Origin of the sequence: Nitrosopumilus cobalaminigenes (assembly GCF_013407145.1) — an archaeon.
Classification (GTDB): domain Archaea; phylum Thermoproteota; class Nitrososphaeria; order Nitrososphaerales; family Nitrosopumilaceae; genus Nitrosopumilus; species Nitrosopumilus cobalaminigenes.
In genome coordinates, this window is record NZ_CP026993.1 from 1,073,356 (window position 1) to 1,128,143 (window position 54,788).

A 54,788-nucleotide genomic window follows, 5' to 3' on the forward strand; every position below is an offset into this window, starting at 1 on the left:
GAAATTGCCTCATCGTTTCCATTACAAACAATAACTCCTTTTCCAGCTGCCAATCCATCTGCTTTTACAACTACATTGTAATCAAGGGATTTTACATAATCTTGAGCTTGCTGAACATCATCAAATATTTCAAAACGAGCAGTTGGAATATTATTTCTCTTCATAAAGTCTTTAGCCCATATCTTACTTGATTCAAGCTGAGCAGCTTTCTGAGAAGGTCCAAATACTTTGAGATTTAATTTGTTAAATTTATCAACAATTCCTGCTGCAAGGGGATCTTCAGGTCCAACTACAGTAAAGCAATTATTTTTTTGAGCAAATTCAGCTAGGGCATCCAAATCAAATATATCTATTGGGACGTTGTTTAGAGTTCCGCCATTTCCAGGAGCTGTAAAAACAATTTCTACTTTACTGCTTTGAGATAATTTCCAAGATAGTGCATGTTCTCGCCCACCTGAACCAATCACTAATACATTTACCAACAAAAATTATCTTTCACCCAATTATATAATCCAAGTCTCAGAAAATCAATTTAGCTTTATAATGCCACAAACATACCAAAATCCAGATGGAACTTTCCACTAAATTTGACGCAAAAGCAATAGAATCTCAAGTTAAAGAATACATCAAATCCATTGATTTAGAAAAACAAATTTTTGCATCAGACAAACCTGAGAAAATTAGATTTATCGAGGGGCCACCGACCATGAACGGTATTCCTCACGCAGGTCATCTTAGAGGCCGAGTCATCAAAGATTTGTGGTACAGATTCAATACATTGCAAGGTAAAAAAATTGAATTTAACGGAGGATGGGATACACAGGGACTTCCAGTGGAATTACAGGTTGAAAAAGAGCTTGGGGTTTCAGGAGGAAAAACTGAAGCAATCAAAGAGTTTGGAGTAGAGAGAATTGTTGCAGAATGTAAAAAAGTTGTAGAGAAATTCAACAAGACATGGGTAGAAGTTGATGATTTACTTGGAATGTCATTTAATCATGAAAAAGCATATTGGACTTTTAGAGATGAATTTATTGAAAGAGAATGGCAAGTTCTCAAAAAAGCATATGAAAATAAAATTTTAGAAGAAGACTTTACAGTTATTGCATATTGTCCTAGTTGCCAAACATCACTTAGTCATGCAGAAGTAAATCAAGGATATGAAGAAGTCAAAGACCCATCATTATACTATAAAGTAAAACTAGTAGATGAAGATGCATTTTTGATAGTTTGGACTACGATGCCATTTACACTGGTTACAGATGCAATGGTAGGACTACAACCAGAAGAAGAATATGCATATGTCAAAGTTGAAAGTGAAACATGGGTAATTGGAAAAACAAGATTAGAAGAATTGATGATAGAACTAAAAATTGAAGAATACCAAATTGAGAAAACTGCAAAAGGCTCAGAATTTGAAGGGAAAAAATACATCCACCCACTATTAGATTTGATTCCAGAATTAAATGAAATTTCAAAATTAGAGAATTATCACGTTGCAGTATCTGAAACTTTTGTAGATGCAAGCACAGGTAGTGGACTAGTACATCTTTCACCAGCAAACGGTGAGGAAGATATCAAAATTGCAAACAAAAGAAAAGTCAAAATTTTTAGTCCAATTAACGACGAGGTGAAATTTACAGATAAGGCAGGTAAATACCAAGGAATGTTTGTCAGAGATGCAGACAGACCAATTGTAGAGGATCTCAAAGAGCACAATGCTCTGGTAAAAATAGGTAAAATCAAACACAAATATCCACTATGCTGGAGATCACACCATCCAATCGTATGGCTTGCTAGAAGAGGTTGGTTTTACAAATTAGATAGACTAGAAAACAAAGCAATTGATGCTGCTGAAAGTGTAGAATACTTTTTTGAGCAACCAAAGAATAGATTTCTCGGAATTATCAAAGAAAGGCATCCATGGTGTATTTCGCGTGAAAGAATTTGGGGATGTCCATTACCTGTTTGGAATTGTGGAGATTGTGGTGAGAAGAGCTGGTTCTTTACAAGAAAAGACATTGTAGAGTCAGCAGACAAGTTACCTGATGGCCCAGACTTTGAATTGCACAGACCATGGATTGACAACATTACAGTAAAATGCAAAAAATGTAATGGAGTCAATACAAAAAGAGAAGAATATGTTTTAGATACATGGCACAACAGTGGTTCTGCACCATATTCATCATTAACAGATGAAGAATATTCTAATGAAATTCCAGCTCCTTTCTTTACAGAAGGGATTGATCAAACTAGAGGATGGGCATATACTCTATTAATTGAAAATGTGATTTTAAACAACTCTGCAATCCCTCCCTACAAAGCATTCTTGTTTCAAGGACATGTACTTGATGAAAAAGGAGGCAAAATGAGTAAGAGTAAAGGAAATGTTTTGGAAGGAGCAGAATTATTACAAAAATATCCAGCAGATTTGATTAGATTCTATTTCATGTGGAAAGCAAGTCCAATTGAACCCCTTAGTTTCAGCACAGATGAATTAATGTCAAGACCATACCAAGTGATAAACACATTATTCAATTTACACCTGTACTTTCAACAAAATAGTCAATACGATAATTTTGATAATACAAACACAATTGAATGGGCAAAACAAAACGATTTGCTCACATCACCAGACATTTGGCTATTATCAAAACTTCAAAAACTAATTCAAATCTTGACTGAAAAGAATGAGACATGCAAGTTCCACGAAGGAGCAAAGGCAATGGATGATTTTATAATTAACAATCTTAGTCAGATATACATTCCAATTACAAGAGGAGAGTTGTGGGATGAGGATGAAGAAAAGAAAAACAGAAGGCTTTCAATTTATGCAGTACTAAGTGAGGTGCTCAAAACACTAGATATTTTGATTCATCCATTTTGCCCATTTACTAGTGAACATCTGTATCAATCAGTGTTTTCAGGAAAACAAAGCATACTGCTTGACAAATGGCCAACATATCAAGAGTCACTAGTCAATGAAGAAATTGAAGAATCATTTGACATTATGAAAGATGTGGTATCTATCTCATCAGCTGCCAGGATGAAAGGAAAATTAAAGAGAAGATGGCCATTAAATGAAGCACAAATTTGTGTTCAGAAAGGTCAAAAGGTAAAACTTGAATCATTATCTGAATTATTACAATCACAGCTCAACGTGGAAAAATTTACCATTACTGAAACAGAAAAAGAATCAGGTCTTGAACAAATTTTAGAATTAAAGCAGTTAGGATTACCAGTAAAAGGAATTGTAGAATTAGAAAGAAAAAGAATTGGACCAAAAGCAAAACAACACATGGGAAAATTGGTTTCAACATTTAATGAAACAGATCCTGAAGAAATTATTTCATCGCTACAAAAAGAATCAAAATATGATTTTGATATTGATGGTGAAAAAATATCATTAGACAATGAAGATTTTATCATAGACTTTGATGCAAGTGAGAATTTTGCAGTTGCAAAAAGAGACAATTACACTGTACTAATTTCAACATCAAGAAACAGAGAGATGATGGCAAGAGGATTAGTCAAAGACATTGCTCGAAGACTGCAAACTCTAAGAAAAGAAAGAGGATACACACCAACGGATGTTTTAGAGGTAGCATCAATTTTGGAATTAGATGAAGAATCACTTGAGATGATGAAAGAAAAAGCAAAAGAATTGGCATTTTTGGTCAGAGTAAAACAAGTCAACTTTACAGAGTCTTGTAAAGAATACAAAGAAGATGACATTGATGGTCAAAAAATCAAGATTTCTGTAGAATAGATTTTGATTGCTGATGCAATATTTTTATTAGAATCAAAAAGTCCATAAGCAAATGTCCGAATCAAATCCAAATGTTGTTGGAATTAACGTTCTAAAACAAAATGGCCTAGATGTTGATGAATTGGTTAAAGAACTAATCAAAAATGCAGCAGTTGAATTTACTGCATACTATTACTTTACCAATCTCAGAGCACATTGTACAGGCATAGAAGGTGAAGGATTGAAAGGAATTATCGAAGATGCAAGACTAGAAGATCTTAGTCACTTTGAATCATGCCTTGAGAGAATCTACCAATTAGGTGGAGCACTCCCAAATGACGCAACTGAATTTATCAAAATTTCAGGTTGTGGATTCTTACAACTTCCAGAAAATCCAACAGATCATAATGCGATTCTAGAAAAATGTCTCAAAGCAGAACAAGGAGCAATTGTCAACTGGAATAAAATTTGTCAGATGACATTAGGAAAAGATCCTGCCACATATGATATTGCAAAAGATATCTTGGCTGAAGAGATTGAACATGAGTCTTGGTTCCTAGAGCTAATCTATGGAAGACCATCAGGACACATGAGAAGAAAGTATGCAGGTGAAAGACCACATACAAGAAAACATTCTAGAGCATTAGATATGGCCTAAGTGCCAAATCATTTTCTTTTTAAAATTCACACTCAAGGTGACTTTAATGACGACAAATTGTGAAGATGCGTTGTTTTATCACGGTTAAATAGAAAAATCACGTAATCATATCATGGTAAAACAGATTAGTCTAGATGCATGGCAAATTCAGCATTTATCAGATCTGTTAGAAAAAGGCTCAAACATTGTTGCAAAAACAAACAGGCCAATTGTCCTGTATAGACAAACTCTAGAAGAAGAAGAAGAATCCTATGAAGAGATTGTATGTACACTTACCAAAGGATATGTAATTGAGCAGATGGTGACATCAGGAGGAATTCTAGTTCCAAGTTTCCACCAACAGTTTGTATTTACAATTGAAGAATATCCTCAAGAGTTATTGAGAAAAAGCAAAGATCGCTTTTTAGAAATGATTGATTTTCTTGATGAGCAATTAAAATAGTATCATAGTTAATAAAGACCGTAAAATTCATGATTCTTGCATGCAATTACTAGAATTTCAGGCTAAGGAACTATTCCGAGAGTATGGAATTAATCTTCTTCATAGTATCTCATCTACCAATATTGAAGAGGGCAGAAAACATGCAAAAGAATTAGGATATCCATTTGTAATTAAAATTCAAGTTCCAGTAGGTGGCAGAGGCAAAGCAGGCGGCATTCAAAAATGCCAAAATGATGACGAATTTGAGCTAAAATACCCCCAAGTCATGGACTTGACAATTAAAGGTGAAAAAGCAAGAGCAATCTTACTTGAAAAAATGGCAGATATCAAAAAGGAATTATATCTTTCAATATTTTTGAATCGTTCAAAAAGATGTTACACTATTATCGCATCAGCTGAAGGCGGCGTAGAAATTGAATCAGTAAAAAATCAAATTATTAAAGAAGTTGGACTAGGAGATGTTTCAGATGAACTTGCAAGAGAAGTTGCAAAAGAAATGGAGTTGGAGGGAAACACCGCAGAACAATTTGTTGACACTTTGAAGAAATTATCAAAACTTACAATTGAAAAAGAAGCAGAACTTGTAGAGATTAATCCATTAGCCATTATGCAAGATGATTCAATCATGGCACTTGATGGTAAGTTTGTAACAGATGATAACAGTAACTTTAGACATCCAGAACTACAAAAATACCAAGAAAAAACTGCAATTGAAGAGCAAGCTGAAAAAAGTGGTTTCTCTCTAGTCGAATTAGATGGAGATATTGCAGTAGTTGGAAATGGTGCAGGATTAGTAATGTCAACATTGGATATGTTATCAGACAATGGCGGAAAGCCTGCATGTTTCTTAGATGTAGGTGGTGGTGCAACTACAGAATCAGTGTATGAAGCATTAACTTTGATTAGTAAATTAGATAGAGTGAAAGGAATTCTTGTGAATCTCTATGGAGGAATTGTAAAAACAACTGTTGTTGCAGAAGCATTTCTCAAAGCATATGAAAATAATCTAATTGATTTGCCAGTATTCTCAAGACTAAAGGGGACAGAATCTGAAAAAGCAAAAGAAATGCTCAAAGGGTCTAGAACTAACATCTTTGATTCAGTAGAAGAGGCAATTAATGCAGCAGTAATGGGAGTAAAGAAATGACAGACATCTTTGGATTACTAAAAGGAAAACCAGAGGATTCTGATTATGAAAATAAAGGAGTCATTGTTCAAGGTATTACTGGAGCATATGGTTCACTACATGCAAAGCAAATGATGGCATACGGAACCAATGTTGTTGCCGGAGTAACACCAGGTAAAGGAGGTCAAAAATTTGAAGACAAAGTTCCAATTTACAATACAATGCAAGAAGCAGTAGATGCAACTCATGCAAAAATTTCAATTGTATATGTCCCAGCAAAATTCTTCCTGAGTGCTGCCAAAGATGCACTAAATGCAGGTATCAAATTACTAGTTGCTATCCCAGAACATGTTCCAATTAGAGACACCATGGAAGCATTAGATTTAGCAAAGAAAAAAGGAGCAGTGATCATTGGACCAAACACCCCAGGAATTATGATTCCAGAATTAATCAAAGTAGGAATCATGCCACCAATGCCATTCAAGGCAGGAAAGATTGCAGTATTATCTAAAAGCGGAACATTACTTTATGAAATTTCAGATGCCCTTACAAATTCAGGATTCGGACAATCAATTACAATTGGAATAGGAGGAGATCCTGTAAACGGTACAAGATTAATTGACGCATTTGAAATGGTAAAAGATATTCCAGATATGGAAGGTCTAGTAGTTGTTGGAGAGATTGGAGGAGATTCAGAAGAAATTTTGGCGCAAAGAATTATTGATAGTGGATTTAACAAACCAACTGTAGCATACATTGCAGGCAGAGCAGCACCTAAAGAAAAGAGAATGGGTCATGCAGGGGCAATTGTAATGGGAACATATGGTTCAGCTGAATCCAAAGTTTCAATGTTTAACAAGGCAAACATTCCAGTAGCAAAAAGACCAGCAGAAGTACCAGTATTATTAGCAGGAAAGATGGAAAAATCCGATTAGAATAAAAGAGAGAGATTAAGGAGACAATCAAATGCCAATCACAGACCCAGAAAAGAAAAGAATTGCACAACAAGCACGACTTGTTATGAGAATTTGCTTCAAATGTGGATGTAGAAATGATATTGGCGCAACAAGATGCAGAAAATGCAGAAACCCATACTTGAGATTAAAGAACAGAAATCTCGGTGTTAAGAAATAGAATTAAGAAACCATCAATCTTTGCCTATAATCAACAATTGCAAGTTTTAATTCAGTATAATATTGTTTGACAAAGGATTTTGCAGCTTCAGGATCATCTAATTCATCAAATGTTAACTGTAAATCATCAGGAAGTTGATCATTCATTTGATACAAAACTTTAGCAGCTTCCACATATTGTCCCAAATTATCAGCATATTCAAATGCCAATTTCATCCTGTCAATTAATGCATCAAATTCTTGTAAAGACATGAAGATTATCTTTTAGAGTTACTAAAAAAGGCCAGGGTAATTGTGACATAATGATATAGCAAAGACAAAAAAACCACTCTCAAAGTAATTTAGTTGGACCGGTCGTCTAGTTTGGTTTGGATGACGCACTCACACTGCGTAAGAGAAATTACTTCTCCGCAAAGGTCGTGGGTTCAAATCCCATCCGGTCCATTACATCACTTTGTCAAATCGCAGAAGGTTTGTAATCTCACATTTTACAACATAGTTGAAAATGTGTATACGGTAATACCTACTAACATTAACAAACTCACCATTATTGCTTTTTTATCATTTCGAGGTAGTTTCAATACGATTCAGAATACGTCATGGACTTAAGCGTATTGGCAATTAGACTATAATCTACCCACAAAATTCCTTCATTGATCAAATATTTTATTGCATTTACTATCTCTTCTCTAGCTTTTTCAAATTCTTGATTTGCAAAATACCAAATTATTTCACTTATTACAAATACTGATGCTATTGAAATTCCAACTACCATTATGATAGTTATTACCAGTTTCATTTATCCAAGAATACAAGAATTTGATTCTTCATCAAAGATAGTGCCAGGACCACATTTTGAATCAGTTTCATCAGAACTTGTAGTTTTCACTTCACCAATTCTACATGCATTTGTTTCAGGATCTAAGACAGTTCCTGTACCACATTTTGAATCATATTCACCATAGAAAATATCTTCATTCTCAATTTCAGGAACAGAATTTACAACCGGAGTTTTATCAAAAGCACTATCAAAATAACCTTGAGAATATCCAGCCCCAAGGATTATCAAAAGGATAACAGGAATGCCAACAATAATTGGGAATTTTAACGGAATAGATTTTGAAACTTTAGCAGAAGATTTTGTTCCAGGTATTGGTTGTGGTTCTGCACCTACTTCAAAAAGAGAAGTTCCACAAATCATACAAAAATTTGCACTTAGAGGAGTCTGCTTTCCACATTTCCAACAGTGAATTGTTTCTTTATTTTCAGGTTCATTTTCAAAAACAATTTCATCATCAGTCTCGATTGCTTGTTTTACCAGATATTTTTCTCTTAAACGCTTTAGATAATTCTCATCAGTGACCCAGATATTCTTATTTTGAATAAAGGATTGTTTAATGTGCTCTAACCTATACGCATCACCCACACCTAATTTCAGCAAGGCGTTTACTTCATCAACAACATCTATTGAATCCATATTGTATCCAGAAGGGCCATATCACATTAAATACTAACTGAAAAATTCCATTCTAACTAGGACTAAATTCACAGTATTTTGTCCAAAATGATTAGATACAATCAAGATGGAAATAATAGTAATTATTAAAATCTAGAAAACAAACAAATCCTGTGAATGTAATTCAGAGGAAATTAGAGGTTGAAACATCTAAAGAAATAATATTACAGACAATTTTAAAAAATAAAGAGAATTTGGATACGAATTTGATTGCTGACGCAATAAAAGATTATGTGAAAAATCATGAAAATTATGATTTTGAGAAAAAAGACTTTTGGAAGTCATTTCAGAAAAATGAAAAAATTGTAAAGTTTAGACCAGAGCCATCAATAGTTGGGTGTGACTAGTATCTTTTCTAAAACAGGCATCCAATCTAGATTGTAAAACTTTGAGATAACAATCAGTCGAACAGCATCCCTTGTGACCTACATGGTATGATTTTAAACACATTTCACAGATATTCAAGAGTACATCTCCTGTGTCTGTTGTTTGATTTTTGAAATTACAGTATTGGTCATTTTGAGTAATTCATCCATTTGTGGATCCTGGACATATTGTAGAGTCAAAGGTAAGACTCCTTTACAGATAATTTGACTTTCAAAAGTACTTCATTTGTCATTTGTAAGAGATTTGCCATTTCAGCATCTAGAAAATAGTCTGAATTGGAATCAAACATTGTGGTTTTTTGTGATGTGTTCATCTTTTCTTCAATATACTATTAGTTACAATGAATATAACCAAGGATTTCGATTAGTCATGAACAAAGTATCGAAGGTGTCGAACCTCACGGTAAATATGTGAATTTTAAAAACTAGCAAGGATGTTCTGAAAAGTCTTTAGAGTTTTCAGAGGTTTCATCTAAAATTTTGAGATGAAATAGTATTGCTTTATTGTAATTTGACTTGGGAGTTTTTGTATTAAGCAATTTTTTCAATGGATAAGATTAATTCTTCATCACCAAAACAATGCTTGTTTTCAACACAGTTAGAGCAAACCATCCATTTAGGAGTGTATTGACCGCCAGGGGCAGGCCTATAAGTAATCATAAATTTTTTCTCATGTCTATCTTCGCATCGATTCATCGTCAATCTCCTTTGATAGTTGTTCTACTTGGCCAGTGAGTAGTAAGTAGAATTTCCTCAATGTATTCACCAAGATATCTCCTCAGATAATTCCTCTACCTGACCAGTGAGTAACAAATAGAATTGTTTTAAGAAGTTCAATACGTATTCTCCTGTGTTGCTTGTTTGATTTTTTGAACCACATCATAAGTCATTTTGATTAAATGTTCAACTTCAAGATCATTTAGATCCTCACGACCTTCATCATACGAATGTTGAGCGATAAAAGAAACTTCATTTTGAAGACTTTGAAGAGCTAATACAGTACTCAATATAATGATCCTCCTTTTTCCCAAGATAGTTCAAATAATGAACTCATCATATCGACAAGAGTTTCAGAATCAGACCACCATGCAAAAACCTGTCTAGTAGGATGTGTTGCATTGCGCATAAAGATGAGAACCTCTTTTTTGTCATTTACAATGAAACACTTGTTTTCAGAATTTGATGGCATTGCTCTAATAGAATCAGAATTCATTTCAGATAGAAATTCAGGAGTTTTGTTTAGTGGAGATACCACTAATTTGAGGTTGGTTGGAGATTCATCTATCCAATCAAACACATCTGAATGATACATTCTGAGCAAATCAGATACGCTTCCATAGATTCTCAAATCTTCAGCGCTAGAACCAACCATCTCTCTGATCTTGTTTGTGATCGGACCATTTCCATGCAACAATTGCATTTTTTCTGATTTTGATTCATCTGTCTCTACGGCAAAAAATGGAATTTCTTTCCACATCTCAGATAGAGATTCTTCCTTATTTGCCAAGACATCGATTCTATCTTGTTCCTGTTTTACCAGGGTTGCAACTGCTTCTCTCATATCCATGGCAGTGTATTTGGTAGGATGTGCTAATTCTGCTACAACCAAACCCATGTTTTGGAGAGAATTGACCAGATGGTATGTTTCAGTTCTTGGCAATTGTAGTGCTTTTGCTATCTCAGAAGCAGTCTTCGATCCATACTTGCCGAGATAAATGAACACCTTTGCCTGACTTTTGGTTAGGCCAAAATTGATTAATTCATTCCTGATTTTCTCAAGAGTGAGTTTATGCTTATACATTGCAGTATCTGATTCATTATCAAACAGACTGATTTGATCTGAATTCAACATGAAATCTCCATTGTTTGTTTTTTGATCTTGAAAAGGACATCATTTGTCATTTTTAGAATATGATTCATTGAGGAATCTTCAGGAAATTGATAGGTCAAAGGGAAATCTCCAGAGAATTTTGTTTAATCTTCATCATGACATCATTTGTCATTTTTAATAATGACTCCATTCCTGCATCCAAAATCACAGAATTTGAGTTAAATGCGGGTGTTTGTTGTTCTATGTTCATTGTTCTTCAGAGATTAGAGTGGTTACAATCAATATAACCAAGGATCTCGATTAGGCACAAAATATGGTTCGAACCATGCGAACCTGTCATAATTTGCGTACCAGAAGTGGGATTACATACTATTGCTTATAAAGGAAAATTGGGCATTTAGTCTATTGGATAACAGGCAAATAGCCATCATATCGATTACATCTGTAGCAGTATTGCTAACGTTTTCTACAATTTATTCCAATTTTGATATTTTACAAGCATATGCAGGTGTCACGCTCAGCAGTGACAATGTAGCAAAATCCATTCAAGTTAGAGTCACACCTTCAGGAACATTAGAAGAAAGAGCATATGATTCATTTTCAAGAGTTGGTTTTGTGGATGGAGAGAATAATTTCCTATTAGAATCAGTTCCTAGCAAAGACAAAAGATCATACTATGAATTACTAAAGCGATCAATTGAAGACAAACGAGCAGAGAGTTCAGATAACAGAATTCATGTTTCAATAGATCTGTTTTCAGGAGATGGTGAAATCATACAATCATTAGAATACAGAGATTGCAAGGTAACAGAATATTTTGTTCACGGAGTAGATTCCAAAGGAAAGATTTTCTTTACTGAAGAAGATGGTACCGTTGAGATCAGAGAGGTTAGTAAATTTTCATGTGTCTCATTTACACTAAATCTAGAACCACGAAATGCAGGATTAGTAATTGATAAGATAATTGATAGATTTGTAGATGAAGATTCTGACGAATTTAAATTCGAATATCATGGAGATGATCCTTATTTCAGTGTAAACCCATTAAACTCGACTGAAGGAGAATTATTCTATAATAGTATGACCAACACACTGCAGAAATTTGTAAATGGTGAATGGGTAGATATTTCAGGAAAGGGCGGACCACCATCACCTAGAAGATAGAACAATGAAATTACAAATCATTGTCATTCTGCTATTAACAGTTGGAATTACTGCAGGTTTGGCCCAACTAGGAAGTGAGCAGATATTCATCACAGTCACCTCTGAAGGTAAAGCAAAGGTTTCACAATCATTATTCCCAGAGACATTTGTATCAACAGTAGACGTAAAGGTCATTTCTGAAAACATTTCAAATTTGTTAGCAATTGATGAAGAGAATATACTTCTCGGAACATCTCAAAATGAAGATTTACTAAAAATTGCGACTCTAGGTGCGTCGTCAGTGGATTTAAAATATAATGCAGATATCCTATCCTACGAATCAGGTGTTTTCAGGCTCAAATACAATAGCAATGTTGAATCCAGAGTTAACCTACCCCCACTCTCAAAACTTGTATCTCTAAATACAATCCCAATTGAAATTTCAGATGGTGAATATACTCTCCCTCCAGGAGACATTTCCCTGAGTTTCTCAATCAGACCAGTCACATCAAAGGAGTTTTTTGTTCCAGTTGAGAATACAGAATACAAAATAGAGACAATAACTGCAGCAAAAATAGAAGAGTTTTCTGCAAATGCAGATGAAATTCAATTTATCATCAAAGACAAGGCAATTGTTTTGACAATCATTCCTACAGAAATAATGACAAACCCAAATGACGCATTACTAAACGGTGAAAAAGTGGATTTTAGTCAATTTCATAAAAATTCAACACACTCATGGATTAGAATAGATCCTCATGAGAAGGGTTTAGTAAAAATTCTCGATACATCTGAAAAAACAGAAGAGGGCGGAGGTTGTCTGATTGCAACTGCAACATATGGAACAGAGATGGCACCTCAAGTTCAATTGTTAAGAGAAATTAGAGATAATCAGTTGATGAATACTAATTCAGGAGTATCATTTATGACAGGATTCAATTCGTTCTACTATTCATTCTCACCACATGTAGCAGATCTGCAAAGAGAAAACCAATTGTTTAAAGAAATTGTAAAAATTGGAATTACTCCATTGTTATCATCTCTTTTTGTAATGGAATATGCAGAAACGGATGAAGAAATTTTAGGATTAGGCATCAGTGTCATCCTAATGAACATTGGAATGTATTTTGTTTTCCCATTTGTAATATGTTATCAAGGTATGAGGATTCTTCGAACCAAAGGCGTGAAGAAATCGAACTGGTCGGTTATATCCAATTGTAACTATAATTCAGTATTGAAAATCGGTCTTCTCGGCCTAATTGCACTTTTCGTATTAACAGTTAGTTTACCTTCAGCTTTTGCCCAAACAGATTCTGAATCTGAATCACCACTCAGAATGGTTCTTGATATCACCTATGAAAATATTGTAGAATCAATAACTGATTCAGGATTAGACCAGGAAGAGATCACAGTCAGATTAATCCAGGTAGATGAGGAATATCAGGAAGCAGTTGATCTAATTAATGGGGATGATGTAGTTGCTGCCAAACAAAATGTGGTTCAAACCATGGCATTTTTCGAACTGCAAGCAGAAGAAATTTCTGAATCTAGCCCCACACCAGGCCAATTAACACCTGGTTTTGGAGCAGGAATTGGTAGTGCTTCAGATTCCGGAATAGAGAATGGCCAAGGATTAGGAGTAGGAGGAGTACCACCAGGAATTTTCAAGCAAATTTCAGCTGCTAATACATTTGCAGTTTCAGAAGCAATCACATCAATTGATGAAGAGGTAGGACAATATCGTGAATTAGCCAAATTGAATAATTTAGAGGGTATTGATTTTGGAGAATTTGATGAATCAGTCAATTTAGCAAAAACACTTTTGGCAAATGGAGTTGTTCCTGATGCACAAGTAAAATTAGAATTAGCAAATCAAATCAAAGATGATCTTTTACAAAAAATTCAAGATGCTGCAAATGAAAACAGTGCAGTATTAATTGAAGAATACGTAGAGGAACAAAAGAATCTAGGTCAAACTAAAAAAGACATTAGAGAATTAGAAGAAATTTTAGAAGATATTACAACTGACAATAATGAAGAAACAGGTGATGGTGAGACACCAGAAGATGGCGTTAATGAAGCACCAGGAAACAGTGCAAATGCACCAGGACAAAACAAAGCAGACAGTGGAGATGAAGCACCAGGAAACAGTGCAAATGCACCAGGACAAAACAAAGAAAATGACAATACTGAAGATAACAAATTTGAATCACCTGAGGATATTCCAGGATTTGACAGTGCATCAGATATTGGCAAAGCAAATGGTCAGGGTAATGGATTAGGATTAGGAAGTATTCCACCAGGATTAGCTAAATTATTTGGAACAGACGAAGGGGAAATCTTAGAAGATTTACCACCAGGATTAGCTAACATTCCACCAGGTCAAGCAAAGAAATTTGAAGATTATTCAGCCAGCTTTGAGCAAAGTATGGATGACTTCTATGAAAATTCCTATGAAGCACAAATTGACGATGTATTTGAAATGAACTTTGATGGAACTAACAAAGGTAATGGAGATGGTAAAGGTAAGATGGGCGCATATCCAGGAAAGAGTGGAGAAGCACCAGGAAAGATCAAAGCAGCTACCAAGGAAGGAGGCAATCCTAACTGTGGAACCAAAGGAATTACCGATGGCAACTCTACTGCATCACTTATTGTAGGTCAAGAGCATTTCATTGATGATTTCACTGCAATAGGAAACAATTGTAAAGACATCTCAAGTCAGATTAAATTTAACTTGATTGCACCAAACGGTACAGTCTACTTTGGATCAAACGCAAATGTATTCCAAGGAACACAACCGGATAGTTTCACACCAGATGTGAATGGGTCATGGGAAATTCAGACCAAGGTTCAGTCATTTAGACTGGATAGAGTCATGACAGCTACTGGTGGAGATGAAATTCCAACAGTTACAGGAGGAGGCATCCCAGACGATAGTACAGGTGAAGGAGTTGATTATGTAATTAATGTTGCAGCATACTTTGATGATGTGGAAGATCTTGATTCAGAAATGACATACACTGGAACAGACTCAAAGGTATCAGGTCAAGGTAATTTGGTAAATGCCATAACTAGTGATGGCAATACTACAATAACAGTAGATGTCAATGCTGGAAAAACAGGAGTCTACGATATCACTATCAGAGCTACTGACACAGCAGGCGGATTTGTAGAAGATACGTTTAGACTTACAGTATCATAGAAAGAAAGTAAAAATTACAAATCACCTAAGTAATTTTTGAATATTTTGAATCAGATATAATTTCAGAAGAATGCATTTCATCTAGTTTTGATTTGGTTTGTTCAGATAGATAATCAGATAGTTTCTTGTCATATCCATCTTCATATTTTTTCTCAGGTTCCTCTACTCTTTCAATGACTTTTTCTACAATTCGCTCTACAGGTTTTTCCTCTACAACTACAGGTACTTTATTCTTGAATTTTCTAAAGCCGATTGCACCAATAATCAAAATGGGAATTATAATCAATCCAATTACTAGAGAATAGTTTTTCTCTACTTTGGCTGAAACTGTGACAGGACCATCAATGAATACTTGAGCAGTATTTCCATCATATGTAACATCTGCACCTTCCCATCCAGAAACTGAATTTAGAATTACTCCATCACTTCCTGCATCAATGCCAATTGGCACGGTTTCTCCCTGTTCATACCACCCACTTCCAGTAGTTTCCCCAGAGTCAGAAATTACATTGAGTTTGTATTGATATGCAGTAAAAAAGTCCACTTGATGATACTCATTTAGGGTTATTGGTGGAGTTGTAAATGATGTAGAACCATCATCATCTACATTCCAAAATTCTGCCTTGTCTAAAGACCAACCAGTGATTTCTTGTCGAACCTTGTTTGGTTCAATTTCAGTTGTCTTTTGAACATTCACTGAAACTTCAGTTCCTGCATCAAACCAGTTGTCATTTGTTGGTGAAGAAGGAAGAAAAGAAAAATCATTTGTTCCCTCTACACTTAGGGCATATTGAGTGACTGCTGAAAATACAAGATTATGGGAAGAATCAGTAGGGATTGTCAGGGTAAAATCACCTCTAGCAGTTCTTGAAAGCTTTACAGTCTCACCATCCAAAGTATAAGACACAAGATTAAACCGACTGGTTTCATCTTGAACCCAGGAATGATTCTGTGAGAGAGTGTATGTTTGTCCAGAAACTAATGGAACTTCATATGATGGAAGAAGGTTATTTTCAAAACTTACCTTTAGAGTATTTTGATTTGAAAATTGACCATATGAAAAATCACTTGTAAGACTAGCAAAAATTATAGTTAAAACTAAACCTGAAATAATCAATAGTTTCATGATTCAGATACCACCAATGCTTCTAATCCAGAATATTTTGAATCTAATTTTTCATTAATTTGATCAAGGGATTTTTTGTAATCACTGTTTAGTGTTTCATATTTTCCACGGGGAATCACATCAGAGTCAAAATCAGAATGCAGTTTTTTTAATGATTGTTCATATCCGTATTTTTTTGCTAATAATAAATAAAATTCATCAGAGATAGGCCAAGTATTTTTTGGTAATTCAAAGACATCACCAATAGGCTGTGAGCTCTCACCTCTAAAGCTGTCAATCTCTTTGATTTTTTGAAATCGGTATGCAGTCAAAATGTATCTAACATCATTTGATGCATATTTTAGCTTCTCAGCTAATCCACATTTTAAAAGAGACTTCTCTATGGTTAATCGAACCAAATCTTGTTTTGATTTGTCATGAGCTCCTGTTGTTTTTTCTGCTATTTCAGATAGTTTTACAGGTCCCATTTTTTCAGCACTTAATTCAGCTATTGCAAAAAGGATTTTTTGCGTCAGTAATTCCTTTGACACGTCTTCAAGATATTTGAAGCAATTTTCCTTTAGACTCTTAACTTTCATTATTCGGGCTATAAGATCCTCTTCACTAAGCAATTACAATCACCATTTCTCTTTACAACTGACTCTAAAGGGAATAGACATATTATTTTTGATAAAATCTCGATATTTTTTTGGGCGATTTTGCCTAAATTATACAATGAGGCTGGTTTAAAGGGGCCAAAATCAAAGAATACCAATGAAAGCCAGATTTAACGGCAAATGTGTAGAATGCGGAGATACAATCAAGACAGGGAAAGAGATTCTAAAAAACTCCAAAGATCAATGGGTTCACAAAGCATGTTGCGATTTAGAGGAAGAATTGCCCTAATCAAAATTGGTATAAATTAGTAATAAATTTTTTAAATGACTTTGAAAAACGAGTAATGAAATGAATGCAAAAACAAATCTTTTGTTAATGGCGTCTATTATGACAGTATTTGGAGCCCTAATGATTCCAGGAAGTATTTCTGCCGAATCAAGCCAAGTTACTGTAACTCCAATTAACGAAGAAGTTAGTTTAGAAAAGACAGTTACCACAATGAATGTTCCTGAAGATAATGAATTACCATGGGGAACGATCAGGGGAGGAGCATCAGATGTTGCTGAAAGATACCCAATCATCATTCAGTTTTACAAAGGAGAAGATCCAATTCACTTTGCCCAAGTAGACGCAAAAGGAGATGGTTCTTATGAATACAAGTTCAGAGTTAGAAATCTCGATTTGAATACAAATGAATTTGTCAATGTCTTCCAAGGAGAATATACTGTCAAAATCTACAAAGTAATTCCCAATACTAATGATTTAGTATAATCAATACGGAGTCCCAGACTCTCTCTTTTTTGATAATGCAGATACATACCATTCAAATTCATCTAAAAATCTAGAAATTCTTTGCTCATAATTATTATCCAATAACTTTCCATCATCATCAAATACTTCATGAACTTTAGAAATTGGGAATTGTGAAGAAATAGCTAAAGTGCCCATTTCAGCTAAAACCTGTCGGAGATGATTTCCTGCAGTAACACCTCCAAATGAACCCACAGAATAAGAAACAATTGCTGAAGGTTTGAAAAAATATTCTTCTAGAAAATAATCTAATGTATTTTTTAATGCTGATGAAATACTGTGATTGTATTCTGGAGTAATTGGCATATATCCATCAGCTTCTTTGATAATTTTTTGTAGTTGTTGTAATTTTTCTGACGGGGACTCCATCTCTTTGTACATTTTATCAAGCAAGGGTAAATCTAACTCCACAGGATCAACAAGAGATACAGAATGGCCTTTCTCTTCAAGTTTAGATACAATCCATTTTGCCACTTTGATTCCATTTCTCTCAGATCTAACAGAGCCCACAATAACTACAATTTTTGCCATGAAAAAATCACAATTACACATGATAAAAGATTTTTACTAAATTAAAAAGACCCAAATTCTTTCATAGAATTCATATACTGAATATCCAAACGAAGAGCTAGAAAATGAGTAAGAATTTTTGGCACGATATAGAATCAGGCACTGATGTTCCTGAAATTATCAATGCAATTGTAGAAATTCCAAAAGGTTCCATGAACAAGTACGAATATGACAAAAAACATAACATGATAAAATTAGATAGAGTTTTGTTTTCACCTTTTCACTATCCAGGAGATTATGGTCTAATTCCTCAAACATTATCTGATGACGGAGACCCACTTGATGCACTAGTTCTAGTAACAAATCCAACATACCCAGGAATTTTAATTGAAGCAAGACCTATTGGCCTACTCCAAATGAAAGATGATGGAAAATTAGATGACAAGATCATCTGTGTTGCAACAAATGACCCAAGATACCTGCACACTGCAGATATTACAGACATTGAAGACCATTATCGTTCAGAAATAGCACACTTTTTCCAAGTGTACAAAGATTTGGAAGGAAAAAAAGTGGAAATACTAGGGTGGAAATCAGCCAAAGAAGCCAAAGTTGTAATTATAGAATCTATCAAAAGATATAGAGACACTTTGAAAAAATATTAGCATGGCCAAAGAGTGCGACCATTTTTCTCAAGAAAACAAAGTTTCTCCAAATACTAAAAATTGTCAAGAGTGTGAGCAAGAACATTTACCAGTAGTTGCACTTCGAATGTGTCTTACATGCGGACATGTAGGATGTTGTGATTCATCGATTGGAAAACATGCCACTAAACACTTTGAAGAAACTGGCCATCCAGTAATGCAAGCAGTTCCAGAAAAAATCTGGAAGTGGTGTTACATTCATGAAGAATATTATTGATAAAAATTAAAAATTTAATTTAAGATTCTAATCGTAAACCATTAGTCCCTTTTCTTCAAGGAGAGCATGAATTTGGTTAACTGAACGATGAACATCTTTTTCAAGTTTTGCACCAACACACACCAATTTGCCTGATGCAAAAATTAGAATGACAGTTTTTGGATCAAGCATTCTATGAATCAATCCTGGGAATTGTTCGGGTTCATACATACTTCTAGGAAGTGTTCTTGCAGCTTGCTCCAAGTTTACCTTTCCTCCAAGATTGATTGAAGATACAATATTTTGAATTGAAACTATAGGATCATTTTTGATTTTGATTTTTCCTTTTCGTAAGATTTTCACCACTTCAAATACAGCAGTTTCTGCTAATTCCTGAGATTTTGCGCCTGTACATACCATTTTTCCTGAACCAAAGAGAAGTGTTGCAGTCTTTGGGTTTTTTAATCTGAAAACAGCCCCTGGGAATTGTTCTGGGTGATATTCTACAGCAGGGAATTTTTTAGTAATATCTACAAGGTCTAATTTTTGCTCAATTGTTGCAGAAGCTACAACATTTACAATTGCAATTACAGGTTTAGTTTGAGTCATTTTCTTATTTTCCTCCCATCATATCCATATTTTGGTCTAATCTCAAGCCTTTGTATCTATTTCTAATTGTTACTTCTGTAACATTTGCTGCCTCTGCAATGTCTCTTTGAGTTTTATCCTCACCATTTTTAACACAAGACAAGTATAGTGCTGCTGCAGCTAATCCCATTGGATCTTTTCCTGCAGATTCTTCATGAGCTTGAGCATCTTTGAGAACTTTAACTGCATATCGTTTTGTTTTTTCTGTAATTCCAATAGAGCTTGCAATTCTTGCAACACATTGTACAGGGTCTACAACAGGCATCTTTAGTTCTAATTCTTGGTGTAAAATTCTATAGCATCTTGAAATATCTTTTTTCTTTATGTTACCTGCATCTGAAACATCTTTTAGAGTTCTAGGAGTTTCTGTGTCTCTACATGCAGCATAAAGAGATGCAGCAATTAATGCAGAAATAGAACGACCCTTAACAAGTCCTTTCTCTAATGCTTTTCTGTAAATGTAAGATGCTTTTTCAATAACTGCGTCAGATAATGATAATTTGTCTTTTAATGTAGATAATTCACTTAATGCTTGTCTGAGATTTTTATCAGATGAAGCATTTACTTTACTTCTACTATCCCAAGTTCGTAGTCTTTCAATAGTACTCTTCATTGTAGAGGTTAATGGTTTTCCTGAGGAGTCTTTGTTCATTGGACTGATAATAGTTGCAAGACCTCGGTCATGCATTGCAAGTGATGTAGGGGCTCCTGTTCGAGTCGGATCTGCGCCACCTTCTTTTGAAAATGATCTCCATTCAGGTCCTGAATCCTGTAATGTTTCAGTAATCACATAACCGCATTTACCACAGAATCGTTCTCCGGTAACATTGTCAGTTAGCATGGAATTTTTTCCACAACGACCACAGGTCGAATCTGCATTGATTGTTTCTTGAACCATAAAGATTACTCCTTTTGTGCTATTCATTTCCTATATAAACGACTTATTTCAGGATTTTCAAGAAAAAGATCGAGCCTATTTTTTAGGAATGAATCTTTAAAAAATTCAAATTTTAACAAATTTCTCAAAAAATTCTAAAAATAAGAAAATATGAAAAGAATTCAAATCAGATATTCATTTTTTAATAGTTAGAAATCACCAGACTCAGATGTCATCATATCAATTAGGTAAATGGGATCTATCAGAATTAGCAAAAAATCCAAAAAGTCCTGCATTTCAAAAACAAATTCAAGAACTTGAACAATTAGCAAAAAAGTTTGAGAAAATTAAATCTAAACTTAATCCAAAAATGTCATCAAAACAATTTATGAATATTCTTAAACAAGTAGAAGAAATTTCTGAAAAAATGAGTAAGATTGGCGGTTATGCATCTCTATCATATTCTTCAGATACCCAGTCAGATGAAGCAACATCATTAATGACAACAATGTCAAAACTTGGTTCTGAAATTTCAAACAAGATTTTATTTTTTGATTTATGGTGGAAAACACAAGTTGATGATAAAAATGCAAAAAGGCTCATGAAAGATGCTGGAGAAATTACCGAATACCTATCTCATAAAAGACTATTTGCAAAATATGCACTTAGTGAACCTGAAGAAAGAATCATCAATACCTTGGATGTGACAGGAATTTCTGCACTAGTAAAACTGTATGACAAGATAACAAATTCTTTTGAATATAAAATGAAAGTTGGAAACAAATCAAAAATTATGACCAGAGAAGAACTAACAAACTATGTCAGAAGCACAAATCCAAAAATTCGAGAGACAGCATACAAAACAATTCTTTCAAAATATTCAGAAAATAAAGGAGTTGTTGGAGAGATTTATCAAAATATTGTTCTTAATTGGAAAGATGAAGGTATCGAGATTAGGGGATATAAATCTCCAATATCAATGAGTAATATTGGGAATGATGTAGATGACAAAACAATAGATTCCCTCCTCTCAGTATGTAAGAAAAATTCTCCAGTTTTTCAAAAATTCTTTGCTCAAAAAGCAAAGATGCTAAAAATGAAAAAACTTCGCAGATATGATTTGTATGCTCCATCTGCTGCTAACATTAAAGAGAAAAATTATTCATATGATAAATCAGTAAAATTAGTTTTTGAATCACTAGGAAAATTCAGCAGTACTCTAGAAGGATATGCAAGAAAAGTATTTGATGAAAATCACATAGATTCAGGAATAAGACAAGGAAAGCGAGATGGAGCATTTTGTAGTACTCTGACTCCAAAAATTACGCCATATGTCCTAGTAAATTTTACCGGTAAATCTAGAGACGTATTCACACTAGCCCATGAATTAGGTCATGCTGTTCATAGTCAAGCTGCACAAGATAGATCCATCCTTGTTCAAGATGCACCATTGCCCCTAGCTGAAACAGCATCAACTTTTTCAGAATTACTCCTGTATGATAATTTATCAAACAAAATTTCAGATGATGAGAAAAAAACCATGCTATCAGAAAAAATAGATGATCTATATGCAACAATTCTAAGACAATCATTTTTCACAATCTTTGAAGTCGATGTCCATAAACAAATCGGAGATGGAACTACAATAGATAAGATATCAAAAACATATTTGAATAACCTCAAAATGCAATTTGGGAATTCTGTAAGCTTGACAGATGATTTTGCAATAGAATGGAGTTGTATTCCTCATTTTTACCATACTCCGTTTTACTGCTATGCATATTCTTTTGGCAATTTACTAGCTTTGTCTTTATTTCAGAGATACAAAAAAGAAGGTAAAGACTTTGTTCCAGCATATATCAGCATTCTTGCAGCAGGAGGTTCTAAAAAACCAGAAAAATTACTTGCAGAATATGGATTTGACATTACCAGTCCCAAATTCTGGCAAGAAGGATTTGATTATGTCAAAAACCAAGTAAAGACATTATCATCATTAAACTAGATTTTTAGAATAAATGGGGCCGACAGTCCAACGCATGGACTGCCGGCTTGTTCCCCGAACGGTTTGAATTCGATGTCAATTCAAAGACAATGATAATCCGATTTAAACCTTTGAAATTATTTTAAATCTAATTTTTTAGGTTTGATCTTTCTAATAGAGCCCATCAAAATTCCAATGGTAATGCCTAGTTGATACAGGAAGTATAGTAAGACCTCAAAGGTACTAGGAGTAAGATCAGTAAATCTACTGACAGCAGTCAATATCAAAATTAATGCACTGAAAACAAAAACAAATCCTTTGGTAATTCCATTAAGATTTGTAAATTTCAACAAAACAAAACTCATTACAGTTACAGAAATTGCCAACACAGTTAGAAATCCCGTATTCATCCCAAAAATCAAGAAGAGAGATGATGCAACTTCTCCAGGACTATTTGCAGAGAGAGTAGACAAACTAATTTTTTCTGGAGAGGCAAAACGAGGAACACTCAAAATTGCATTTATCAAAAATAGAACAAACATGGTAACAGATACTGTTTTGACGTGGTTTTGTAGACGAGGAAATCTAACTAGAATTGCCCTTCCAAGTATAATTCCTTGGAATAACCCAATTCCAAATGCACACAATACCGCAATTAGTTGAATTACAGGATGTAGGAAAAGATCAACTAAAAATGGAATTAGTGCCATATCATATGGATATCACATTCATAGTGATATTAGTTACGAGATAAGGCATTCTTATTAAGAAATTAAAAAAAGATATCCAAAACAGAGTCGTTATAACAAAATAAGAGTAAATTTAATAATTTCATTTTTAGAATGGTACACATGCAAAAAATGATTTTCTCATTAGTTGTTTTAGTAACTATGATTGGAATTACAACAAATTTTGCATATTCTCAAGAAATTAGTCATTCCACATTTCAAGAAACTGCACAGATAGTGATAGACAAAACAATTTCACAAAATGTTACAGCATCAATAACATTGCAAAGTACAAGTATTCAAGAAATAAAAATTCCTGCAGAATTAGAACAAGAAATTAGAACAGATCCTAGAATCAAAGCAATCATCTTGACAAACCAAGATCAATGTGTATTAGGAGTGGTTGATGAATCATGCATAATGATTAATGTAATTAGAAATCCTGATGATAAAGGAATTATTGCAATTCAAGATTCAACAAAAGAAATTTCTAGCATATACATAGATAAGATTAATCAGGTTTTTGATACCAATGCCAAATTTCATTCAGTTTTTCTACATAGTGATGATGTATCAAACCTAGCACTAGAAACATCAGGAATTATTTCAGGAAGAGGTATGATTTCTGCAGTGTACACATTGCCAATGGAAGATACAAGTTCCATGTATGAAAAAATCTCAGGAATCCTACTGCCAAAAATAATTAGAGAGAGTGGAGGATTTTATGATGTTGCTAAAAAATTATCATCAGATGAAAATTCAAAAATGACCTTTTCATGGATTCCATTAGATTCAAAATCACTATTACAACTAAAATTATCAGTAGACTATCCAAACAAAGCATCAGACATTTCAAATATCAAACCATTAGAATTTCTCAATATAGAAAATCTACAAAGATCAGATTATTTCAGTACTGGATTTTATCCACTAAACTCAATCATCCAAGTTGTCATTTTATCCTCTGAAAACACCAATGTTTCAGATGTCAGAGGCAACATTGTACCAACACAAACCATAGATAATGAAGAAATCCCAACAGACATTACAAAAGAAGGGTGGGTTTTTGATCCTCAAGAAGGACAAAGAATACAAGGCAAATATATTTTTGGTGAAAAATTATCTGTGAGTAATCAAGAACTAGAATTTTCTTTAGGTGGAATTAATCTACAAAAAGAGAAACAAGAATTTGATGAATCAATTGTAGTTGTAGTAATTATCACCATAGTTGCAATAGCAGCATCACTGTTTTATCTAAAAGGATACAAAAAATAATTACAATAACAAAACTGCAGCAGCAAAGACAGTAGTCCATTTTCCATCTTTATCGCCTTTTGTAGCTTGAGTAATGTTATGAGTGTTGTAAATTTCTCCTGAAATTGACCATTGTTGTCTTTTTTCATTCCATGCTTTATCAGCATCAAAAGGAATTCCTAAAGATGATGCAAGCATTTGTGCTGCAATATCCTCAGCATAATCACCAGCTTGAATTTCATTTTGTCCAAAGGCCTCATATTCAGAAAGATACCCATATCGTGTAGTATCCTTTGGTTGAGCAAGACCTACAGATGCAGAACAAACTCTATGAGGTTCATTTGTTTGATTTTTTGAATAAATTGTAAATAGAATTTGTCCAGGAGAAATTTTTTTCAGTCCTTCTTTTCTAGAAATTAATTTTGCTTTAGGTGGGAATATACTTGAAATCAATACAAGATTAGTACCTGCAATACCAGCATCTCTAAGAGCATATTCAAAACTAGTCAATCTATCTTCGTGAACGCCCTTTCCTTTGGTAAGAAACAAATTTTTTGCAACTAAATCTAACATTTCTGAATTGTTGATAGATAATTATTATTTATACTTTAATTGAAACATAGGCTGAATTTTTAAAATTAGATTTTTAAGATTGATCAATTTTTCCTTTTTTTCTTTCTTTTGTCAGGATCCTTTTTGACTTGTGTCAAATAGATAAATGCGAAAAATGCACCTAATCCAATATTTATGACACCCATGAAAGTGATCATTAGAGTCTGTTGAGGTCCGGCAACAGGAGACAATCCAATAATAATACCAAGAGACCCAGTTGCAAAAAACATTATCATCAAAAACTTGACCCTAGTAGGTTCGATGTATCTCAATACAAGTATCAAAAGACAGGAATATTATAAACTGACGGTGAATTTAGCGATTTTCGAATAAATTTATTTTCAAACCAACCACAGGTAACACTTTAAACCTTCAAAAATTTCATTTTACTTCGTGCCAATGTAGCTCAGCCTGGTAGAGCAATTGATTTGTAATCAATAGGTCATGGGTTCAGATCCCGTCATTGGCTTTTAATTTTATAAAATTTTAATTCAAGATTTGGCAATACGAATAAGTATGCTGGATTTTGAATAAATGAAAATGAGTTCTGATGAAGTTAGCAATCAAAAAGTTACAGTCAAAAAATCAACATTTAATGGATTGATTTTAGGAGTTATCATATTAGTAGGAATTGCTTCATTCTTTGCAGGATCATATACATCAAATTTAAATTCTGACCAAATTTCAGAGCAAGATCTTGAAAAGGCATTATCAAAATTAGAATTGAAACTCTTACAAAATCAATTACATACAAAACAAGCAGTAGCGCCAGTAAAAATTTCAGCAGATGATGATCCAATCATAGGAGATTCAAATGCACCTATCACAATAATAGAATTTTCAGATTTTCAATGTCCATTCTGTGCAAGATTCAACTCCCAAACATTACCCGCAATTCTTGATGAATATATTGAACAAGGCAAAGTGAAATTAGTTTTCAGAGATTTCCCCATTCAGAGTATTCATCCAAATGCATTACCAGCATCAGTTGCAGCAGAATGTGCAAATGATCAAAACAAATTCAAAGAAATGCATGACATATTGTTTGAAAAACAAAGTGAATGGAATAAAATGGAAACAGCAGCAGTATTATCATTGTTTAGTCAATATGCATCTAAGATGAATTTAGACCAAGAAGTATTTGACTCGTGTTTAACAAGTGGCAAACACATTGAAGAAATCAAAAAAGATCTTGAAGATGGAAGAGATTATGGAGTCACTGGAACGCCAGGATTTTTCATCGGTAATGATCATATAGGATTTGTAGAATTGAAAGGAGCCCAACCATTTGAGAGTTTCAAAAAAGTAATTGACGCTCAATTAGATGCATAAAAAAATAACAAGCGTTTATTAGACCACAAACGGCATTGAGCATCAGAATAATGACGAGTGGGCAATGAGCTTTTTCGTCATTGCCAAAGAGAAAAAAACAAAATGACAAAATTTCAAGATTTAGGATTAAGCGACGATGTGCTGAAAGGAATTACTGATCAAGGTTTCGAAGAAGCATTTCCAATTCAAGAAGCAGTTATCCCAGTACTACTTTCAGGAAGAGATGTTGTAGGACAAGCACATACAGGTTCAGGAAAAACCGCAGCGTTTGCACTATCCATGTTAGAAGAGATTCAACCAAAACAAGGAATTCAAGGTTTGATCATGGCACCAACAAGAGAACTTGCTATGCAAATTACCGATGAAATCAAAAAATTTGGAAAACATACAGGAATCAGAATAGCTACAGTGTACGGCGGACAAGGAATGGGAATTCAATTAGATGCCTTGCACAGAGGAGTTGAAATTGTTGTTGCAACTCCAGGCAGATTAATTGACCATCTCAAAAGAGGTTCAATTGAACTGAGAGATATTTCTCACATTGTTCTTGATGAAGCAGATACCATGTTAGATATGGGATTCGTTGATGATATTTCATTTATTTTAGATTTAGCACCCGAACAAAGAGTAATGTCATTGTTTTCTGCAACAATGCCAACAGAGATTTTAAGACTTTCAGAAGAATATTTGAATAATCCAAAACAATTCTTGTTAGATGCAGATGATCTCAGTGGTGAAGGAATTGACCAATCATATTTAGTAATCAAAGACAGAGACAAATTCAAGTATCTGATTGACTTTATCAAGCCAATTAAAGGACAAATTATTGTATTTTGTTCAACTAAATATAGAACTAGAGATGTTGCAAAGTTTCTCCATCAAGAAAAATACAATGCAGTAGCTATTGAAGGAGACATGTCACAACACAGAAGAGAGCAATCCATGGGTAAATTTAGAAGCGGTAAAGCAGACATTCTTGTTGCAACAGATGTAGCATCAAGAGGAATTGATGTACCAAGAGTAGAACTAGTAGTAAATTACGATGTACCAAATCAAGAAATGGCATACTTCCACAGAATTGGAAGAACTGCAAGAGCAGGTGCAAAAGGAAGAGCAATAACATTTGTTTCATATTCATCAGTAGGAGATTGGAATCTAGTCAAACGTCAAATCAAAGTTCCAATTACCGATTTAAATAAAGAAATGGGAATTCAAATCTCAATTCCAGACCCACTAAAAAGACAAACACCTTCAAGAAGATATGGCGGACAATCAAGATCCAACTATTCCAGAGGAGGACGTTCTGGTGGATATGGAGGTTCTAGAAGAGGAGGAAATCCAAGAGACGACAGAGGGGGTAGAAGAAGAAATGATAGAGAAGGAAATAGAAACAGCTACGGCGGACGTAGTAGATGGTAATACTGTAAAACTTAAAGACCTGAACAACGTAATTAATTCAAGATAAACCAATGCACAAAGGATTCATTTTATTAAATTGTGACTTAGGGGCCGAAGAATACATTGTAGATGAATTAAAACAAATGCAAGATATTACCAACGCATATCTTACTTTTGGGGCATATGATGTAATTGCAGAGATTCAAACTGAAAATCAAGATGGATTTGAAAAAGTAATTGCAACCATTAGAAAACTTTCAAGAGTGGTCAGTACAATGACACTAAATGTCATAGTTCCCGAATAATTGTTATATGAGTAAATTCAGGATTGTTTCAAATTGCAGAAAATTGATTATGAAGGAAAAGTTTGGGTACTAAACTATAACAATCCAGAACCCCTACTAAATCACGCCATTCACATGCTTGAAAGACACGGAGTAAAACGTGAAGATATGGAAATTACAGAAACACCAACTGCAAAAGTAGGCGCAATCGTAGTAGAAATTTGGCCATATGAACTTGTTATCGGAAGAGTCAGAACAACTAGAAATGACTCTTTTATCAGTGGTACAGAATTTTTAATTGAATTAAAATTAGATGAAGATGGGAATTACATAGATTATCTTTGAAGAAAAATAAAATACAGAATATTTCAATTGTTGCAATAGGAGTTATCATCATAATTGCAATCATAGCATACAATTATTCGGCAGATCAAACAAAACAGAAAGGATTTCAATTTGGAAATGAGCTTGCACAGATCCAAATAGATGTTGCAGAATTACAAACCAAATTTTATTCTGAAAAAACCAAATGGGATGAAGGAGACATTACTAAAGAAGAATTGTTAAATTATTATGAAAAACACATAGCAGAATTTGAAAAAATAATATCAAGATACGATGTATTAGACACACCAGAATTGTTTGAAAGTTCAGTTGAATTATTCAAGATTTCATCTGAAACACAATTGGATAGCGATATTGAATATATCAAATGGATTACAACAGGAGATGAATCAGCAAAAGTAAGATCAGACACACAGATTCAAGAAGCATATGAATATGAAAATCTAGGATTGGTAGAATTTCAACTAGCTAAAGCTGGAATTATAGAATTTGATGAGGCAGATAAATTTTCACCTCCAGATAATGTACTAAAACAAAAAGTGCTTCAAATATCAGAAAATAAAAAATCAAAGTGTGATTTAGAATTCAAAAATGAATTGAATGAATTTGATTCAGATGAACTTGAAGTAGAGTGGTTTAACTGCTTTAATGAGGCTGAAAAGTGGAAGAAAGACCATCTACCATAAATTAAAAATCAAAGTAACTCAGAATTTTTTAATTTTTCCAATATTTCAAAGAGTTCTTTTTCTAAAGCCTTCTTTTCAAGAGGAGTAGGAGTTGAAAAAGTAATAGGAAATGCAATTGTTAGCATATCTTGATCAGTATGAGAAATTCTTACTGAATGAGCATCATGATTAGTATCATTCATGAATTTTTTCCATTTTTGTAAATGGGTGTTTACTCTAGTAACTTGTTCTTCAACGTTAGTTAACGAAGTATCCAAATCGGTATCAAATAGTCTAAACTTTACAAGCGGAACCATCATCACCCCACCTGAAATTTTATCATGGTTTTTCAGCATAGATTCTATAATTTCTTCAGATTTTTCTTTAGGGAAAATTTTGCCATAATCAGGATCAAAATATCCAGCAACCAGTTTTTTGGAATCATATATTCGAAAAAAATCTTCATCAGAATCTAATTTCCACAACAATTTGAAAATAATTCATGAATAAATAAACGATTAATCAAAGACAATTAAATAAACTAGAAAATTAAGAAAAAACAGATGGCAATTTCTAAAGAGAACAAAGATTTCATCGATAGTTTGATTGATTATTACATTAGTGAATCAGAATCATACAAACAGATTGCAGAGAATTTTGTTCCAGAAATTGAATCAGTTCCAGATACAGCATTTGGAATAATTACAGGATGTGTATATTCAGGATTTTTGCAGGCATGCCAAAATCAGCAACAAACACCGAGTTTAGATGATATGAGAGAATTTAATGAAATAATTAAAGAAAGAGCCGCATTAATCAAAAAAGCAATCCTGGATCCCGCAAAATCAGATACAGTTAATCAAGATACTAAAACCGAGCCTGAAAAGCCAGACTCGGAAAATAATTAAAAAGAGTGCCCAAATGGGCACCCATTATGACTCCTGTTGGACTGGTCGTACTATCGCAGGTGTATGAATACAGTTAGTATGCGATAACAAACAGTAGTAATTTTGTATTAAAACACTTACGTAGAAATCATCAGTAAGTTGATTTCAAAAAGATGAAAATTAGCACAGTTTAATTCCAACTATCAAAAATAACCACTATGAATGTAGATGGAAGTAAAATTATCTTTTTTTTAGGAGTGGCTTCAGCAGTTGTAACAGCAGTTGTTGCATTGTATTTTTCAATTCGTTAAAGATAAATCATCATTAAACCTGAGCAACATCATGTCAGATACAAATGAATTCAAAATTACACAAATTGTTGATAATGGTCAAATAGTACAACTATCACTAGTTGAAAATATTTCAACTGAACCTATCTCCCAAAAACAGATGATCATAGAGAATGTTTCAAACAAACTTGATGCAGAAACCAAAGAGCAAGTAATGCCATTATTAGAAGCAATTTTACAAGCACAGCCAACAGTTAATGTAAAAACATATCAACAAACTCAAATTACAATCGGAATGCCAAAAGGAAGATATGACAACATGGGAAGACCTCAAGTTGGGAATATTATAGAAGTAGATTTAAAGAAAGTCTAAAGATTTGAATTTATTTCTTCAATAGTGCGTAATGGTAAAGAGCAAGTAAAATCTTTACAAACAAAAACCGAAGTTTTGTCTTCAAATAATTTTCCTGCAAAGAAAGGATATTTTGAAAGAGAATCTAGTTGAGAAGGATTTTTTATTGTAATTAAAATTGAATTTGGTAAATAATCTAAATTAAGAGACTCGCAGATTTGAGAATTTTCAGAATTGATAACCGTAATTTCTGTAGGTTTTTGAATATACATTGTAATTGTATTTAGTAGATATCCAAATCCAAACGGATTTTCAGCAGCCATTTGTGCCTGAGATTCCATTATTTTTGTAGTAATTTCAAGAAAACTTTGTTCTTGTGAGAGATGATATAATCTGAGCATCACAAATGCTGATACAGAATTTCCCGAAGGCAAAGACAAGTCATAATTACTCTTAGGTCGAATAATCAGTTTTTCATGATCATCAGAAGTCATAAAGAAACTATTATTTTCAGAATCCCAAAAGTGATCAACTAAATGATGGCCCAATTTTATAGAGAGTTTGAGATATTTCTCATCAGGTTCAATTTCAAATACATCCAATAAGGCATTGATAAAATAAGAATAATCTTCCAAATAACCATCAATTTTTGCCACATCATTTTTGTAAGTTCGTAATAGTTTTTCATTTACAATTAAATTATTTTCAATAAAAGAGATACAATCTTTTGCAGCATTTAGATACCTAGCATCACCAGTAACACGGTAGCCCTTTGCAAAAGCAGTAATCATCAAAGAATTCCAAGACACTAAGACCTTATCATCTAAACCAGGAGGAACTCGAGTGGAACGGACTTTGAGTAATTTTTCAGAGCATGAATGTATTGTTTTTTTAACCTCAGATTCAGACACACCAAAATTAAATGCAACTGTAGAGATATTGAGATTGTTACATAGAATGTTATTTCCTTCCCAATTTCCACCATCAGTTACATCATAGTACAAACAAAATAGATCTGCATCGCCTCCAAGAATTTCTTTAATCTCACTTTTCTTCCAAACATAGTACTTTCCTTCTATCCCTTCTGAATCAGCATCATATGCAGAATAGAATCCATTTTCTGGAGAAGTCATTTCACGTAAAACAAAATCAAGTGTTTTTTGTAAAACTTCAAGGTAAAAAGGATCTTTTGTTATTTGATAAGCTTCAGCATAGTTTACTGGAATCAACGCATTGTCATAAAGCATTTTTTCAAAGTGAGGAACAAGCCATTTTGCATCAGTTGAATATCTAGAAAAACCTCCTCCAATTTGATCAAAAATACCACCATTTGCCATTTTTTTCAGTGTTTTAAGCGCAAATTCATTGAATTTATTCAAACCAGAAAGTTTTGCATATCTAAAAAGAAATGACACATTTGCCGCGTTTGGAAATTTCGGAGCAGAACCAAAACCACCATACGTTGCATCTCCCAATTGGAATAGATTCATGGCAGCCTCATCTAGAATTGTCCTCTCTAACTTTGAAGGAATTTGAATTGCTTCTGCTTTGTTTAATGCACCAAGAAATCTTTCTGCAGAATTTTCAATGTCTTTAGGTTTTTCTTTCCAAGCTTGTGAAAGTTGTCTGCAAATACTTCCAAATCCGGGACGGCCATAAGAATCCAAAACTGGAAAATATGTTCCAGCATAGAATGGTTTTTGATCAGGAGTTAGAAAAATGCTTAATGGCCAACCACCTTGACCTGTTGCTATTTGACAAACTTTTTGATAAATGTCATCAATGTCAGGTCTTTCTTCTCGGTCAACTTTGATATTAATAAAATTCTCATTCATAAACTCTGCAACATCATCGTTTTCAAAGGATTCATGAGCCATTACATGGCACCAATGGCACGAGCTGTATCCGATACTAAGAAAGATAGGTTTGTTTTCATCTCTTGCTTTTTTTAATGATTCATCATTCCAACCATACCAATTAACTGGATTGTTTGCATGTTGAAGTAAGTAAGGACTACTTTCATTGATGAGATTATTTTCAACCATAATTTTTCAGATTTGTTTCAATATTAGTACCTAATTAGGAAATTAACTCCAAATCCCTTTGCCTTCAGTTAGTTCATAAATTCGGACATTGATTTTTCCAAGTAATTTTACTTTTGATTTATGAGCCTTTTTGTCATGACTGTAATCTTTTTTCTCAACTAATTCTTGTAGTCGTTTTAATTGTTCCAAAGAGAGTTTTTTGAATTCATGTTTTGAACTAGTGACAATTTGTAACAATTTCACTCTTTCACGATCCTCATCAGTGATTTCAGGCATATTTTTGATATTATCAATTTTGCAAATAAATCTTAGCGTAAAAACAAGATAGGCCTATTGCTTAGGATAAACCAATAAAATCTAAATAATTTAACGAATCTTAAAATTTCGTGACGAATCTACCAGATCATGGAAAAGATGCGAGCCATGGTATTAGATGAATGTGCGAAAATAGAAACAAACCCATTGAAATTAACTGAAATAGATAAACATGAAATTAAAAGATCAAACGAGATTTTATTAGAAATTGAGGCCTGTGGAGTGTGTCATTCACAACTTCATGGAATAGAAGGAGATTGGAAAGATATTGGCATCCCTCCAACATTACCAACAGTTCCAGGTCACGAAGTTGTAGGTAAAGTAGTACAGATAGGAGACAGTGTCACAAAATTCAAAGTGGGAGACAGGGCAGGAATTACTCCATTACTAGAAGCTTGCAAAGAATGTCAGTATTGTAAAGAAGGAAAAGAATACCTTTGTGAATCATCAATCATTACAGGAGAATCTTTCAAAGGAGGATATACAGAATACATCACAGTGGTTGAAGATTTTGCAACCAAAGTTCCTGAAAACATGAAAGCAGCATATGCTGCTCCATTATTTTGTGCAGGAATTACAGCATACAAAGCAGTGAAAGCAGCAGAACCAAAACAAAATAAAAAAATTGGAATTTATGGAATTGGCGGTGTAGGACACATGGCAATACAGTTTGCAAAAGTAGAAAATTGTGACGTGATTGCATTTTCTAGATCTCAAAATCATCTTGATGTTGCAAAGAGATTAGGGGCATCTGATGCAATGGTATTTTCTGAGAATCAGCAAGAATTTCTAGATAAATTAAAAGAAACACACGGGTTATTGGATGCTGCCATAGTATTTGCCCCAGCAGATATTGTAACTGATACTGCCATCAAATCAGTAAAGAAAGGAGGATTAATCGTCATCGCCACAGTAGGAGAAAATCCAACATTTATGGCATTTGAAGAAAAAACTATTCGTGGAACACTTATTGGTTCTACAAAAGATATGGAAGAAGTAATCAAAATATGCGATAAAGAAAATATCGAGGTTATTTTTCAAACATTCCCATTAGAAAAAGCAAATGAAGCTCTCAAGAAATTAAAAGATTCAGAAATAGAAGCAAGAGCAGTATTGATTCCTTAATCCTTGGCTTAAATATTAGAACAATATGTTTTTTGTATGAATTGTAACAGATGCCATCATACTGATGAAGCCCATAGTAAAAGTGAAAATAACAATTCACTAATGAGGGCAGGAAAATGTCAAATCCCAACATGCACGTGTCAGCAATATTTAGATCCTATTCAAGAAATTGATGAAGACCTTTTGTAACAATTCATATATCAAAAAAATTTTAGATAATCATGGACAAGCACAAACCATCAGAAGAAATGATAAAAGATTTAGATAATTTACTATCAAAGCTAAACGCTATGGAAATTATTGCATCAGATGAATTCCAAAAAAATTCAATAAAAATACAAAGAGCTCTAGTTGAAGGTCAAATTCATACAATCAATGAATTTCAACATATGAAAAAGGCATTAGATTTACTAACACTACAATTATTTGAGGTTCAAAACAAAGTTAAGAATTAATTTTTGTGTCACTCAATCCACAACCCGTACATCTAAACAATGTTGATTTCTCAAGAACTTTTTCAGGTTTCATTTCAGCACCACAGCAAAGACAGGAGATTTTTTCAGAATCTGTACTTTCAGATGATCTTACAACATAATCAGGTTTTGTTTCAGGAATATCAGCAGCATTGCAAAGAGGTTTGTAATGAGTTAAAATTTTGCTAAATACGTTTTGTCTTTTTTCTGCACTAGATTCGAATAATGGCAAAATAGCCAAATAGAGAGATTTCTCTGAGCCAGATTTTTCAACCCAGCATTTGTAGTTAGGATTTTGTTCAAAAAATGCCTTGTCTTCAGTCTTTTCGCAGTCACCAATATAGATAATATTGAATTTGTCTTTATCCCTAGAGAGGATCAAATAGACTAATTTTTCCATTGGAGGCCCCCATTCTTTTAGAGGAATTGGCCCTAGAAACTCATATTGAAGAATTTGAATGCTCATTATAGGTATTTTTGACTACTTTCTTTTCATCTTTTCTCAAAAAAATCCCTAGTGCCACAAATTTGATCGCAAAAGTTCAACTTGAAAAGATTAAATTCAAGAGTTATGGATTTTCCGTAAATGAAAGACCCTCACAATTATGCCAAAGTGGGATACTCCATGATTGCAGTAGCTGGAAGTTTAGCAGCGATAGGTATCATAGCACTATTTACTGCAGATGATGTGTTATTATCAGATAATATTTCAAGAGATAAAACAGCTCATTTTGATGCATGCAAAGAAAATGATTTCAAAACAGATGGTTGTGAAAAATACTGGGACAGAATTAATAACAAAGCTTCAGGAATTTACGTAGATCTTCCAGAATAAATTAAAAACCACGACTAAAGTCTTCAAGCATATTTTGATTTTTAGTAAGGCGATTCATAGCAAAAAATGCTCCTCCAACAATTCCTGCTTGGTAAAAAGTATACAATAAAACTCCAGATGAGGTAGGATCTGATTTTGTAAAACTTAGTACAAGCATTGTGAAAAAAACAAAAGTTCCAACGAATGTAACAATTCTATTAATTATTCCAGTATTCATCCCTACAATTCGTTTTGATGCACCTGCCATCAAACCAATACTGGTTATAATTAGAAAAGTTGCACCACCGTTTGCAGAAATAAAACTATCAACCCATGGAATTAATCCATCCTCTAAAATTGCAATATCAGGCATTATACTACCTCCATTAATTGCAAAGTTTACAGAGCTGAACATCCCACCTATAACAAAAAAGAATAAGAATATTTTTACAATTGATCTTTTCAATGGACTTCTAATTTCTGATGGACTAACAGCTCTTTCGGTAATTCGAACACCATAAAGGAAACCTACAGCCATTGCTGGGATAAACATGATATTGATGAGAATTGGAGATTCTCGGTTAATTTCCTCAATTTGTGGATGAAAAATCAGAAATAGAATAATTGCTAGTAATGCTGCTGAACCAAATAGAATCAAGCCTAAATGACTATGAACACTTGATTCTTCATAATCATTCCAATTAGACATTTTATCACATCAAAAGAAAATAATTAAAAACCAAATCCGAAAATCATTTGGTCAAATTATCAATTCTGTTTACCCTTTTTTAGGGCAAATAAGGAGATAAACTATGAAGGGAGGGAAAACCCTAATAATCATAGGAGTCATTGTAGGAATTTTTGGCTTTATTTTTCATTTACAGGGTCAGTCAATATTAGGACCAGAATCGTCATTCATGTATTCTAATCCAGATTGGATTACATATGGAATTCAAATTATAATTGTAGGAATAATAATTTTAGCCGCAGGGTTTTTGGTAATTAAAAAAAATTAGTTTGTCACTCTAAGTGTGATGGTACTTCTAATTTTTTCTAATTTTCTAATTTTGGATGTAATTATTTCATTTATTTGAGAAGGGGAATCAGTTACAAATTCTGCTACAATATCATAGCTGCCATAAGTTATCAAACAATTTTTAATTTCAGGAATTTCTTTTAATTGAGAATAAAGAGATTGCTCTTCTCCAATTTCACAACTAATCAACATGTAAGCTTTTTCCAACTAAATCATATTTTCTTAAAAAAACACCAACTTAAAGACACCGAAGAAATGATTCTCTAAGAGATCTAAAATCCGGCAAGAATTGGATCTGTAGGTTTCATAATTTCTCGTAACAAAATTGTAGCAAATGAGCCTCTAGACAATGAAAAATCTACAACATTACCATGTGCAGAGTAATCTGTACAATGAATTGCAGCTTGTCTAAAACCACCTTCGCTACTTACTTCTTGCATTTCTTTAATGAAGAAATCTTTTGGAGTAATTTCTTCTTGTCTCAAGATTTTAGAGATTTGAAAATCAAATCTTGTTTTTTTGTAATATGAATAGCCTACAAAGGGCAATGCCAAATTTTGATCCATTCCTTTAACATATTTCCCAATTATGCTATGATTATCAAAACAAACATCTCCAGATTCAGCCTCAAACAAATTTTCACCATCTTGAAATGCAGAACTCAAAGACTGATTAAAAATAAAAGACTGGTAAGCTTGTATGTAAAACCGTCGCAACGAGACAGGGATTGCTCTAATTGCACGGATAGATTCACCATGTTCAATCATTTCTTTTAGTACAATTCTTTCAATATCCATTTGAACTGGAACTTGATCAAAATATTGCTTATAGTTATTCTTATCAGACAATTTTTCACGAATTTCGGTATTTTCTTTGGAATCATATGAAGATGTAAAAGACAAGATTAAATCGATGACTTTATCAAAATCCCTATGCAATATGGCCTTACCAATTAGATGAGTAACAGGTCTTTGAGAACCAAATCTTTGGTATCCATAAAAATTGAGAATTTTATCATGCTCTGTAAAAGATTCCAATCTATTTTGACATTCAGAGATTTTTAAAGTGAAATGATTGCCAACCATATCTTTTTTTGATAATTGTTTTTTTACAAACCCAATTTTTTCAAGGGAATATTTATCACTAGAAAAATCATCTACAGGTTTACCTTTGTGTCCGGAGCAAACGAATTGTTCTGTAATAGCTGATGCATCTTTTAACCCAAGAGATTTTAGGCGGACTCCGGTTTTTCTAAAAATTCCAGATAATGCATGGTTTGTATCAATCTTTTTCTTTTTTAGTTTGTATACAGCATATCCATCTTTATCATTGATTGATTTTGTTGCTTTATCTGAAAGTAATTCAGTTACTTTGAAATCTTCAGGTTCAACTCTAATCTTCCCTCCAATCCCATCAAACTTTGTACTGTATACAGAAATGCCAATTTTAGAATCTATGTTAGGTATCACTCTATTGTCACTGTAACATATTTGCTGATTGCAACATCAGATAATTGAGCCCCAAGTAGAACTTTGTATGTACCGGGTACTGCATCTTCAGATGCATATATTGTAAGAGAGATTGGACGGGGAGCATCAAAATCTAATTGGAATGATTCAGGATAATTCTCATTCAATTCAACATTCAAAAAGTCATGAGTGGAGGATAGAATTAACGAAACACCCATTAGATCTTTTTGAGACGTGGATGAAACTACAAAGTCAAAGTCTTTGGAATCCCCAGAAGTTAGCATCAGAACGTTTGAATCCAATTGGATTTCCAGTGGCAAAGGAATAGAAGTATCAACTACACCAATATTATTTTCAACCCATTCAGTAAACCAGATTTTGTCACCATCAACAGTGAAATCAAAGATTTGTGCAAGACCACAATCAGCCAACATCATTCCTGTTCCAGGATCACAGTCACCCCAGTTAGGATTCTTTGAAGGTACATGGTATTCTACTAGAGATTGAGAGACAGGATCCATTACAGAGATATTATTTGCTGTTTGTTCGTTGAAAACAATTCTTCCTTGATCATCAGATTCAATCCAATAAGGTCTAGAAATAGGAGTCTTTACAATACCAGTTTGATTTCCATAGGTACTCAACAAAGGATCAGCCGTCACATATTGAATAAATTTTTCAGTCATAGGATCAAAGCTAAAGAATGATGATGAAGTAGTGTCTGCCAACCAAACAGTTCCATCTTTTCCTACAACTGCACCATTAGGAGTAAGAAGAGACACGGGTAATTGGTAGAGTTCGATAAAATCAATTAATGGAAGATATTGTTCGCCAGAAGTTGCAACAGTATTACGATATCCGTTTTGATCAAACTTTACTAAAACTCCTCCTTGTTGAAATAGCCAATTTGTAAACCATACATTGTCGTCTTCATCTATTGCAAAGTCTGCAGTAACAGAATCATCTACAGGAGAAGGAATACTAAGATAATTTACATCCTCACCAGATTGGTTAGGATCTAAGAAAGTGAGTTTGTTTCCAGTAAAGTCATTTACAATAATTTGAGAACCATCAATTCGTAGTTTTTGAGGTAAAGAATCACCACCCTCTGAAGGATATGCTATTCTATCATACTTTTCATCTAAAGTAGAAAACTTCCAAACAGAATCAAAAGATTCATCAGTATACCAAATTGAGCCATCAGGAGCATAATCAATTCCCCACATCATAGAACGACCTCCAGGAGGCCACAATGGATTTTCATATTCAGTAAAGGACTCAAAGTTTGGATCAAATTTTACTATTTTACCAGTATTAGTTTCTGCAAACCAAACATTCCCATCATAATCAGTAGTGATTGCTAACGGATTGGTACATTCTGTAGGAATCGAATATTCTTGAACATACTTTGTAGACTTTGCATCACCTGAACCGCAGAATTGAGCTCGTTGTTCATCTGGGAAATTATCAGCAGGAGTTCCAGTAACCGAAACTTCAGGAGAATCAGAATTAGGATCCATACCAGGCATTACTAGCATAATGGTTGATGAAAGTAAAATAAATCCAAAAAATATAGTTACGATAACTCCCTTTTTCTTCATATTACAAAAAATATGAAGCCTTGTTATATCTTATTCCAAGAATCAGATTATAGTAATTTAAGATCTCCAGTAATTTTATCAATTAAATTTTCTGGGGCAGGTCCTATAGAGATGCAAGTTGTGGTTCCAGGAGCTAACTGAGTGTGGCCAGCATCAGAAACTTCAGACCAAGGTAGATTAAGTTCAATTGCACCTCTTTTCACTTCTTGTAATTCTTTAATTCCAGAAACTTTGACAACTACTTTTTCTTGTCCTCCCCACCATTGACTGAACCATTCAGGGTGTGATTTTCTCACATGTTCTGCACCAAGAACACAAGCATGACCTACTTGTGCAGCAATCTTCCCTTTACCCATATCAAGATCAGTTCTAACGACTATCACTTGTTTGATGTCCCCCATAATATAATCAAAAATAGGCTTAATGAAAAACTTTTGAATTAAATAATTGACAAAGAAACAAAATCTGTGAACTTTGACGTAGTGGTTGCTGGAGGAAGTGTTGCAGGATTACTCTGTGCCAGAGAAATTGCAGGAAAAGGCTTCACCGTTCTAGTAATTGAAGAAGATTATGAAATTGGAACTCCAGAACATTGTGGTGGATTAGTAAGCTTATCAGGACTAGAAGAACTTGGAGTGATACCTTTTAGAAAGACTTTTGATCACATGATAGAGTCAGCAGAAATCAGTTCTCCAAATGGCAAGAGTTTTACAATTAATTCAAAAAATCAAAAAGTAATCGAAATTAGTAGAAGAGAATTAGATAAACAGATTGCATTTCAAGCTCAAAAAAATGGTGCAGTCATTAAAGTCAGAACAAGTTTTCAAGAAATTACAGATTCAGGGATTAGAACTAATGAAGAAAAAATTGATTGTAAATTATTTGTAGATGCAAGAGGAGTATCATCATTAATTCACAAAGATAGAACAGGGATTTTATCATCTGCTCAATATGAAATCTATGCAAATTGGATTAAGAAAGGTAAAGTTGAAGTAATTTTTGACCAAGAAAAATATCCAAGTTTTTTTGCCTGGATCATTCCATCAGGAGAAGGTAAAGGAAAGGTAGGAGTTGCAGGAAGAGGAATCAAAGTTGCAAACACATTAGATAATATTCTAAATGAACGTGGAGGATTTTCAACGATAAGAAAGATTTTTGCTCCAATTTGGATTAAAGGTCCTATCAAAAATTTTGTTGAAGGTAAAACAATAATCATAGGAGATGCAGCAGGGCAAGCAAAACCAACTACTGCAGGAGGTATATTCACTAGTGGGATGGGCGGAGTATATGCAGGACAAGCAATTTCAGAATTTTTGAAATCCAACAAGAGAGAAGATTTGGAACAATATCAAAAAAAATGGACTGCAAGATTTGGAAAAGAATTTGAGAAACAAGTACTAGCAAGAAAAATTTTAGAAAGAATTGATAACAATACAATCAATAAATTATTTGAAACAATAACTCCCGATATCATAAATGAGATTTCAGAAAAAGATGATTTTGATTTTCACACAGGTTCAATTGTAAAATTATTGGGATTGAAAGGATCTATCAAAACTGCTCAAACCCTAATTGGCGGAGAAATTAAAAAATTACTTAGTTAGATTGTGCTTAATTTCTAAGGAAGGTATAAATGATGTTTACAGAAAATCGGGGTATGTCTTCTACTATTTCATTACCGACATGTAGTTGCTGTCACAGACATATTATGCCTAATGATAAATGTGTAAAATTCAATTGCCCTAGTTGTGGCGCAGATTTGATGTGGAGATGTCAAAGTTGCAGAGAAGCAGCAAGAAACTATACTTGTTCTTCATGTAACTTTACAGGACCTTAGAAAATGACTCAATTACTATTCATAACAAAAATTCTACCTGAAGGAATGGAAGTAGATTTAGATAAATTAGCTGAGACAATAAAATCTTCATTACCTGCAGATATGTCAATGAAAAGACATGCAAAAGAGCCACTTGCATTTGGATTAGAATGCATCAAAGCAGAATTTGTAATAGAAGATAAAGAAGGTCAAAGTGATGCTCTAGAGAACGCAATAAGAGGAACTGACGGTGTAAGTGAGTTTGAAGTTCTCAACATGAGTAGAATGTCAGTTGACATGAAATAGGTGATTTTTTGGCACGCAAAGAAGAACCTTTGCAAATGAGAATTGGAGAAGCAAAACAACGAGACGTAGGAAAGAAACGTGCTCGAATTGGTCCAGAAGCCATGGATTTTCTCAAGGTTACACCAGGAGACATTATTGAAGTGATGGGTTCAAGATCAAGTTGTGCAGTTGTTTGGCCAGTTGATGAAGATGAAAAATTACCAGACATCATTAGAGTCGATGGACAAACAAGAAAAAATGTGGGGGCATCACTAAATGATTTTGTTAAAATTAGAAAAGTGACATCAAAGTTTGCAAAAACAGTTTCCTTAACTCCAGTAAATGATTCAGTTACTGTCGATAAAGAATTTACAGATTTTGTTAAAAATAGATTGAAAGGATTACCAATTACACATGGGGATGAAATTTCAGTTATGATTTTAGGAAATTCCATGGACTTTAAGATATCCAAGACAACGCCCAAAGGAGTTGTAAAAATAGATCGTACAACAAATCTTAACATTTCAACTGAAACATCAGTCGATAGAAAAGTTCGAGTAACCTATGAGGAAGTTGGAGGATTGAGACAAGAAGTTAAAGCAATGCGAGAAATTGTAGAGTTGCCATTAAAACATCCAGAGTTATTTGCAAGACTTGGAATCGAACCACATAGTGGAATTTTACTTTACGGGCCACCAGGATGTGGAAAAACACTACTTGCAAAAGTTATGGCAAGCGAATCAGAAGCAAACATGTTCCCAATTAACGGTCCAGAAATAATGAACAAGTATTATGGAGAAACAGAAGCTAAACTTAGAGATATTTTCAAAGAAGCAAAAGACAATTCTCCAAGTATAATTTTCATAGATGAAATTGATGCTATTGCACCAAAAAGAGAAGAAGCATACGGAGATGTAGAAAAAAGAGTTGTTGCACAACTATTAGCATTAATGGACGGTCTAAATGATAGAGGAAACGTAATAGTTCTTGGAGCTACAAACAGACCAGACAGTGTAGATCCAGCACTTAGAAGGCCAGGAAGATTCGATAGAGAGTTTGAGATTTCAGTACCTAATGAAGATGGAAGGTTAGAGATTCTTGAAATTCATACAAGAGGAATGCCAATTAGTGAAGATATTGATTTGAAAGACTTGTCATCAGAATTGCACGGATATACTGGTGCAGACATCAAGTCACTTTGTAGAGAAGCTGCTCTAAAATCAATAAGAAGATATCTTCCAGAAATTGATTTAGAAACTGAAAAAATTCCTTCAGAAGTTTTACAATCAATGCAAATCAAATTAATCGATTTTTACGATGCAATGCACGAAGTGGTCCCTACAGCAATGAGGGAATTTTATGTTGAAAGACCAAAAGTATGGTGGCAAGATGTGGGAGGACTAGAGGAGATAAAAAAATCATTGACAGATAATCTAATCATGGCAATGAAAGAGCCATCAAAATTTACCAAAATGGGAATTAAACCACCAAAAGGAGCTTTGATTTACGGGCCACCAGGATGTGGAAAAACGTTGCTTGGTAGAGCCTTAGCTACAGAAACAGGTGCAAATATGATTTTAGTTAGAGGTCCCGAAATTCTTTCAAAATGGCTGGGCGAATCTGAAAAAGGAATCAGAGAGATTTTCAGAAAAGCAAAAGCATCCTCTCCATGTGTTGTAATTTTTGATGAATTAGATTCCATAGCAAAATCAAAATCAGGTGAAGGAGGATCTAGTGAGACGATTCTCAGTCAACTACTTACAGAGATAGAAGAAGGAATCTCATCACGAGTAGTCGTTATAGGAATCACAAATAGACCAGATGTTTTAGATAATTCCCTTCTAAGAACAGGAAGATTAGATTTAGTGTTGTATGTAGCCCCTCCAGATGAAAAAGGTAGATTAGAGATTATCAAAATTCTTACAAGAAAGATGCCATTAGCTAGTGATGTGAAATTGCAAGAGATTGCAGTAGCAACACAGAATTATAGTGGATCTGATTTAGCAGCACTTTGTAGAGAAGCAGCAGTTGAAGCAATGAGAAACAATTCTGCAAAAATATCTAGTCATGACTTTGCAAATAGTTTGAAACAAGTCAGACCATCCATCACAAAAGAGGTAGACCAGTGGTACAATACAGTGAAGGAAAGTATATCTAACGTTGTGCCAAAGTCAGGGGATAAAACATTCTACGGATAAAAATGGCAATACCAATCAGAAACACTGTATTTGATAAGATAAAAGAAGCAAATCGCTTGACGGACGTTGAACTTTTCAAAAGTTTAGTCAAAGATGGACATGTAATTGCAGAAGATAGATTTAACAAAATTCTGTTAGATTTAGAAATTTTGGGCCTCATAACTGTCTCATGGGTTACCAAAGATGAACGTAGAATTGAAATCGTAGTGGTTGAAAAACCAGTTGATGAAATCAAAGAACAAGTAAAGGAAACTGAAGAAAGAGATTATGAAGCTAGTTTCCCTGGTGCGGATAAATAATTCCTAAAACAAAGGAAAATGAAATGCTGCATCTAATGCAACAGCTACAAAAATTATTGTGAGATAAGGAGCAGTTACTTTGTATGCTTTCCATGCAAATTCAGATGTAGGGTTCTTTGTAAGTTTGTAATGATAAACAAGCATCAATCCTCCAGAAACAATTGCAATCACAGTATAAACAACTCCCATTCCATCTGGAATAAATGAAAGTATCAAAGAATACGGAATTAAAATTAATGTATTTCCTAAAATGAATTTGGATGTTTTTTGCATTCCAATAACTACTGGAAGCATTGGAACTTCAGCTTGTGCATATTCATCTTTGATTTTCATTGCAAGACACCAAAAATGAGATGGAGTCCATACAAACACCAAGAAACCAACTAGAAATCCTAACAAGTCCATACTACCAGTTGCTGCTGCCCATCCTGCCCAAGCAGCTGCACTACCAGCAATACCACCAATTACAATGTTTGAAGTATTTCTTCTTTTGAGCCAAACGGTGTAAATTATAACATATGAAAAAATACCAACTGCAATAAAAAATGCAGATACTGCGTTTAATGCAAAGAATCCGTAGATTACAGAAATACAGCTTACAGCAATACCATAAATTAACACATTAGATGCGGCCATACGTCCAGAAGGGATTGGTCTAGTGCTGGTCCTAGTCATTTTAGGATCAATATCTTTATCATAATAGTGATTTAGAGCACTTGAACCTGCAGATGCCAATGCACCTGCGACGATAATATGCAAATAAAACCAATAATCAAGTTCAGGAGCGCCTGGAACTAGTTTACTTGCAGCATACATGGATGTAACTGCAGTGATTACTAACAGAACAACAATTCGGGGTTTGGATATCTCCAATATTTCATTAAATCCCAATTCAATCTATCCTATTCCAAAGCCATTTAATTTCTTCGTCCATGTGATCTCATGTATTTCGCAAGGAATAAGTATCTCAGTCCTATCAGCTATCTTAAATGAGTAATTGGGACCTCATGATGCCGGGAATGGGACTAACCTCTATAGGGTTAGCTGGTCTTGTATTATCCTATGCAGGCATCGCACACACATTCATTGATGGCATGCATGCTCTAACAGGCCTTACAATGTTTGTAGGGTTGATTTTCCTAGCAGCAGGTATTCTAGATGGAGGGGTTTCAACCAGTAATAGAGCCAAAGCTACGACTTTGGTAATTTTGTCCATATCCTTAGGATTCGGAATGTATGCTATGGTAATGAACACATCAAACTATACAGTAACTATTGCAGGAATTTTAATGGCAATTGCCTTCCCTGCAATTATAATTTCATATCTATACATGAAACATCCAACAGTAGCAAAACCAATTGGAGCAATTGTTTCACTGGCAGCTGCTACAGGTATTATCATGTGGGTATCATTTGGTATTTTCTCAGCGCCTGACACATACATGATTCCTCAAGCAGTAGTTGATGAACCAGCAGAAGATCTTACACCATCAGGACCAATATTTGTAATTGAAATTCTTGCGGACTCAACAATAGAAGGAAATCCAGATTATGATCCAGATGTTGCAACGGTATCACAAGGGCATGTAATAGAATGGACTAACGCAGATACACTTCCACACACTGTTACAAGTTCTGTAGATGTTGGAGATACTTTTGACTCAGGAATGATTGGAGCAGGTGAAGTTTACACTTTAGATACAAATGATTTGGAAGCAGGTGAATACGAATACTTTTGTGTAGTCCATCCATGGATGGTTGCAACATTAATCATTGAAGCACCAACAGAACCAATTAAAGTTTTGATTCCAGAAGGAGCAGCAATTCCAGCAGATGATCAATTATACTATGACCCAACAGTTCTAGATATTTCAGTTGGAACTACAGTAATTTGGGATAATGTAGACAACACAATGCACACAGCATCATCAGGTACACCTGACGCAGGATTGGATGGAGTGTTTGACTCAGATATAATGTCTGCAGGAGATACTTTTGAATTTACATTTAATAACGCAGGAAGTTACGATTACTATTGTATTTTACATCCTTGGATGGTCGGAACAGTTAACGTAGAATAGATTTGCAGAAAATCAAACTATCTCAAACACATAAAAAAATTCTAACTGAACATGCTCAAAAAGATGAACCAAATGAATCATGTGCAATACTATTTGGAAAAGACAATACAGTGTCAGAGATTTTCTTAACAGAGAACATTGAGAAATCTCCAGTGAATTTTACTATATCAAATGATGAATTAATTGAGGCATACAAAATAGCTGAAGAGAAAAAAATGGAAGTCATGGGTATTTTTCACTCACATCCAAATTCTGAAGCATATCCATCAAATACAGATAAAAAATTCATGCAGGGGAATCCAGTGGTTTGGATAATCTATTCAGGAACAAATGAAGATTTTAGAGGATATACTCTTGAATCAGACATTCAGGAAATTTTAGTAGAATTTAGTTAATTCAAGATTTTAAGCTAAAGGTGGCGTGTTCACTATGTGCATTTTCTAAAATAGATTTGTCTGGAGAAATTATTTTTCCAATTATATTTACAGGTGATGCAGGAGTAATTTCCCCAGGATTTCCAATAGGAGTAGGACCATAAAACAAGCAGATTGCTTTTCCCGTTGGCCAGTATGCCACATCATTTAATTCGACAGGAGACTTTGCATTTTCCTCAGGTTGTGAGACAGGGGATTTTGAAGTGTAAATTTCATCTCCCCACACATTAAGTTCAACAGTGAAAGGCAACTTTTCAATAAACTCATGCACGGTATTTGGAGAATCTTTATCATCTAATTCTAATGATATGTTTGAAGAGTGTGAGATTTCTATAATTACAGAATATTTCATGATTTACCATGATCTTTGAATTAAATATCCCTTTTTTTAATTACAATCATGGAAATTCACGTATACGACACTTATGTCAAAGCAGCAGATGGTCATACCATGCACTTTGATGTAATTACTGGTGAAAAAGACCACGATAAAGCCATCACATATGGTAAAGAATGGTTACAATCCGTCGGTGAAGGAGAAGCAGAGATGACTACAAACGAATGTCAATTCTGCCATTCACAAGGAGCACCAGAGCCTGTTGAACAGGCAATTAAGGAAAAAGGCTACTTTATCCAAAAGATGGAAGGCTGTCCTTAATCATTTTTACTTTTTCTTAAAGACATATTTTTTAGATCAATCAATATAGAATTAACATGTCTGAAAACAAATATTCAAAGTGGACTGTAGAGGGAGATAAGAAAACAAAATGGATTTGTGGATGTTTTCAAACATCTGATAACTATTTCAAATTCTGTGAAAAACACACCCCAACTTTACAAAAAGCAATTCAAGCTCAGATTGATGAATTGGATATGACATTGATTGTAGAAGAGTAGAACATTGTCAAGTTCTTATCAAAAAATCAGTGTTATGAGAAATGAATTATTAAATTGCAATAATTGCGACAAATGCAGATACGAATACGATTGCAATTGTGTTTAGTAATTTGATTACGGTGTTGAGTGCAGGACCTGCAGTATCTTTGTAAGGATCACCAATAATATCTCCGACTACTGCAACTTTGTGTACTTCAGAACCTTTCTCTCCTTTCATTTCAACTAGTTTCTTTGCATTATCCCATGCACCACCAGTATTTGCCAAGTGGTATGCTAGCAAAATTCCAGTGACAACTGAACCCATTAGTAATCCAGCAACTGCTGTTGGACCTAGTAAAATACCTAAAATGATTGGAGAAATGATTGCTACAAGTGCTGGTTTCCATAGTTCTTTGATTGATGCAACAGTGGCAATATCTACACATTTAGCATAATCAGGTTTTGAGGTTCCTGCAAGTATTCCATCATCTGCTTTGAACTGACGTCTTACCTCATCAACCATTTTTCCTGCTGCACGAGATACACCATTGATTAATTGGCCTGTAATGATAAATGGAATCAAACCACCAATGAGTAATCCAACAATGATTGCAGGATTTGTTAAACTGTAATCTAAATCTAAAACACCTTCAAACACATGTGCTGCTTCGAATTGGAATGCTTGAATCATTGCCAAGGCAGCTAAAGCGGCACTTGCAATTGCAAAGCCTTTGGTGACGGCTTTGGTCGTATTTCCAACTGCATCAATTTCATCAGTGACTTTACGATTTTCTTCTCCCATTCCAGTCATCTCAACTATTCCACCTGCATTATCTGCAATTGGACCAAATGCATCAATACTAAGAACAATTCCTGCTAAACTCAACATGGCCATTGCAGTCAATGCTGTTCCAAAGATTCCATAAAGTACGGGGTCTGCACCTTCAGGTGCGGCTGCAGATGCAATACTGTAAGATACGATGATTGCGACAACTAATGCAATCATGAATGGACCTGTTGATTGCATACCTTTGATAATTCCCATCAAAGTTAATGATGCATATCCCCATTTTGCAGAGTCTGCAATTTCAATAACGGGTTTTTGTTTGTAACTAGTATAATAATCGGTAATTTTCTGAATAACTGGAACAAGAATTACACCAATAACAGTAGAACCAAATAATGCATATGATGCTGCAGAATCTCCAATAAACTGAGTGATGAACACATAGTTTAATCCAATTGCAATTGCAGCTGATACATAGAATGAGCGATTCAGAGGTTTCATTACATCAGTGATATTCTTGGAACCTACAATAACAACACCAATGATTGATGCTATCATTCCAGATGAACCAATTAGAATAGGATAAAGGAAAAAGTTTGGTGCGCCAATTAGTGCTGCAATAAGTAATGCTGCAAGGATTGTTACAATATATGATTCATAAACATCAGAGCCCATTCCTGCTGCATCACCAACATTGTCTCCCACATTATCTGCAATAGTTGCAGGGTTTCTAGGATCATCTTCTGGAATGTTTGCTTCAACTTTTCCTACCAAGTCAGCACCCATATCTGCTGCCTTTGTGAAAATACCACCACCAATTCTAATGAATAATGCAATTAGACTAGCTCCAATACCAACACCTGCAATCGTGATTGGATCTGGATAAATCAAATAAAGTCCAGTAATTGCCAATAGAGCCATTGCTGGAACTGCTAAACCTACTGTTGCTCCACCTCTAAAGGCCATGGCAAATGTCTGTCCAAGACCACTGCCACTAAGATTTGCAGCTCTAACTGCGGCTTTTACTGTAATTTTTAATGAAATAATTCCTGCAACTGCTGAAAGTGCTGCACCTACTGCAAATGCAATTCCATTTGAAGGAGTCAAGAAAATACCAATAATCAAAGATAATGCAATAGCAACTGGAATGATAATTTTCATCTCTCTTTTTAAAAATGCAGAAGCACCTTCTTTGACGGCGTTGGAAATATCCATCATTTCTTTTGTTCCTGCAGGTTGTTTGACAATCCATGCAACCAAGCCACCTGCAACTAAAAATGATGCAATACCTGCGATAAAGGGCAGAATTTCAGCTATTTCCATGTTATACTCGGATGCCAAATCCTAGTAAATATAAATCAAATAGCAGAGATCTTGCTTCTTTTTCTATATGGCGGAAATGTTTTTCCTCCAAGTCCTCGTCTCACTAGTTTGTTGAATCTTTTCCCATGAGCAAGATATGGGAATCTCATATGGATCAATTCATGAACCAATGTATTCTCCAGAGTTTTTTCATCAGGAATTTTTCTAACATTGATGAAAACAAGATTGTGTAAAAGATATGAGACTCCATAATACTTGTATGCAGAAGTTCGTCTGCCCTCAGTCATTTCTTTTGGGGCATCTAATACTTCCTTAGTAGTCAACAGAATTTGCGGTTCAGGAATTGAGAAACGATTTGAGTAAATACCAACTTTTTCTAAAATTTGTAATTTAAGATCAGGATCTAATTTCACAATTAGTAGTATTGGAATCTGTGTTTATCATGAAATGTCAATTCTTGTATGGAATTTGGTGTATTTTGATTCGATAAATTATGAATTAATAGGGTCAGAGGTTATGTGGAGTAATCATCAATCATACAGCCACCGTCTCATCACACCCCGATTATTCCATTAAATCAAGTAGGCTTTGTGCTTTATTTCTAATTTCGGTAGTAATACTGACTATTACCAGCCCCTCATGTGGTTGACCATACATTACAATAGAATTTTCAGGAGCATGAACACACACTGGAAGAACTAAAAGATCTTCTTCACCATTAACAAAAATCCTCACTGGAGATTTCATAGTGAACGCCTTTTTGATTGTCGAGACACTTTGAGATGTAATTTCAGCTGCAGGATTATCAACAGTCAGTTCAATTGCATTATCTAATTTGGGAGGATCTCTCTTTTCTCGTTTCTCTTGACCATCAATAATTTGCAAAGAAGGAATCAGACCAAAATTTATCATTTTTTCTGTAGTTCTATCACCAACCGTAATTAGATACGAATTTTCTGAAAGAAATTTTTGAATATCACTTTTTTGGGTTTGATTTTCAGGTAAAAGTATCCCTAAAGGAATTTTCATTTGTTCTCTAAGAGATTCAGGTAATTTCACAGGAATCGAGATTAATTTGTGCTGGCCTCTGGTGTTGGTTCTTCACCAGAACTTTCAGATTCCATCTCTTCTTGAAGCTTTGCTGCAATAATACTACATTGTGCTGCAATATTTTTTGCGCTAACTCTAAATGCTTCAGCACTTGGAGAATCAGGATTTGTAATCATAATTGGTTTACCCAAGTCAGAACCGGCCATGATTCCAGAATTCAATGGAATTTCACCTAAGAAAGGCATGTTAAATCGTTCACTAATTTTCTTTGCACCACCTTCACCAAAGATGTAATGTTTGTCATCACAGTTTGGACAAATAAAATGACTCATGTTTTCAACAACTCCAATAATTGGAACATTTAGTTTTTCAAACATTGAAACTGCTTTAACTGCAACATCACTTGCTACATCTTGAGGAGTTGTAACTACAAGAATTCCTGTGATAGGAATTGTTTGTGCAAGAGTTAATGGGATATCACCAGTTCCAGGAGGTAAGTCTACAATCAAATAATCTAGTTCAGACCAATTTGTGTCTACTAGAAATTGTTTTAAAATTCCAGATATAATTGGGCCACGATAAATTGCTGCTTGGTTTGATTGATCAGCAAAGAAACCAAATGATACAACTTTTAATCCGTTTGAATCAGCTGGCTGTAATTTATTATCTTCAACTTCCATAAAACCATCTTTCATTCCAAGCATTAGTGGAATACTAGGTCCATAGATATCTGCATCAAGTAAACCTACTTTAGCTCCAGACTGAGATAATGCAAGAGCCAAGTTTAATGAAACAGTTGATTTGCCGACACCGCCCTTTCCACTTGCAACACCAATAATGTTTTTGACAGTTTTCATTCCAGTGTCATCATCAAGTGAACGACCTTCCATGACTTTGGCAGTCACATTCAAATCAAAATTCTTCAAATCAGATAATTCAGCAACTGCTTTTCTAACATCATCTTCAATTTCGACATTGAAAGGACATGCAGGAGTTGTTAATTCTAAAGTAAATTTGAGATTACCATCATTTAGTTCTAAATCTTTAATCATACCCATAGATACGATATCTTTTTTCAAATCAGGATCAATCACGGTACTAAGTTTTTCAAGAACTTGATCGATTCCAACCATTGCGTCAAAAAGTCAGTCTACTTTATTTAAACATAATTCAGACATTTATAGAAATTGGCATTAATTTCAAAAATAAGAAAAAACTTTGGATTTTCAAGCCTAAAATCACCTAAACATTCATAAATTGAAATTCGAGAAAAACTGTACATTTGTTTTCTATATCTACCCTAGTTGATGTTGTTAGGATTCCTCCAAGCTTATTTGGAACTACACTCAAAAAGGCTGCAGTAAACATTCTCAAAGAAAAGTACGAGAGTATGATTAATGCAGATTTAGGATATATCATTATGATTTTAGATGCTAAAGTTGACGAAATGGGAAAGATGATTGCAGGAGACGGTGGAACTTTCCATAAAGTTGAATTTGAAGCATTGACATTTTATCCAAAATTACAAGAAATTGTTCAAGGTGAAATTGTAGATATTACTGACTTTGGGGCATTTGTAAGAATTGGTCCAACTGATGCTTTACTGCACTTGTCACAAGTGATGGACGATTATCTAAAGAGTGATGTTAAATCTGGAATGATTTTAGCAAATCAAAGTGGTAGAACACTAAAAGTTGGCTCTACACTTCGTGCAAGAATCACTGCAGTATCATTAGGAAAAGCTGCTGCAATGGGTAAGATTGGAATCACATGTAGACAACCATTCCTTGGTGCAGATGAATGGATTGTAGAAGAAATTAAGAAAGCCAGTGGTGGCAAAGAAGAGCCAGCAAAGGAAGAAAAAGTAGAGGCAAGTTAGAATGGCACGAGAAATGGCATGCCGCAAATGTAAACATGTAACAACTCTAAAGGTATGTCCAAATTGTAAATCATCAGACTTGACACCAGATTGGAATGGAGTTGTACTAGTAGTTGATCCAACAAATTCTGAAATCTCAAAAACATTAGGAATTACTACAAAAGGCAAATACGCAATTAAAGTAACATAAAATCTTTAAAATCACATTAACATTTCATCATTATATTGACATTCAATTCAAAAAAACAATTATCACAATTCCTTGCTGAAGATATTGGTAAAGGAGACATTACCAGTAATTTATTACCCAAGAAAAAAATTTCAGTAAAAATTATCTCAAGAGAAAATGCTATTGTTGCAGGTACATCATATGCAAAAGAGATTTTCAAATTAAAAGGGTGCAATGCTAAAATTTTGAAAAAAGATGGTTCAAAAGTAAAACCAAATCAAACTATAATGGCAATCACTGGGAATGCAGGGAATATTTTGACATGTGAGAGGACAGCACTTAATCTCTTAACAAGAATGAGTGGGATTGCTACTCAAACAAATCAACTTGTTAAAAAAATTCCAAAGAAAACAAAATTGTATGCTACTAGAAAAACAGCCCCAGGATTAAGATATTTTGATAAAGAAGCAGTTGAAATCGGTGGAGGTAAAAAGCACAGGCTCACATTAGATGAAATGGTTATGATTAAAGATAATCACATTGCAATTGGAAATTCTCTATTATCTCTGATTAAAAAAACAAAGAAAAAACATAGGAAATTTGAAGTGGAAGTTGAAAATACACCAGATGCAGTGTTAGCAGCAGAAGAAGGGGCTACAATAATTATGCTAGATAATTTTACACCATCTCAAATTAAAAAAACAATTCAAATACTAAAAAATCATAAATTGAGAAACAAAGTCATGCTTGAAGCATCAGGAGGAATTAATTCTAAAAATATCACAAAATATGGTCAAACAGGTGTAGATATCATTTCTGTAGGAAGTATTACAAATTCTGTAAAAGGAATTGATATGAGTTTAGAGATTTAATTTAATTCTTCTAACAAATTTGCTACGGATTTATTTTTTGGATCTATCTCTTTAATTTTGTCACAGCATTGAAGGATTTGTTTATTTTCCCCTAATTTTTGATGAGAATATGCCTTTAATAATAATACATCAACATCATATGTTCCAATTTCAAGTGCTTTGTCAAAATATGAAATAGCAGTTTTGTATTTTTTTTTCAAATAGTAAATTCCACCTACAGTAAACAAGACATCATGATTGTTAGGAACTTTTTGTAAATATTCCGTGCCTAATTTTAAAGCCTCAGCATATTTTTTGTCCTTGACTAGTTTTTTTATTTCCTTTAGTTTTTGGGCATTTTTTTTCTTTTGAGGATCTTTTGGCTCTCTAGAAAACAGTCCAGTCATAATTTTATAGATTAGCTTATTGCAAGCATTCTATCTATTGCTAAACGGGCTTTATCTGCAATTTCTTTTGGAACTGTTACAATGTTTTTTTCATTTATCAATGCATCATACACTTTTTCAAGAGTGATCATTTTCATATATTGACATTCTGCTTTTTCAGATGCAGGAATGAAAGTTTTGTCAGGATTTTGTTGTCGCATTCTATACAAGATTCCAGTTTCGGTTGCAACAACGAAATTTTTTGCTTTAGATTTAGTTACATGATTTAGCATTCCTTCAGTTGAAAGAATTGAGACTTTTTGATCATCATAACTTCCATCAGCAACATCATACATCATTGGAGTAGTACAACTACATTCAGGATGAATTACAAATTCAGCATCTTTCATTGATTCTAATTTTTTAGTAACATCTTCAGGAGTAATTCCAGCATGAACATGGCATTCACCAGCCCAGATATGCATATTTTTCCTTCCTGTCATTTTTGCAACATAGGAACCTAGGAACATATCAGGTAAAAACAAAATTTCTTTATCTTCAGGAATTGCTTTAACTACATTTACAGCATTTGAAGAAGTGCAACAATAATCCAGTTCTGCTTTAATTTCAGCCGTAGTATTTACGTATCCAACTGCAATAGCATCAGGATGCTGTTTTTTCCAATTTCTTAATTC

Annotated in this window: 72 protein-coding genes and 2 tRNA genes (2 of these 74 only partly in view); 41 read left to right on the plus strand and 33 right to left on the minus strand. The window is 34.0% G+C overall.

The window, feature by feature from the left end; genetic code table 11:
• Nucleotides 1-482, minus strand: partial view of a phosphoribosylamine--glycine ligase gene (gene purD / locus C5F47_RS06640; protein WP_179360319.1) — the 5' portion only. 781 nt of this gene lie to the left of the window's left edge; the window shows 482 of its 1,263 coding nt (coding positions 1-482); its start codon is at nucleotides 480-482; its stop codon lies beyond the left edge, outside the window.
• 86 nt (nucleotides 483-568) lie between these two features.
• On the opposite strand from purD, the gene ileS reads away from it, so the two are divergent.
• From ileS to C5F47_RS06670, 6 genes are all read left to right on the plus strand, one after another.
• Nucleotides 569-3,766, plus strand: coding sequence for an isoleucine--tRNA ligase (gene ileS / locus C5F47_RS06645; protein WP_179360320.1), 3,198 nt, complete (start codon nucleotides 569-571; stop codon nucleotides 3,764-3,766).
• A 52-nt stretch (nucleotides 3,767-3,818) separates the two neighbouring features.
• The gene (gene dps / locus C5F47_RS06650; protein WP_179360321.1) at nucleotides 3,819-4,403 is read left to right on the plus strand and encodes a DNA protection during starvation protein; all 585 of its coding nucleotides are present in this window, start codon (nucleotides 3,819-3,821) and stop codon (nucleotides 4,401-4,403) included.
• A 112-nt stretch (nucleotides 4,404-4,515) separates the two neighbouring features.
• Nucleotides 4,516-4,845, plus strand: a complete 330-nt coding sequence (locus tag C5F47_RS06655) for a hypothetical protein (RefSeq protein WP_014965470.1) — start codon at nucleotides 4,516-4,518, stop codon at nucleotides 4,843-4,845.
• A gap of 40 nt (nucleotides 4,846-4,885) precedes the next feature.
• Nucleotides 4,886-5,992, plus strand: coding sequence for a succinate--CoA ligase subunit beta (locus tag C5F47_RS06660; RefSeq protein WP_179360322.1), 1,107 nt, complete (start codon nucleotides 4,886-4,888; stop codon nucleotides 5,990-5,992).
• Entirely contained in the window at nucleotides 5,989-6,906 is a 918-nt protein-coding gene (locus tag C5F47_RS06665; RefSeq protein WP_179360323.1) for a succinate--CoA ligase subunit alpha, read from the plus strand. Before C5F47_RS06660 ends, C5F47_RS06665 begins: the two co-directional genes overlap by 4 nt.
• A gap of 31 nt (nucleotides 6,907-6,937) precedes the next feature.
• Nucleotides 6,938-7,105 (plus strand): 50S ribosomal protein L40e, encoded by a 168-nt coding sequence (locus C5F47_RS06670; protein WP_179360324.1) that lies wholly within the window; start codon nucleotides 6,938-6,940, stop codon nucleotides 7,103-7,105.
• A 2-nt stretch (nucleotides 7,106-7,107) separates the two neighbouring features.
• Here the strand turns inward: C5F47_RS06670 and C5F47_RS06675 are convergent, their stop codons facing one another.
• Nucleotides 7,108-7,356: a hypothetical protein gene (locus tag C5F47_RS06675; RefSeq protein ID WP_179360325.1), complete on the minus strand. Its 249-nt coding sequence runs from the start codon at nucleotides 7,354-7,356 to the stop codon at nucleotides 7,108-7,110.
• A gap of 95 nt (nucleotides 7,357-7,451) precedes the next feature.
• On the opposite strand from C5F47_RS06675, the gene C5F47_RS06680 reads away from it, so the two are divergent.
• Nucleotides 7,452-7,548: transfer RNA gene (locus C5F47_RS06680), tRNA-Val, on the plus strand.
• A gap of 133 nt (nucleotides 7,549-7,681) precedes the next feature.
• Here the strand turns inward: C5F47_RS06680 and C5F47_RS06685 are convergent.
• Together C5F47_RS06685 and C5F47_RS06690 are read right to left on the minus strand one after the other, a co-directional pair.
• On the minus strand, nucleotides 7,682-7,903 hold the full coding sequence (locus C5F47_RS06685) for a hypothetical protein (RefSeq protein ID WP_179360326.1): 222 nt from the start codon (nucleotides 7,901-7,903) through the stop codon (nucleotides 7,682-7,684).
• Complete coding sequence (locus tag C5F47_RS06690; RefSeq protein ID WP_179360327.1) at nucleotides 7,904-8,581, minus strand: zinc-ribbon domain-containing protein; 678 nt, start codon at nucleotides 8,579-8,581, stop codon at nucleotides 7,904-7,906.
• A 152-nt stretch (nucleotides 8,582-8,733) separates the two neighbouring features.
• Here C5F47_RS06690 and C5F47_RS06695 point away from each other — a divergent pair, with 152 nt between their 5' ends.
• The gene (locus tag C5F47_RS06695; RefSeq protein ID WP_179360328.1) at nucleotides 8,734-8,967 is read left to right on the plus strand and encodes a hypothetical protein; all 234 of its coding nucleotides are present in this window, start codon (nucleotides 8,734-8,736) and stop codon (nucleotides 8,965-8,967) included.
• Between the two features lie 215 nt (nucleotides 8,968-9,182).
• Here the strand turns inward: C5F47_RS06695 and C5F47_RS06700 are convergent, their stop codons facing one another.
• The 4 genes from C5F47_RS06700 to C5F47_RS06715 form a co-directional block, all read right to left on the minus strand.
• Nucleotides 9,183-9,320, minus strand: a complete 138-nt coding sequence (locus tag C5F47_RS06700; protein WP_179360329.1) for a hypothetical protein — start codon at nucleotides 9,318-9,320, stop codon at nucleotides 9,183-9,185.
• A 217-nt stretch (nucleotides 9,321-9,537) separates the two neighbouring features.
• A complete protein-coding gene (locus C5F47_RS06705; RefSeq protein ID WP_179360330.1) occupies nucleotides 9,538-9,702 on the minus strand; it encodes a hypothetical protein in 165 nt (54 codons plus the stop codon).
• Between the two features lie 137 nt (nucleotides 9,703-9,839).
• Nucleotides 9,840-10,013 carry a hypothetical protein gene (locus tag C5F47_RS06710; RefSeq protein WP_179359957.1) on the minus strand — a complete coding sequence of 58 codons (174 nt, stop codon included), beginning with the start codon at nucleotides 10,011-10,013 and terminating at the stop codon, nucleotides 9,840-9,842.
• Nucleotides 10,010-10,858 (minus strand): TrmB family transcriptional regulator, encoded by an 849-nt coding sequence (locus C5F47_RS06715; protein WP_179360331.1) that lies wholly within the window; start codon nucleotides 10,856-10,858, stop codon nucleotides 10,010-10,012. Before C5F47_RS06715 ends, C5F47_RS06710 begins: the two co-directional genes overlap by 4 nt.
• Nucleotides 10,859-11,242: 384 nt before the next feature.
• On the opposite strand from C5F47_RS06715, the gene C5F47_RS06720 reads away from it, so the two are divergent.
• Nucleotides 11,243-12,001: a hypothetical protein gene (locus C5F47_RS06720; RefSeq protein WP_179360332.1), complete on the plus strand. Its 759-nt coding sequence runs from the start codon at nucleotides 11,243-11,245 to the stop codon at nucleotides 11,999-12,001.
• 4 nt (nucleotides 12,002-12,005) lie between these two features.
• Nucleotides 12,006-15,185: a CFI-box-CTERM domain-containing protein gene (locus C5F47_RS09850; protein WP_343045157.1), complete on the plus strand. Its 3,180-nt coding sequence runs from the start codon at nucleotides 12,006-12,008 to the stop codon at nucleotides 15,183-15,185.
• A 25-nt stretch (nucleotides 15,186-15,210) separates the two neighbouring features.
• Here C5F47_RS09850 and C5F47_RS06730 read toward each other — a convergent pair whose 3' ends face one another.
• Nucleotides 15,211-16,311, minus strand: coding sequence for a hypothetical protein (locus C5F47_RS06730; protein WP_179360333.1), 1,101 nt, complete (start codon nucleotides 16,309-16,311; stop codon nucleotides 15,211-15,213).
• Nucleotides 16,308-16,922, minus strand: coding sequence for a hypothetical protein (locus C5F47_RS06735; RefSeq protein WP_179360334.1), 615 nt, complete (start codon nucleotides 16,920-16,922; stop codon nucleotides 16,308-16,310). Before C5F47_RS06735 ends, C5F47_RS06730 begins: the two co-directional genes overlap by 4 nt.
• A 142-nt stretch (nucleotides 16,923-17,064) precedes the next feature.
• On the opposite strand from C5F47_RS06735, the gene C5F47_RS09815 reads away from it, so the two are divergent.
• Both C5F47_RS09815 and C5F47_RS06740 read left to right on the plus strand, forming a co-directional pair.
• Nucleotides 17,065-17,196 (plus strand): hypothetical protein, encoded by a 132-nt coding sequence (locus C5F47_RS09815; RefSeq protein ID WP_281361072.1) that lies wholly within the window; start codon nucleotides 17,065-17,067, stop codon nucleotides 17,194-17,196.
• A 60-nt stretch (nucleotides 17,197-17,256) separates the two neighbouring features.
• Nucleotides 17,257-17,679 carry a hypothetical protein gene (locus C5F47_RS06740; RefSeq protein WP_246271060.1) on the plus strand — a complete coding sequence of 141 codons (423 nt, stop codon included), beginning with the start codon at nucleotides 17,257-17,259 and terminating at the stop codon, nucleotides 17,677-17,679.
• Here the strand turns inward: C5F47_RS06740 and C5F47_RS06745 are convergent, their stop codons facing one another.
• Nucleotides 17,680-18,249: an NADPH-dependent FMN reductase gene (locus tag C5F47_RS06745; protein WP_179360335.1), complete on the minus strand. Its 570-nt coding sequence runs from the start codon at nucleotides 18,247-18,249 to the stop codon at nucleotides 17,680-17,682.
• Nucleotides 18,250-18,353: 104 nt separating this feature from the next.
• Here C5F47_RS06745 and C5F47_RS06750 point away from each other — a divergent pair, with 104 nt between their 5' ends.
• Nucleotides 18,354-18,893, plus strand: coding sequence for an inorganic diphosphatase (locus tag C5F47_RS06750; RefSeq protein ID WP_179360336.1), 540 nt, complete (start codon nucleotides 18,354-18,356; stop codon nucleotides 18,891-18,893).
• Nucleotide 18,894: 1 nt separating this feature from the next.
• On the plus strand, nucleotides 18,895-19,149 hold the full coding sequence (locus C5F47_RS06755) for a UBP-type zinc finger domain-containing protein (protein WP_179360337.1): 255 nt from the start codon (nucleotides 18,895-18,897) through the stop codon (nucleotides 19,147-19,149).
• Between the two features lie 27 nt (nucleotides 19,150-19,176).
• Here the strand turns inward: C5F47_RS06755 and C5F47_RS06760 are convergent, their stop codons facing one another.
• On the minus strand, nucleotides 19,177-19,737 hold the full coding sequence (locus C5F47_RS06760; RefSeq protein WP_179360338.1) for a TATA-box-binding protein: 561 nt from the start codon (nucleotides 19,735-19,737) through the stop codon (nucleotides 19,177-19,179).
• A 4-nt stretch (nucleotides 19,738-19,741) separates the two neighbouring features.
• Entirely contained in the window at nucleotides 19,742-20,674 is a 933-nt protein-coding gene (locus tag C5F47_RS06765; RefSeq protein WP_179360339.1) for a transcription initiation factor IIB, read from the minus strand.
• A 208-nt stretch (nucleotides 20,675-20,882) separates the two neighbouring features.
• On the opposite strand from C5F47_RS06765, the gene C5F47_RS06770 reads away from it, so the two are divergent.
• Entirely contained in the window at nucleotides 20,883-22,655 is a 1,773-nt protein-coding gene (locus tag C5F47_RS06770; protein ID WP_179360340.1) for a M3 family oligoendopeptidase, read from the plus strand.
• Between the two features lie 116 nt (nucleotides 22,656-22,771).
• On the opposite strand, the gene C5F47_RS06775 is transcribed toward C5F47_RS06770, so the two are convergent.
• A complete protein-coding gene (locus tag C5F47_RS06775; RefSeq protein WP_179360341.1) occupies nucleotides 22,772-23,344 on the minus strand; it encodes a hypothetical protein in 573 nt (190 codons plus the stop codon).
• A gap of 141 nt (nucleotides 23,345-23,485) precedes the next feature.
• On the opposite strand from C5F47_RS06775, the gene C5F47_RS06780 reads away from it, so the two are divergent.
• Complete coding sequence (locus C5F47_RS06780) at nucleotides 23,486-24,637, plus strand: hypothetical protein (RefSeq protein WP_179360342.1); 1,152 nt, start codon at nucleotides 23,486-23,488, stop codon at nucleotides 24,635-24,637.
• Here the strand turns inward: C5F47_RS06780 and C5F47_RS06785 are convergent, their stop codons facing one another.
• Both C5F47_RS06785 and C5F47_RS06790 read right to left on the minus strand, forming a co-directional pair.
• A complete protein-coding gene (locus C5F47_RS06785) occupies nucleotides 24,638-25,189 on the minus strand; it encodes a pyruvoyl-dependent arginine decarboxylase (RefSeq protein ID WP_179360343.1) in 552 nt (183 codons plus the stop codon).
• 83 nt (nucleotides 25,190-25,272) lie between these two features.
• On the minus strand, nucleotides 25,273-25,464 hold the full coding sequence (locus tag C5F47_RS06790; RefSeq protein WP_179361813.1) for a hypothetical protein: 192 nt from the start codon (nucleotides 25,462-25,464) through the stop codon (nucleotides 25,273-25,275).
• Between the two features lie 159 nt (nucleotides 25,465-25,623).
• Here C5F47_RS06790 and C5F47_RS06795 point away from each other — a divergent pair.
• From C5F47_RS06795 to C5F47_RS06820, 6 genes are all read left to right on the plus strand, one after another.
• Nucleotides 25,624-25,697 (plus strand) — tRNA-Thr (locus tag C5F47_RS06795).
• 71 nt (nucleotides 25,698-25,768) lie between these two features.
• Nucleotides 25,769-26,560, plus strand: coding sequence for a DsbA family protein (locus C5F47_RS06800; protein ID WP_179360344.1), 792 nt, complete (start codon nucleotides 25,769-25,771; stop codon nucleotides 26,558-26,560).
• 102 nt (nucleotides 26,561-26,662) lie between these two features.
• A complete protein-coding gene (locus C5F47_RS06805; protein WP_179360345.1) occupies nucleotides 26,663-27,979 on the plus strand; it encodes a DEAD/DEAH box helicase in 1,317 nt (438 codons plus the stop codon).
• Between the two features lie 50 nt (nucleotides 27,980-28,029).
• Nucleotides 28,030-28,263, plus strand: a complete 234-nt coding sequence (locus tag C5F47_RS06810) for an Lrp/AsnC ligand binding domain-containing protein (RefSeq protein ID WP_179360346.1) — start codon at nucleotides 28,030-28,032, stop codon at nucleotides 28,261-28,263.
• 33 nt (nucleotides 28,264-28,296) lie between these two features.
• Complete coding sequence (locus tag C5F47_RS06815; RefSeq protein ID WP_179360347.1) at nucleotides 28,297-28,587, plus strand: hypothetical protein; 291 nt, start codon at nucleotides 28,297-28,299, stop codon at nucleotides 28,585-28,587.
• Nucleotides 28,584-29,273, plus strand: a complete 690-nt coding sequence (locus C5F47_RS06820) for a hypothetical protein (RefSeq protein WP_179360348.1) — start codon at nucleotides 28,584-28,586, stop codon at nucleotides 29,271-29,273. The genes C5F47_RS06815 and C5F47_RS06820 overlap by 4 nt, the downstream gene beginning before the upstream one ends.
• Before the next feature lie 8 nt (nucleotides 29,274-29,281).
• Here C5F47_RS06820 and C5F47_RS06825 read toward each other — a convergent pair whose 3' ends face one another.
• Nucleotides 29,282-29,740, minus strand: a complete 459-nt coding sequence (locus tag C5F47_RS06825; protein WP_179360349.1) for a hypothetical protein — start codon at nucleotides 29,738-29,740, stop codon at nucleotides 29,282-29,284.
• A 75-nt stretch (nucleotides 29,741-29,815) separates the two neighbouring features.
• Here C5F47_RS06825 and C5F47_RS06830 point away from each other — a divergent pair, with 75 nt between their 5' ends.
• Nucleotides 29,816-30,160, plus strand: coding sequence for a hypothetical protein (locus C5F47_RS06830; protein WP_179360350.1), 345 nt, complete (start codon nucleotides 29,816-29,818; stop codon nucleotides 30,158-30,160).
• Nucleotides 30,161-30,481: 321 nt separating this feature from the next.
• The gene (locus tag C5F47_RS06835) at nucleotides 30,482-30,802 is read left to right on the plus strand and encodes a hypothetical protein (RefSeq protein WP_179360351.1); all 321 of its coding nucleotides are present in this window, start codon (nucleotides 30,482-30,484) and stop codon (nucleotides 30,800-30,802) included.
• On the opposite strand, the gene C5F47_RS06840 is transcribed toward C5F47_RS06835, so the two are convergent.
• Complete coding sequence (locus C5F47_RS06840) at nucleotides 30,799-32,826, minus strand: thioredoxin domain-containing protein (protein ID WP_179360352.1); 2,028 nt, start codon at nucleotides 32,824-32,826, stop codon at nucleotides 30,799-30,801. The genes C5F47_RS06835 and C5F47_RS06840 overlap by 4 nt on opposite strands.
• Before the next feature lie 42 nt (nucleotides 32,827-32,868).
• Complete coding sequence (locus C5F47_RS06845; protein ID WP_179360353.1) at nucleotides 32,869-33,102, minus strand: hypothetical protein; 234 nt, start codon at nucleotides 33,100-33,102, stop codon at nucleotides 32,869-32,871.
• Between the two features lie 129 nt (nucleotides 33,103-33,231).
• On the opposite strand from C5F47_RS06845, the gene C5F47_RS06850 reads away from it, so the two are divergent.
• The 3 genes from C5F47_RS06850 to C5F47_RS06860 are packed head-to-tail and all read left to right on the plus strand — an operon-like array spanning nucleotide 33,232 to nucleotide 34,721.
• Nucleotides 33,232-34,266, plus strand: a complete 1,035-nt coding sequence (locus C5F47_RS06850) for an alcohol dehydrogenase catalytic domain-containing protein (protein ID WP_179360354.1) — start codon at nucleotides 33,232-33,234, stop codon at nucleotides 34,264-34,266.
• A 36-nt stretch (nucleotides 34,267-34,302) separates the two neighbouring features.
• Nucleotides 34,303-34,455, plus strand: a complete 153-nt coding sequence (locus C5F47_RS06855) for a hypothetical protein (RefSeq protein ID WP_179360355.1) — start codon at nucleotides 34,303-34,305, stop codon at nucleotides 34,453-34,455.
• 32 nt (nucleotides 34,456-34,487) lie between these two features.
• Nucleotides 34,488-34,721, plus strand: a complete 234-nt coding sequence (locus C5F47_RS06860) for a hypothetical protein (protein WP_179360356.1) — start codon at nucleotides 34,488-34,490, stop codon at nucleotides 34,719-34,721.
• Here C5F47_RS06860 and C5F47_RS06865 read toward each other — a convergent pair.
• Entirely contained in the window at nucleotides 34,711-35,205 is a 495-nt protein-coding gene (locus C5F47_RS06865) for a hypothetical protein (protein ID WP_179360357.1), read from the minus strand. The two genes, C5F47_RS06860 and C5F47_RS06865, sit on opposite strands and share 11 nt — an antisense overlap.
• Before the next feature lie 120 nt (nucleotides 35,206-35,325).
• Between C5F47_RS06865 and C5F47_RS06870 the strand changes: the two genes are divergently transcribed.
• Nucleotides 35,326-35,574, plus strand: coding sequence for a hypothetical protein (locus C5F47_RS06870; protein WP_179360358.1), 249 nt, complete (start codon nucleotides 35,326-35,328; stop codon nucleotides 35,572-35,574).
• Nucleotide 35,575: 1 nt separating this feature from the next.
• On the opposite strand, the gene C5F47_RS06875 is transcribed toward C5F47_RS06870, so the two are convergent.
• Nucleotides 35,576-36,262 carry a hypothetical protein gene (locus C5F47_RS06875; RefSeq protein ID WP_179360359.1) on the minus strand — a complete coding sequence of 229 codons (687 nt, stop codon included), beginning with the start codon at nucleotides 36,260-36,262 and terminating at the stop codon, nucleotides 35,576-35,578.
• Between the two features lie 103 nt (nucleotides 36,263-36,365).
• Here C5F47_RS06875 and C5F47_RS06880 point away from each other — a divergent pair, with 103 nt between their 5' ends.
• Nucleotides 36,366-36,569: a hypothetical protein gene (locus C5F47_RS06880; protein ID WP_179360360.1), complete on the plus strand. Its 204-nt coding sequence runs from the start codon at nucleotides 36,366-36,368 to the stop codon at nucleotides 36,567-36,569.
• On the opposite strand, the gene C5F47_RS06885 is transcribed toward C5F47_RS06880, so the two are convergent.
• From C5F47_RS06885 to pth2, 4 genes are all read right to left on the minus strand, one after another.
• The gene (locus tag C5F47_RS06885; RefSeq protein ID WP_179360361.1) at nucleotides 36,566-36,796 is read right to left on the minus strand and encodes an Lrp/AsnC ligand binding domain-containing protein; all 231 of its coding nucleotides are present in this window, start codon (nucleotides 36,794-36,796) and stop codon (nucleotides 36,566-36,568) included. The two genes, C5F47_RS06880 and C5F47_RS06885, sit on opposite strands and share 4 nt — an antisense overlap.
• Before the next feature lie 65 nt (nucleotides 36,797-36,861).
• Nucleotides 36,862-38,058: a tRNA pseudouridine(13) synthase TruD gene (gene truD / locus C5F47_RS06890; RefSeq protein WP_179360362.1), complete on the minus strand. Its 1,197-nt coding sequence runs from the start codon at nucleotides 38,056-38,058 to the stop codon at nucleotides 36,862-36,864.
• Nucleotides 38,055-39,659 (minus strand): NHL repeat-containing protein, encoded by a 1,605-nt coding sequence (locus tag C5F47_RS06895; protein WP_179360363.1) that lies wholly within the window; start codon nucleotides 39,657-39,659, stop codon nucleotides 38,055-38,057. The genes truD and C5F47_RS06895 overlap by 4 nt, the downstream gene beginning before the upstream one ends.
• A 47-nt stretch (nucleotides 39,660-39,706) precedes the next feature.
• Nucleotides 39,707-40,060, minus strand: a complete 354-nt coding sequence (gene pth2, locus C5F47_RS06900; RefSeq protein ID WP_179360364.1) for a peptidyl-tRNA hydrolase Pth2 — start codon at nucleotides 40,058-40,060, stop codon at nucleotides 39,707-39,709.
• A gap of 66 nt (nucleotides 40,061-40,126) precedes the next feature.
• Here pth2 and C5F47_RS06905 point away from each other — a divergent pair, with 66 nt between their 5' ends.
• Genes C5F47_RS06905 through C5F47_RS06925 form a run of 5 tightly spaced genes read left to right on the plus strand, consistent with a single transcriptional unit; the run spans nucleotide 40,127 to nucleotide 44,257 of the window.
• Nucleotides 40,127-41,263 (plus strand): NAD(P)/FAD-dependent oxidoreductase, encoded by a 1,137-nt coding sequence (locus C5F47_RS06905; RefSeq protein WP_179360365.1) that lies wholly within the window; start codon nucleotides 40,127-40,129, stop codon nucleotides 41,261-41,263.
• Nucleotides 41,264-41,316: 53 nt separating this feature from the next.
• On the plus strand, nucleotides 41,317-41,496 hold the full coding sequence (locus C5F47_RS06910) for a zinc finger domain-containing protein (protein ID WP_246271062.1): 180 nt from the start codon (nucleotides 41,317-41,319) through the stop codon (nucleotides 41,494-41,496).
• Between the two features lie 3 nt (nucleotides 41,497-41,499).
• Nucleotides 41,500-41,781, plus strand: a complete 282-nt coding sequence (locus C5F47_RS06915) for an elongation factor 1-beta (protein ID WP_179360367.1) — start codon at nucleotides 41,500-41,502, stop codon at nucleotides 41,779-41,781.
• 8 nt (nucleotides 41,782-41,789) lie between these two features.
• On the plus strand, nucleotides 41,790-43,958 hold the full coding sequence (locus C5F47_RS06920; RefSeq protein ID WP_179360368.1) for a CDC48 family AAA ATPase: 2,169 nt from the start codon (nucleotides 41,790-41,792) through the stop codon (nucleotides 43,956-43,958).
• 2 nt (nucleotides 43,959-43,960) lie between these two features.
• Complete coding sequence (locus tag C5F47_RS06925) at nucleotides 43,961-44,257, plus strand: hypothetical protein (RefSeq protein WP_179360369.1); 297 nt, start codon at nucleotides 43,961-43,963, stop codon at nucleotides 44,255-44,257.
• Nucleotides 44,258-44,260: 3 nt separating this feature from the next.
• On the opposite strand, the gene C5F47_RS06930 is transcribed toward C5F47_RS06925, so the two are convergent.
• Nucleotides 44,261-45,148 (minus strand): heme o synthase, encoded by an 888-nt coding sequence (locus tag C5F47_RS06930; protein ID WP_179360370.1) that lies wholly within the window; start codon nucleotides 45,146-45,148, stop codon nucleotides 44,261-44,263.
• A gap of 98 nt (nucleotides 45,149-45,246) precedes the next feature.
• On the opposite strand from C5F47_RS06930, the gene C5F47_RS06935 reads away from it, so the two are divergent.
• Both C5F47_RS06935 and C5F47_RS06940 read left to right on the plus strand, forming a co-directional pair.
• On the plus strand, nucleotides 45,247-46,338 hold the full coding sequence (locus C5F47_RS06935; RefSeq protein WP_179360371.1) for a cupredoxin domain-containing protein: 1,092 nt from the start codon (nucleotides 45,247-45,249) through the stop codon (nucleotides 46,336-46,338).
• A 2-nt stretch (nucleotides 46,339-46,340) separates the two neighbouring features.
• Complete coding sequence (locus C5F47_RS06940) at nucleotides 46,341-46,733, plus strand: M67 family metallopeptidase (protein ID WP_179360372.1); 393 nt, start codon at nucleotides 46,341-46,343, stop codon at nucleotides 46,731-46,733.
• A 1-nt stretch (nucleotide 46,734) separates the two neighbouring features.
• On the opposite strand, the gene C5F47_RS06945 is transcribed toward C5F47_RS06940, so the two are convergent.
• Entirely contained in the window at nucleotides 46,735-47,124 is a 390-nt protein-coding gene (locus C5F47_RS06945) for a cyclophilin-like fold protein (protein WP_179360373.1), read from the minus strand.
• Nucleotides 47,125-47,172: 48 nt separating this feature from the next.
• On the opposite strand from C5F47_RS06945, the gene C5F47_RS06950 reads away from it, so the two are divergent.
• Both C5F47_RS06950 and C5F47_RS06955 read left to right on the plus strand, forming a co-directional pair.
• On the plus strand, nucleotides 47,173-47,430 hold the full coding sequence (locus tag C5F47_RS06950; protein WP_179360374.1) for a DUF2024 family protein: 258 nt from the start codon (nucleotides 47,173-47,175) through the stop codon (nucleotides 47,428-47,430).
• Between the two features lie 56 nt (nucleotides 47,431-47,486).
• The gene (locus C5F47_RS06955; RefSeq protein WP_179360375.1) at nucleotides 47,487-47,669 is read left to right on the plus strand and encodes a hypothetical protein; all 183 of its coding nucleotides are present in this window, start codon (nucleotides 47,487-47,489) and stop codon (nucleotides 47,667-47,669) included.
• A gap of 49 nt (nucleotides 47,670-47,718) precedes the next feature.
• On the opposite strand, the gene C5F47_RS06960 is transcribed toward C5F47_RS06955, so the two are convergent.
• From C5F47_RS06960 to C5F47_RS06975, 4 genes are all read right to left on the minus strand, one after another.
• Entirely contained in the window at nucleotides 47,719-49,758 is a 2,040-nt protein-coding gene (locus C5F47_RS06960; protein ID WP_179360376.1) for a sodium-translocating pyrophosphatase, read from the minus strand.
• Between the two features lie 35 nt (nucleotides 49,759-49,793).
• Nucleotides 49,794-50,171: a hypothetical protein gene (locus C5F47_RS06965; protein WP_179360377.1), complete on the minus strand. Its 378-nt coding sequence runs from the start codon at nucleotides 50,169-50,171 to the stop codon at nucleotides 49,794-49,796.
• Nucleotides 50,172-50,322: 151 nt separating this feature from the next.
• The gene (locus tag C5F47_RS06970) at nucleotides 50,323-50,787 is read right to left on the minus strand and encodes a GTP-dependent dephospho-CoA kinase family protein (protein WP_179360378.1); all 465 of its coding nucleotides are present in this window, start codon (nucleotides 50,785-50,787) and stop codon (nucleotides 50,323-50,325) included.
• Between the two features lie 41 nt (nucleotides 50,788-50,828).
• Nucleotides 50,829-51,941, minus strand: coding sequence for an Mrp/NBP35 family ATP-binding protein (locus tag C5F47_RS06975; RefSeq protein WP_179360379.1), 1,113 nt, complete (start codon nucleotides 51,939-51,941; stop codon nucleotides 50,829-50,831).
• Between the two features lie 149 nt (nucleotides 51,942-52,090).
• Between C5F47_RS06975 and C5F47_RS06980 the strand changes: the two genes are divergently transcribed.
• Genes C5F47_RS06980 through nadC form a run of 3 tightly spaced genes read left to right on the plus strand, consistent with a single transcriptional unit; the run spans nucleotide 52,091 to nucleotide 53,728 of the window.
• The gene (locus tag C5F47_RS06980; RefSeq protein ID WP_179360380.1) at nucleotides 52,091-52,687 is read left to right on the plus strand and encodes a DNA-directed RNA polymerase; all 597 of its coding nucleotides are present in this window, start codon (nucleotides 52,091-52,093) and stop codon (nucleotides 52,685-52,687) included.
• 1 nt (nucleotide 52,688) lies between these two features.
• Nucleotides 52,689-52,877, plus strand: a complete 189-nt coding sequence (gene spt4, locus C5F47_RS06985) for a transcription elongation factor subunit Spt4 (protein ID WP_014965554.1) — start codon at nucleotides 52,689-52,691, stop codon at nucleotides 52,875-52,877.
• Between the two features lie 32 nt (nucleotides 52,878-52,909).
• Complete coding sequence (gene nadC / locus C5F47_RS06990) at nucleotides 52,910-53,728, plus strand: carboxylating nicotinate-nucleotide diphosphorylase (protein ID WP_179361814.1); 819 nt, start codon at nucleotides 52,910-52,912, stop codon at nucleotides 53,726-53,728.
• On the opposite strand, the gene C5F47_RS06995 is transcribed toward nadC, so the two are convergent.
• Together C5F47_RS06995 and nadA are read right to left on the minus strand one after the other, a co-directional pair.
• Entirely contained in the window at nucleotides 53,725-54,114 is a 390-nt protein-coding gene (locus C5F47_RS06995; protein WP_179360381.1) for a tetratricopeptide repeat protein, read from the minus strand. The genes nadC and C5F47_RS06995 overlap by 4 nt on opposite strands.
• Before the next feature lie 11 nt (nucleotides 54,115-54,125).
• Nucleotides 54,126-54,788 carry the 3' portion of a quinolinate synthase NadA gene (gene nadA / locus C5F47_RS07000; protein WP_179360382.1) on the minus strand. 294 nt of this gene lie beyond the right edge of the window, so only the last 663 of its 957 coding nucleotides appear in the window; the start codon falls outside the window, past its right edge — the gene reads right to left on this strand; it ends in the stop codon at nucleotides 54,126-54,128.

Excerpts from the sequence above, each read along its gene's own strand:
- C5F47_RS06955 (WP_179360375.1), top strand. The coding sequence starts at position 47,487 with ATGTCTGAAAACAAATATTCAAAGTGGACTGTAGAGGGAGATAAGAAA.
- C5F47_RS06970 (WP_179360378.1), bottom strand. The coding sequence starts at position 50,787 with ATGAAAATTCCTTTAGGGATACTTTTACCTGAAAATCAAACCCAAAAA.
- C5F47_RS06860 (WP_179360356.1), top strand. The coding sequence starts at position 34,488 with ATGGACAAGCACAAACCATCAGAAGAAATGATAAAAGATTTAGATAAT.
- C5F47_RS06775 (WP_179360341.1), bottom strand. The coding sequence starts at position 23,344 with ATGGCACTAATTCCATTTTTAGTTGATCTTTTCCTACATCCTGTAATT.
- C5F47_RS06910 (WP_246271062.1), top strand. The coding sequence starts at position 41,317 with ATGTCTTCTACTATTTCATTACCGACATGTAGTTGCTGTCACAGACAT.
- C5F47_RS06665 (WP_179360323.1), top strand. The coding sequence starts at position 5,989 with ATGACAGACATCTTTGGATTACTAAAAGGAAAACCAGAGGATTCTGAT.
- C5F47_RS06700 (WP_179360329.1), bottom strand. The coding sequence starts at position 9,320 with ATGAACACATCACAAAAAACCACAATGTTTGATTCCAATTCAGACTAT.
- C5F47_RS06675 (WP_179360325.1), bottom strand. The coding sequence starts at position 7,356 with ATGTCTTTACAAGAATTTGATGCATTAATTGACAGGATGAAATTGGCA.
- C5F47_RS06655 (WP_014965470.1), top strand. The coding sequence starts at position 4,516 with ATGGTAAAACAGATTAGTCTAGATGCATGGCAAATTCAGCATTTATCA.
- C5F47_RS06895 (WP_179360363.1), bottom strand. The coding sequence starts at position 39,659 with ATGAAGAAAAAGGGAGTTATCGTAACTATATTTTTTGGATTTATTTTA.
- C5F47_RS06800 (WP_179360344.1), top strand. The coding sequence starts at position 25,769 with ATGAGTTCTGATGAAGTTAGCAATCAAAAAGTTACAGTCAAAAAATCA.
- C5F47_RS06690 (WP_179360327.1), bottom strand. The coding sequence starts at position 8,581 with ATGGATTCAATAGATGTTGTTGATGAAGTAAACGCCTTGCTGAAATTA.
- dps (WP_179360321.1), top strand. The coding sequence starts at position 3,819 with ATGTCCGAATCAAATCCAAATGTTGTTGGAATTAACGTTCTAAAACAA.
- C5F47_RS06925 (WP_179360369.1), top strand. The coding sequence starts at position 43,961 with ATGGCAATACCAATCAGAAACACTGTATTTGATAAGATAAAAGAAGCA.
- C5F47_RS06875 (WP_179360359.1), bottom strand. The coding sequence starts at position 36,262 with ATGTCTAATTGGAATGATTATGAAGAATCAAGTGTTCATAGTCATTTA.
- C5F47_RS06760 (WP_179360338.1), bottom strand. The coding sequence starts at position 19,737 with ATGACTCAAACTAAACCTGTAATTGCAATTGTAAATGTTGTAGCTTCT.
- C5F47_RS06715 (WP_179360331.1), bottom strand. The coding sequence starts at position 10,858 with ATGTTGAATTCAGATCAAATCAGTCTGTTTGATAATGAATCAGATACT.
- C5F47_RS06915 (WP_179360367.1), top strand. The coding sequence starts at position 41,500 with ATGACTCAATTACTATTCATAACAAAAATTCTACCTGAAGGAATGGAA.
- ileS (WP_179360320.1), top strand. The coding sequence starts at position 569 with ATGGAACTTTCCACTAAATTTGACGCAAAAGCAATAGAATCTCAAGTT.
- C5F47_RS06785 (WP_179360343.1), bottom strand. The coding sequence starts at position 25,189 with ATGTTAGATTTAGTTGCAAAAAATTTGTTTCTTACCAAAGGAAAGGGC.
- C5F47_RS06685 (WP_179360326.1), bottom strand. The coding sequence starts at position 7,903 with ATGAAACTGGTAATAACTATCATAATGGTAGTTGGAATTTCAATAGCA.
- C5F47_RS06870 (WP_179360358.1), top strand. The coding sequence starts at position 35,326 with ATGAAAGACCCTCACAATTATGCCAAAGTGGGATACTCCATGATTGCA.
- C5F47_RS06755 (WP_179360337.1), top strand. The coding sequence starts at position 18,895 with ATGGCCAAAGAGTGCGACCATTTTTCTCAAGAAAACAAAGTTTCTCCA.
- C5F47_RS06935 (WP_179360371.1), top strand. The coding sequence starts at position 45,247 with ATGAGTAATTGGGACCTCATGATGCCGGGAATGGGACTAACCTCTATA.
- spt4 (WP_014965554.1), top strand. The coding sequence starts at position 52,689 with ATGGCACGAGAAATGGCATGCCGCAAATGTAAACATGTAACAACTCTA.
- C5F47_RS06770 (WP_179360340.1), top strand. The coding sequence starts at position 20,883 with ATGTCATCATATCAATTAGGTAAATGGGATCTATCAGAATTAGCAAAA.
- C5F47_RS06830 (WP_179360350.1), top strand. The coding sequence starts at position 29,816 with ATGGCAATTTCTAAAGAGAACAAAGATTTCATCGATAGTTTGATTGAT.
- C5F47_RS06765 (WP_179360339.1), bottom strand. The coding sequence starts at position 20,674 with ATGGTTCAAGAAACAATCAATGCAGATTCGACCTGTGGTCGTTGTGGA.
- C5F47_RS06950 (WP_179360374.1), top strand. The coding sequence starts at position 47,173 with ATGGAAATTCACGTATACGACACTTATGTCAAAGCAGCAGATGGTCAT.
- C5F47_RS06750 (WP_179360336.1), top strand. The coding sequence starts at position 18,354 with ATGAGTAAGAATTTTTGGCACGATATAGAATCAGGCACTGATGTTCCT.
- C5F47_RS06945 (WP_179360373.1), bottom strand. The coding sequence starts at position 47,124 with ATGAAATATTCTGTAATTATAGAAATCTCACACTCTTCAAACATATCA.
- C5F47_RS06730 (WP_179360333.1), bottom strand. The coding sequence starts at position 16,311 with ATGAAACTATTGATTATTTCAGGTTTAGTTTTAACTATAATTTTTGCT.
- C5F47_RS06880 (WP_179360360.1), top strand. The coding sequence starts at position 36,366 with ATGAAGGGAGGGAAAACCCTAATAATCATAGGAGTCATTGTAGGAATT.
- C5F47_RS06840 (WP_179360352.1), bottom strand. The coding sequence starts at position 32,826 with ATGGTTGAAAATAATCTCATCAATGAAAGTAGTCCTTACTTACTTCAA.
- C5F47_RS06705 (WP_179360330.1), bottom strand. The coding sequence starts at position 9,702 with ATGAATCGATGCGAAGATAGACATGAGAAAAAATTTATGATTACTTAT.
- pth2 (WP_179360364.1), bottom strand. The coding sequence starts at position 40,060 with ATGGGGGACATCAAACAAGTGATAGTCGTTAGAACTGATCTTGATATG.
- C5F47_RS09815 (WP_281361072.1), top strand. The coding sequence starts at position 17,065 with ATGAAAGCCAGATTTAACGGCAAATGTGTAGAATGCGGAGATACAATC.
- C5F47_RS06780 (WP_179360342.1), top strand. The coding sequence starts at position 23,486 with ATGCAAAAAATGATTTTCTCATTAGTTGTTTTAGTAACTATGATTGGA.
- C5F47_RS06805 (WP_179360345.1), top strand. The coding sequence starts at position 26,663 with ATGACAAAATTTCAAGATTTAGGATTAAGCGACGATGTGCTGAAAGGA.
- C5F47_RS06790 (WP_179361813.1), bottom strand. The coding sequence starts at position 25,464 with ATGATAATGTTTTTTGCAACTGGGTCTCTTGGTATTATTATTGGATTG.
- C5F47_RS06670 (WP_179360324.1), top strand. The coding sequence starts at position 6,938 with ATGCCAATCACAGACCCAGAAAAGAAAAGAATTGCACAACAAGCACGA.
- C5F47_RS09850 (WP_343045157.1), top strand. The coding sequence starts at position 12,006 with ATGAAATTACAAATCATTGTCATTCTGCTATTAACAGTTGGAATTACT.
- C5F47_RS06845 (WP_179360353.1), bottom strand. The coding sequence starts at position 33,102 with ATGCCTGAAATCACTGATGAGGATCGTGAAAGAGTGAAATTGTTACAA.
- C5F47_RS06960 (WP_179360376.1), bottom strand. The coding sequence starts at position 49,758 with ATGGAAATAGCTGAAATTCTGCCCTTTATCGCAGGTATTGCATCATTT.
- C5F47_RS06975 (WP_179360379.1), bottom strand. The coding sequence starts at position 51,941 with ATGGTTGGAATCGATCAAGTTCTTGAAAAACTTAGTACCGTGATTGAT.
- C5F47_RS06660 (WP_179360322.1), top strand. The coding sequence starts at position 4,886 with ATGCAATTACTAGAATTTCAGGCTAAGGAACTATTCCGAGAGTATGGA.
- C5F47_RS06865 (WP_179360357.1), bottom strand. The coding sequence starts at position 35,205 with ATGAGCATTCAAATTCTTCAATATGAGTTTCTAGGGCCAATTCCTCTA.
- C5F47_RS06855 (WP_179360355.1), top strand. The coding sequence starts at position 34,303 with ATGAATTGTAACAGATGCCATCATACTGATGAAGCCCATAGTAAAAGT.
- C5F47_RS06850 (WP_179360354.1), top strand. The coding sequence starts at position 33,232 with ATGGAAAAGATGCGAGCCATGGTATTAGATGAATGTGCGAAAATAGAA.
- C5F47_RS06740 (WP_246271060.1), top strand. The coding sequence starts at position 17,257 with ATGAATGCAAAAACAAATCTTTTGTTAATGGCGTCTATTATGACAGTA.
- C5F47_RS06745 (WP_179360335.1), bottom strand. The coding sequence starts at position 18,249 with ATGGCAAAAATTGTAGTTATTGTGGGCTCTGTTAGATCTGAGAGAAAT.
- C5F47_RS06995 (WP_179360381.1), bottom strand. The coding sequence starts at position 54,114 with ATGACTGGACTGTTTTCTAGAGAGCCAAAAGATCCTCAAAAGAAAAAA.
- C5F47_RS06810 (WP_179360346.1), top strand. The coding sequence starts at position 28,030 with ATGCACAAAGGATTCATTTTATTAAATTGTGACTTAGGGGCCGAAGAA.
- C5F47_RS06835 (WP_179360351.1), top strand. The coding sequence starts at position 30,482 with ATGTCAGATACAAATGAATTCAAAATTACACAAATTGTTGATAATGGT.